Consider the following 56,594-nt stretch of genomic DNA (forward strand, 5'->3'; position numbering starts at 1 on the left):
GAAGCTTTCGATCGCCTCGATGCGCGCGTAAAGCGCGTTGGTCATGTCGCGCACGGCGACCGACAGGTTGCCGATCTCGTCCTGGCGATCGGAAAAGTCGGGGATTTCCTCGCGGCTCTTGACGCCGCGCCTGACCCTGACCGCGGCCGCCGACAGGCGGCGCAACGGGTTGGCGATGGTCGAGGCGAGCAGCATGGACAGGATGGCCGTGACCAGCGCCGCGATACCGAAGACGCGCAGGATCGCCTTGCGCTCGGCGGCCACGATCTTGTCGATGTCGCCGCCTTCGGTAGACAGCATCAGCACGCCCAGCACGGCCCGGAAACGCTGGATTGGCACCGCCACCGAAACGATCTGCTCGCCCTGTTCGCTGACACGCACGATGGTCGATGGGCTGCCGGTCAGCGCCTTGACCACTTCGGGGAAGGCGGCGCCATTGCCGCCCGGCTGTTCGTGATAGACGGGCAGGTCCGTATTGCGGAAGAAATCGAAGATGAACTTCTGGACGCGCTCGAGCAGGTCGGGCTCTTCCTCGTCGACCGGCGGCAGGTCGTAGCGCAGGATCTGGCCGCGTGAATAGAGATGGCGGGAATCCAGCAGCAGATTGGCGTCGCGGTCATAGATGCGCGCGCGGGTGCGCGTTGGCGAGATGAGCCGCCGCAAGACCGGCGCGACACGCTCCGGGTTGATCGGAAAATCGAGGTTGTCGAGCTGGTCGGAACCCGGCCCAAGGCTTTCGCCGGCCTGCAGCTCGAGCAGCTTCTCGGGATCGATGCTGATCGAATCGGTCTCGACCGTCGCCGAGGCGGCGATCGCGCCGGCGATGATCTCGCCCTGCGTCATCAGGCTTTCGACGCGGGCGTCGATAAGCCCGTCTCGGAAGGTGTTGAGATACAGGATGCCGGTGACCAGCACGGCCAGCCCGGCAAGGTTGAGGAAAAGGATGCGCCGCGTCAGGCTGGAGAAGATATGATGGCCGAGGAAGCGGCGCATCGGCACCGTCAATTTCGACACGAATGACGGCATGATGCGCGACGGCCGCCTGGCAGCGCCCGCCGGTCTGCTTCGCTGTGCGTCAACTGCCATCGAATAGCAGCTCCTGCCTCGGCTTACGCTTCGCGGAACCGGTATCCGACTCCGTAAAGGGTTTCGATCATTTCGAAGTCGTCGTCGACGGCCTTGAACTTCTTGCGCAGCCGCTTGATGTGGCTGTCGATGGTGCGGTCGTCGACATAGACCTGTTCATCATAAGCCGAATCCATCAGCGCATCACGGCTTTTTACGACGCCCGGGCGCTGCGCCAGCGAATGCAGGATCAGGAATTCGGTGACGGTGAGCGTCACCGGTTCGCCCTTCCAGGTGCAGGTGTGGCGTTCCTGGTCCATCACGAGCTGGCCGCGTTCCAGCGAGCGGGCCTGCTGGCTGGGCGCTTTTGCCGCGGCTTCGCGGGCGCTGGCACGGCGCAGGACCGCCCGAACCCGCTCGACCAGCAGGCGCTGAGAGAATGGTTTGCGGATGAAGTCGTCGGCGCCCATCTTGAGGCCAAACAGCTCATCGATCTCATCGTCCTTGGAGGTCAGGAAGATGACCGGCAGGTCGGACTTCTGGCGCATGCGGCGCAGAAGCTCCATGCCGTCCATGCGCGGCATCTTGATGTCGAGAATGGCAAGATTCGGCGGACGCGCCGCCAGGCCTTCCAGCGCGGACGCACCATCCGTGTAGGTCTCGACGCGATACCCCTCGGATTCGAGGGCGATCGACACCGACGTCAGAATGTTGCGGTCGTCATCGACAAGCGCGATTGTTGCCATTTCAAGCGGCTCCCTCATGAGCTGTCCCTTCTTTCGTAGAGAAGGGGCTTTTGCAGGACAAATTAGGTACAAAATGTGGCATAGGCCTTGTCCGCTGTCACGCGCGGGGTGCCGCAGGCCACAATCCTACCTCGACATGGATTGGACGAACCAACATCGCCAATCCTTTGGGCAACCGTGAAAATTTTTGCACATATAAACGATTTAAACAACTTTCAAAATATTTAAATCGATTAATGATTTGATATCATTTGGCTTTTCTGGTTGTGAGCATCTTGGTCCAGGACGGGCCTGCCGGGAGGATGCCGGCAAAGATGCGGCAAAATCGAAAAGGGTCATCAATGTCGGAAGTCGGCAAACGCAATCCTGCCTGCGCGATCGATCGTATCGGTCTGAGCACCTCCGGCATGGTGCGCTACAATTTCGGCGCGGCCGCCCTTTACGAGGAATCGATCCGGCGTGGCGAGGCCCGGCTGACCGCGCAAGGCGCTCTGGTCGCCGAGACCGGCCAGCACACGGGCCGCTCGCCCAAGGACAAGTTCGTCGTGCGCGACGGCGCCACCGAGGCTGAAGTCTGGTGGGACAACAACAAGGCGATCTCGCCTGTCCAGTTCGAAACACTGCTCGCCGATTTCCGCGCCCATGCCGCGGACAAGGACCTCTATGTGCAGGATCTGGTCGGCGGTGCCGATGCGGAACTGAAGCTGCCCACGCGCGTCATCACCGAATTCGCCTGGCATTCGCTGTTCATCCGCAATCTGCTCATCCGGCCGGACAGGGCCGAACTCGACACGTTCGAGCCCGAAATGACGATCATCGACCTGCCGTCCTTCCGCGCCGACCCGGCGCGCCACGGCAGCCGCACGGAAACCATCATCGCCGTCGACCTGACGCGCAAGATCGTGCTGATCGGCGGCACCTCCTATGCCGGCGAAATGAAGAAGTCGGTGTTCACGATGCTGAACTACCTGCTGCCGCAAAAGGCCGTGATGCCGATGCACTGCTCGGCCAATGAAGGGCCGGCCGGTGACGCCGCGATCTTCTTCGGCCTGTCGGGCACCGGCAAGACCACGCTCTCGGCCGACCCGTCGCGCACGCTGATCGGCGACGATGAGCATGGCTGGGGACCGCATGGCATCTTCAATTTCGAGGGTGGCTGCTACGCCAAGACCATCAGGCTGTCGGCGGAAGCCGAGCCGGAGATATTCGCCACCACGCAGCGTTTCGGCACGGTGCTGGAAAATGTGGTGCTGGACGCCGACGGCGTGCCGGATTTCAATGACGGCCGGCTGACCGAAAACACGCGCTGCGCCTACCCGCTCGACTTCATTCCCAATGCCTCGAAGACCGGCCGGGCCAACCATCCAGCGAATATCATCATGCTGACGGCCGACGCTTTCGGTGTGATGCCGCCGATCGCGCGGCTGACGCCTGCGCAGGCCATGTATCATTTCCTGTCCGGCTACACGGCAAAGGTCGCCGGGACAGAAAAGGGCGTGACCGAGCCTGAAGCGACGTTCTCCACCTGTTTCGGCGCGCCCTTCATGCCGCGCCATCCCTCGGAATACGGTAATCTGCTGCGCGAACTGATCGCGCTCCTCGGCGCCGATTGCTGGCTGGTCAACACCGGCTGGACCGGCGGCGCCTACGGCACCGGCAAGCGCATGCCGATCAAGGCGACGCGCGCTTTGCTCGCCGCCGCGCTCGACGGGTCGCTGAAGACGGGCGCCTTCCGCCGCGACGCCAATTTCGGCTTCGAAGTGCCAGTGTCGGTGCCCGGCGTCGATGGCGCCATTCTCGATCCGCGCTCCACCTGGGCCGACAAGGCCGCCTATGACCGGCAGGCCGCAAGGCTGGTCGGCATGTTCGCCGTCAACTTCGAGAAATTCGAGCCGCATGTCGATGCAGCCGTCGTGGGCGCGGCCCCCCGCTTGCAGGAAGCGGCGGAGTAATCGCCGGATCGCCCTGGTTCATGGATCACGCATCAGAAAAGGCCCGATCTCGATCGGGCCTTTTCTTTTTCGGTTCGCCGCGCCATGACTGCGGCATGCCCAACGAAGACGCAATCATCATATCGGGCGAGGCGGTGATCCATCCGGGCGACCTGCACGAGGATTTCATCCGCTCGTCCGGTCCCGGCGGCCAGAACGTCAACAAGGTGGCGACCGCGGTGCAACTCCGCTTCGATGCGGCCAATGCCGAGGGTCTTTCGGAGCGGGTGCGCGCCCGCGCCATCAGGCTCGCCGGCCAGCGTGCCACCAAGGACGGCGTCATCGTCATCGAGGCCGGGCGCTTCCGCACCCAGGAGCAGAACCGTGCGGACGCGCGGGCGCGGCTGACGGCGCTTGTCGCCAAGGCTGCCGAACCGCCGCCGCCGCCGCGCAAGAAGACGAAGCCGTCGAAAGGGGCGGTGGAGCGGCGTCTCAAGACCAAGGCCGGTCGCGGCACGATCAAGAAGCTGCGCGGCCGGGTAGAGAACGATTAAGCAGCATACCCGTAGGGCGCGAAACCGCTTTCAATTTTGCGTTGCAGATGCAAGGTTTCCTTATTGCCACAGCAAGGAGACCTGAAGATGGGTATGTTCGATTTCGTCAAGAGCGTCGGCAAGAAGCTCGGCATCGGAGGCGACGAGGAAGCGGCCCCCACAGCCGACACGCTCAAGAAGGAGCTCGATTCGCACAAGCTCGGCACGGACGGCGTGCAGGTCGTCGTCCAGGGTGATACGGCGGTGCTGAAGGGCGTGGTCAAGGACCAGTCGATCTTCGAGAAGGCGGTCATCGCGGTGGGCAACACGCTCGGCGTCTCCAAGGTGCAGGCGGATGAGTTGCAGGTCGCACCGGACGCCGGCAAGGCGGCCGCCCCGGCCAAGGAGCCGACCTTCTACACCGTGCAGAAGGGCGACAACCTCTGGAAAATCGCCGAGAAGAGCTACGGCAAGGGCCAGGGCGCCAAGAACACGGCCATCTTCGAGGCCAACAAGCCGATGCTGACGCATCCCGACAAGATCTATCCGGGCCAGGTGCTGCGCATTCCCTGATCCGGGTTACCGGGGTGCGCCGTTCGCGACGGCCAAAAATGCCGCGCATCCGAAAGGACGCGCGGCATTTTCTTTTTTTACCAGCGGCGCTTCAGCGACGCCGTGATGTTGCGGCCCTGGCCCAGATAACAATAGCCGCTGTTGCACACGGTGAGGCGCTCGTCGGCGATGTTGCGGACGGCGAAAGCGGCGCTGACGCCTTCGAATTTCTTGTCGATGGCGCCGAAATCATAGGAAGCCGAGGCATCGAGATAGACCACGGCGTCGTTCTTGGCGGTGTTCTTCGTGTCGGTATAGGTCGAGCCCTGCAGCCGCAGCCCGGCGCCGACCGAAAGCCCCGGAGCGGCACTGCCCTCGTCGAATTTGTAGTTGGCCCAGAGGCTTGCCACATGCGCTGGCGTGACGGCTGGAACCTTGCCGATCTCCGCGGCTGCGCCGTCGGTGATTTCGGCATGATTGTAATTATAGGCAGCGATCACATCCAGGCCATCCAGGACGGCCGCGCGGGCCTCGAGCTCAAAGCCGTTGCTGGTGACTTCGCCCAGCGCCCGGTATGTGCCCGTGTTGGCGTTGACGACCACCGGCTTGTTTTTCTCGACAAGATGATAGGCGACCGCCGACAGGAGGATGTCGGTCCCCGGAGGTTGATACTTTATCCCCAGTTCGAACTGCTCGCCCTTCGTCGGCTGGAGGATATCGCCTGACTCGGATCGGTTCGTGACCGGCTCGAACGAGGTCGCATAACTCGCGAAGGGTGCGACGCCATTGTCGAACAGATAGAGGGCGCCGGCCTGCATGCTGAAGGCGTTCTTGTTCAAGCCCTCGGAACTGGCGGTGCCGTAGAGCGGGGAGGTCGAGTCACGGGTCTGCTCGACCCAGGTCTGGCGGCCGCCAAGCGTGAAGCGCCATTTGTCCAGCTCGACCTGATCCAGCGCATAGATGCCGGTCTGGCGCAGATTTGCCTCGGAAAGCGAGAAATTATAGTCCGGCGTTGGGCCGGAAACACCGTAGGTCGGGTTGGCGATGTCGAAATCATAGGCAGGATTGACGGGCCCCATCCCGTAACCGAAGGACGAGGTCAGGTTCGTGTAGTCGAGGCCGAGCAGGAAAGTATGGGCCATCGCCCCGGTGTCGAACTTGGCCTCCACCTGGTTGTCGGCCTGGAACACGTTCATCTCGTCACGGATCGAATTCGCATAGCGATGCGCGATGGTGCCGTCCCAGCCGGAGATGGCGAGATAGCGCGCCCTCAGGTCGAGATGGGAATAGCGGACATTCTGGCGCACGGTGATGCCGTCGCCGAAATCATGCTCGAACTTGTAGCCGATCTGCTGCTGCCGGGTCTTCTGGTAGTCGTAGTCGGGATCGCTTTCACGCAACTGGAGAACTTTCCCTGACGAAGGATCGGTGACCGCGCCGACATTGGAATCCGTTTCATCGGCCTGCACCAGTCCGTAGACCGTGAACGACGTGGCGGCATCGGGATTCCAGGTGAACGAGGGCTGCAGGAAATAGCGGTCGTCGGCGATGTCGAAATTGGTATCGCCGTTCCGCGCCAGGCCGACGATCCTGTAGAGAAATTCGTCGCTGCCTTCTGTGACGGGACCGCCGAAATCGAAAGCGGCCTGCGCCCTGTCCTTGGTGCCGTAGAGCAGTTCGACTTCGCGGATCTTTTCCTCGGTCGGCAGCTTGGGCACCTTGTTGACGATGCCGGCCGGCGTTCCCGCGCCGTAGAGCACAGAGACCGGTCCCTTGATCACTTCGACGCGTTCGAGCGAATACGGGTCGGTGCGGAACATGCCGTAATTGATGTAGGGCTGGCGGATACCGTCCTTGTAGTCGCCGAGCGTCGTGGCGTCGTAGCCTCTGATATAGATCTGGTCGAAGCGCGGATCGAAGCCGTAGGCGCCGGTGCTCACGCCGGCGGAATAGCGCACCGCCTCGATAATGTCTTGCGCGCCGCGCTCCTCCAGCTCCTTGCGTGTCACCACCGAGACCGAGCGCGGCGTCTCGATGAGCGGCGTGTCGGTCTTGGTCGCACCGGCACTGCGCTTGGCGGCCACGGTCTTGTCGTCATCGCGGGTCTTGCCGTCACCCTTGCCGCTGACGGTGATCTGCTCCAGCACCCCCGTGCCCTCAGCTGCCTGGGTACCGGCCTGCTGTGCCGATGCATGACCAGCGCCAAGCAGCGTGGTCAGGCATGTGGTTGCGACAAGGCCCGTGCGATACCAGGCGCGATTGCGAAAAACCCTCTCAAGACCCTGACGAGAAACCACTTTCAACATGCCTCATTCCGCTTTTTCGCGGCGTGGGTCCGTCCCCGGCGCCCACGCGCGATTTGTTGCCTAAAACACTCAAGTTCAAATGTTGACTATGGGAGTCATGTTTCATAGTCAACCGCCATGGGCGAAATCGGCGGTCGAATCCCGGGTCTGTTCGCAACGCCGGGCGAGACTATCTCGGCTCGCTTCCATCGCGGCTTTCGGGTCGCCGTTCGCTTCGGACAATGGCATGTTGGAGCGACGAACCACGCCGTATGAGGCAATCCATGCTCGTTCTGCCCAAAGGTGTCCGCCACATGCCGGCCTACCTGCCGCGCGCCACGCAAGAGGCAGTCGTCGAGGCGGTGAGAGGCATCGTCCAGCGGGCGCCGCTGTTCGTTCCGGCCATGCCACGCACGGGCAAGGAGATGAGCGTGCGCATGACCAATTGCGGCACGCTCGGCTGGGTCACGGACAAGGAGCGGGGCTATCGCTATCAGCCGACGCATCCGCTGACCGGAGAGCCATGGCCGCCCATTCCCGAGGCTCTGCTCGATCTGTGGCGGCAAGTGTCCGGCTACCCGCATTTGCCCGAGGCCTGCCTGGTGAATTTCTACGCGCCGGACGCCAGGATGGGCCTGCACCAGGACCGCGACGAGGCCGATTTCGCCGCACCCGTCGTCTCGGTCTCGCTGGGCGACGATTGCCTGTTCCGGGTCGGCCAGACGACGCGCGAGGGAGGCACCAAGTCGTTCAGGCTGAAAAGCGGCGACGTCGTCGTGCTCGGCGGCGAGGGCCGTCTCGCCTTCCACGGCGTCGACCGGATCTATCCGTCGACCTCGGCGCTGCTCAAGAACGGCGGCAGGATCAATCTGACGCTGCGGCGCGTGACGAAGCCGCACGAAGGCCCGGCATAAGCCGATCTTAACGCGCCTCGCCTACAAGACTGCCAGGATCCTGGAAAACAGCGCAATGGCACCGCTTGATCAGACTGTCCGCAACCGTTCCGATTTCCGCTTCGCGGCCCTGGTGCTGTGCACCGGCATCCTGGTCGGGCTGCGCTACCACATGGCCCTGTGGACCTTCGAACCGAATGGCTTCTCCGAGCTCAGCGACCGGCTGCCTTACTGGGATTTCACCAATCTGTGGGCTGGTGGGCGCATGGCGCTCGACGGCCATGTCGCGTGGCTGTTCGACGTCGATACCTATCGCGCCGCGCTGCGGCGGATGTTCTCGCCCGATCTTCCCAACCAGGAATGGAGCTATCCGCCCAGCATCCTGATCTTCGGCGCGCCGCTCGCGCTGCTGCCGATCTTTCCGGCCTATTTCGTGTGGACATTCGGCACTGTCTTCTGCCTCTGGCTGGCGGTGCGGCCGCTGAAACTGGGCGCGCTCGCGGAAGCGGCCATCTGCTTGTGCCCCGCCGTCTTCGTCAACGCCATCTTCGGCCAGAATGGTGCCCTGACCACGGCCATGCTGATCGGCGGACTGGCCGTCGCGCCAAGGCGCCCGATCCTGGCCGGACTGCTGTTCGGGCTGCTCACGGTCAAGCCGCATCTCGGCATTCTGGTCCCCTTCTGCCTGCTGGCCAGCGGCAATTGGCGCGCCATCGTCGCCGCCGCTTTTTCGGCGGCGGCGCTGTTCTTGTTGACCGGTGTCTCGCTGGGTTTCGACGTCTGGCGCCTGTTCTGGACCGAAACCCGCCCCTTGATGACCGCGATTCTGGAGGCGCCCTATCCGCAACCCTACCAGTCCAACGCCGCGACCATGTTCTTCCTGGCGCGCGCCTGCGGGGGAGGGCTGACGGTCGCTTATGCCATGCAGGCCGTGGCCACGATCGCCGCCATCGCCGCCGCCGTCTGGGCGTGGCTGCCCTGGCGGCAAGCCCAGCACGGCGAGAGGGTGGTTCTCACCGCCGTTCTGGCGACGGTTGCGACACCCTATGGCTACAGCTACGACACGGTCGGTCTTGCCGTCGCCGTCGCCTACCTGTTCGTGACGCGCGCCAACATGCCCCGCTTCTTCCTGGCGCTGGTCTGGCTCTATCCCGCCATCGCTCATCTGGTGAACGGTGTCGGGCTTGGCATCGGTATCCTCGTGCCCTTGTCGCTGTCGGGATGGATGCTTGCCGATATGGCAACCCGCGAGCGGGGGAGCCTCGCTCCAACGGCGGTGGACGGCCAGACGCCTCTATACTGAGCCGGACGAGGCCGCGCTCTCTCAGCGCGGCGGCGAAAATACCGCCGAAATCAGTTGGAATGGGAGCGCGCCATAGGCGGCGACCGCTCTCGCATCGTCCCATTGGCGGAATTGCCGGGACGGGCGCGCCTCCAGCGTCAAGGTCTCCCTTTCTCCGTCAAGCCTCACCCTGCCGCGAAAATGCAGCAGCCTCTCCCTGCCGGATCGGCTGATGACCATGGTGCGCAGGCGCGCGACATGGTCGTCGCCGGCGTTGATCTCCATCTCGATACGCCGCCGCACTGGCGGAACACTGACCCTGACGACAATATCCAGCATCATCTCGCCCTCCGTCTTCGGACAGGAGATGCCTTGCGAGAACACAGGCGGCAGGCGCGCCGCCTGCGGCACATGGCTGGCCGTCTTGCCGCGCCACGCTCTGGCGGCGGGCTCCTGCCGCAGCCTGCCGCTCTTGCGCTTCAGCCGCAATTGCTTGGCAAAGCCGCGCGACAGCCAGACCAGCCTGCCGAAGTCGGTGCGTGGCTTGGCCTGCAGCATCGCCGACCAGCGCGAGAGGCCGGTACTGTCGGCCATGCCCACCACCCTGGCAAGCACCGCCTCGGGCACCTCCACGCCGATCTCCAGTGCGAGATAGGTAAGCGCCACCGCAGCGGCGGCCTCTATGCCGCGCCTGGCCACGACATCGAGAAACACGTCCCAGTCGACATCGCCGCCGCGGATCGCCACGGCGCAGTCGACCAGCCAGTCGCTGTGCGTGTGGGCGTCGAGCCCGCCATGCCCGATGGCCAGAGTCATGCGATCGGCCGCCGACGGCACCACAACGGCGACGTTGCTGAATTCGGCGGGCAATGCCCGCTGCCAGATCGCCAGATCGTCTTCGGCGCTCTGCTGCGACCCGTCATAGGCAAGTTGGTGCAGGTCGATGTCGCCGAAATTGCCCTTGAAGAAATTCATCGAGCGCAGCGATGCCAGCCGCGTCTTCAGATATTGCGGACTGACGCCGGTGGCGATCTGCCAGTCTCGTTCGCGCAGCACGTCGAAGGCCGTCTGCATGTCTCGCGGCCGCACCAGTATGTCGATGTCGTGCGCCACCCGGCCACGCTGCGCCGAGGCGTTCACCGCGATGCGGCTGGCGCCCTTGATCAGCATCACCTTGCAGCCGGCCTCCACCATTGCCAGCAGCGCCGGCTCGGCCTCACGCATGGCCATGCGCGATTTGGTCCACAGCATCTTCTGCAGGCCGACGAGACGCGGATAGGCGGGATGCCCGGCAAGCTCCTTGCCGAACCGGTCCGAAATCGCCGCCAGCAGCCGATGTTCACGAAACGACGCCTGATCGATGTCGTTCTCGGAAAGCCAGCGCGCGGCGGCATGCCGCGCCGCGGCGTCGTCGGCCAGCAGCGCGGCCTTGAGCAACTGGTCGAGCCCGCCGGTCGGCCAGGACCAGCCATAGTCCGGAAAGCGGCGGCCTATGCGGCGGGTTTTGACGGCCGTCAAGTCGGAGCCGCCTTGTTGCGTGCCCGCCGCTGCATGGCGAGCCGCGCTACTTCCAGGTAGCCTCGGTCGCGCTGGGGATCGCGCCCATAGGAGAGGCTGCCCGGCCGGATGCGCCGCAGGGCAAGCACATCGACCATCATGACGAACATGAAGCCTTCCTCCCGGGCGCGGGCGATCCAGTCGATCATTTCGCCGCGGCCCCCGGGCGGATCGGTCATCTGCCCGATGGCGGTCGCGACTTCGCGGCGGATCATCATGGTGCTTCGCGACCAGCCGGGCACGGGCTCCGGCCCCAAATCGTCAGGCCGGTCATTGCGGAAGGTGCGCAGATGGCAGAAGACCGCCGATGTTGCAGGAGAGCTGGCGAAATGCGCCAACTGCCGCTCGACCTTGTCCGGCAGCCACAGATCGTCCGCGTCGAGCGTGGCGATGAATGGTGTCGACAGCAAAGCCATGCCTCGGGTCGTGGCGCTGCCAGGGCCGGCATTGTCCTGGCGTATCAGGCGCACCGGCATGTCCAGGGTGGCGATCACACCGGCCAAATCGTCGGTCGAGCCGTCGTCGACGATGACGATGTCGCGTGGCTTCAACGTTTGGGCCATCACAGAGGCCAGCGTCTCGGAGATGGTCGTGGCCGCGTTGAATGCCGGAATGACGACGCCGTACTCGTTCATCAGAAGAACCGCCAGTCCGCGAGTTTCTTGAGTTCGAAAATACCTTCGATCGGCTTGAGCGACGGATCGATCCGGCGGCGTTTCATGGATTTCAGGATGGCGCGCATGAACTCGCGCGATTGTACGTCTTCCAGCCTCGTCATGTTGCCGGCGTGCCGCCTGTAGTAAAGCGCTAAAGTATCCGGGAGCACAAATCTCGGGCCGATCTCGAAGCTGCGCAGCAGATAGTCGGTGTCCTCGGCCTGGATGAAATCCTCGTCGAAGTGGCCGATCCGTTCGACCAGCCGGCGCGAGAAGATCGCGGCCGAGAGATGGATGCCGCGAACGGTTATGCTTCTGCTGTCTGGAGTAGGTTCCAGGGTCCCGTCGTCGATCTTGTCGACCAGCATCATGTTGGAATAGGTCAGCTCGAGGCTGGCGTCTTTTCGAAAGAGGCCCACATCGGCGCCGAAACGGCCTGCAGGCGAGATATCGTCCGAATCGAGAAAGGACACCAGTTCCGTCTCCGGCCTCAACTGCCTGAGTCCGCTGTTGCGCGCCCGGGTCACGCCGGTGTTCTCCTGTCGGAACAGCCGGATGCAGGGGGCTTCGGCCATCATCGAGCGCACCGCTTGCGCCGACCCGTCGGTCGAACCGTCGTCGATGACGATGATGTCGAGGTCGGCCGCATCGCGTTGCCTGAGCAGTGAACGCAGCGCCGCGCCGATGAACCGCTCGCGATTGTAGACCGGCATGATGACGCTCAGCTTCATGCAGGAATCCAAGGCTTGAACGGCTTCATCCTATCCATTCACGTCGTTTCTTATCTCGAAAAGCCCTTCAACCGGACGTCGCGATGGGTCGGCCTTGCGCCGTCTCATCGATTTCTGGATCACCTGCAGGTAAGCGCGCATCACGACGTCGGTTTGCTTGGTCATGTTGCCGGCATGACGTCTGTAGTAGACTGCAACCGTATCGAGCAGGGCGTGCCTTGGTGCCGTTTCGAACACGCGCAGGAGATAGTCGGTATCTTCGCCTTGCGCCAAATCCTCGTCGAACAAACCGGTTCTGTCGACGAGTGCTCGACGGAATATCGCCGCACTCAGGCTGACACCCCGAACCGTGCCGCTGCTGCCGCCCGGAGCTGGCTTCAAGGCGTCATCGTCCATGACATCCACCCTTGTCATCAGGGAATAAGTCAATTCGAGCGCGGGGTCGATTGCGAAAAAGGCAAGATCCCTCGCGAAGCGGCCGGCGGGGGAAATGTCATCCGAATCCAGGAATGACACAAATTGCGTCTCTGGCGGCAATTGCCTCAGGCCGGCGTTGCGGGTCTTGGCGACGCCCATGTTGGGTTGACGGTACAGGCGGATGCAGGGGTTCTCGTCCATGATCGAGCGTACCGCTTCTGCCGAACCGTCGGTTGAGCCGTCATCGATGACGATGATGTCGAGATCGGCGGCATCGCGCTGTCTAACCAGCGACCGCAATGCCGGAACGACGTAGCGCTCGCGGTTGTAGACAGGCATGATCACGCTCAATTTCACGAAATGCCTCGCGCGAGGAAATTCGAGATCGTTCCGGCGATCTCCTCGGGATTGTTTCCCAGGGACAGCCTGTAGCATGGCAGCAGCCGAGTGAGCTCGCCGAACAAGCGAAAGCCGCTCTCACGCTCGCCGGGCATCTGCATGATGCCCGATGGTGCCAGCGCCAGCATGGCGTCCCGACGCGAAGCCGGCACGACCGAGCTTGTCTTGCCGCCACTGATATGTGGCACCATCAATGCAACGATGTCCAGACGCGCAGGCACCTGCCGGGGCGCGATATCGGCGATATGAAAAGTGTACTTGCCCTGCCAGTTGAGTGGCCCATGGTTCGCGAGCCGCTGCTCCAGCCCCAGCCGCGCGAAGCCTTGCGCATCCTGCTTCAGGGTGGAAAACAACGGTCTTGCGCTCACGCCCCGCAGGAGATCGACCAGCACGTAATCGTCGCCGACGCTATCCAGCCCGCTGAGCAGGCCCGCTGCCACCGTTCCCGATTTTCCGGCGCCGCCCGAGCCGGCAAGCAGGATCCCCTTGCCGTCGAGGCCAAGTGTCCCGGCATGGGTGAGCCGCATGCCGCGTGCGGCGTATTCCCAGTGCAGAAAGGGGCGCAGCGGCGCCGCCGGTTCCCAGGGCGGGAAGGCATCGGCCGCGGTCATCAGCTGCACACCGACCCGGCGCTCCGGGTCGTAGAACTGCCAGAAGTCCAGATCGTGATAGAAATGGCCGCGCAGGCCTGTCTCGGCGAGCCGTGTCGCAAAGCCGTGCTCGGTGTAGTGGGCATCTCCCCATCGGGCCGGCACCGGGATCGTGGCGATGCCCGGGTGAGCAACGAAAATCCGGCAGCCAGCCGCATCGGCCTCATCGTCGCGGGGCTCGACGAAGGCATGGCCGAGGGCATCCGCCAGGGTGCCGGGACTGAGATGGGTGGTGATGTCCAGTCGAGGCAGGCGCGACCTGCGCGTAACCGGAAACGCCGCCGCCGCGCTTTCCGCGGCGTCGATGATATAGCGAGCATAGTCCGGCAGGGTTTGGAGCGTGACGCGCGCCATGGCCAGTCTCAGTGTCCCGTGGTCCCGCGGTGACAGGTCAATCAATTCGCCTGCTTGACCGCCGGCCAGCCGAGAGGCTCCTCGACCTCGTGGATCGGATCCACGACGATGAGGTCGGCAAGGTCGTCATGGACATCGACGCTGAGCGGTTCTCGCGCGGCCGCAAGCGCCGATACGATTTCGCCGGGCAAGGGCTGCCCAGGCGCGTCGGCTGGTGCCAGCAGTCCGAATTCGAGCAGCCGCGAAATGAAGCCTTCGAGGTCGGCCGCGGCTATCGCCGATGCCTCGGCGATAGCCTGGACACCGACGCCGGACGAGAGCGCCTGCCAGACCCCGCTGCCCGTGTCGGAGAAGCCGAAATACTTGCCGGTCGACAGATCGAGCACGACGGCTTCACCGTCGAAAGACTCAAAGACAATGTCCTTGCTCGCAACCCTATAGACGTTGGAATGACGCATTGTTCTTGCCCGCCCTGCAAATCGCGCCGCCCGTGTCGCCGGCCGGCGCGGCCGCTTCATCCGCAGATAACGCCTGTAAACACTCGGTTCTTCCTTGGCAAGGCAACCGGTGCTGGCATGGCGCCGACCATTTCTGGGGGCGGTAGCGGTCAGGGTCAGGCTTCTATTTCCAGCGGCGATAGCGGTTTGGAGCAGCAGGCGAGGATGAAACCGTCATCGATCTCGTGATCGAGGATGCCGCCATTGTGGCTCATCTCGACCTCGCCTGAGACCTTTTTGACCTTGCAGGTGCCGCACAGGCCGAACTCGCAAGCCGCCGGTATCCTTACCCCCGAGGCCCGAGCCGTTTGCAGCACGGTCTGGCCGGCGACGCATCCGGCGTCGACATCCGAAAGCGCAAAGCGGATTGGCGTCACGGCCTCGACGGGAACGGCGCCGCCGTCCACCGGTGCCGCGAATGGGGCCGGAATCTCCTCCACCGCGGGCGCGGCGAAGCTTTCCTGATGGTAGTGTGCCATGTCGAAGCCGGCCGCTTCCAGCATGCCGCGCACGGCACGCATGAAGGGATCTGGGCCGCAGCAGAAGATTTCGCGTTCGCGGAAATCGGGAGCCAGCAACGGCAGTCGGATGGCGTCGATGCGGCCCATATGGCCGTACCAGCCCTCACGACTGGAACGCTCCTCGATCATGAAGCCGAGCGACAGGCCAGGCATATGGCCGCCAAGCAACTCCAGTTCCTTGCGGAAGATGATCTCCTCCGGGCGCCGCGCGCAGTTGACGAAGCCGACATCGGTCCATGGCGCGCAATCGTTCAGCCAGCGCAGCATCGACATCATCGGCGTGACGCCGGAGCCGGCCGATATGAACAGGTACTTCGCGGCCGGATGGCTGTGCAGTGAAAACTCGCCGGCCGGCCCATAGGCCCTGACATGCGAGCCGACCTTCAGGTGATCGAACATCCAGCGCGTGCCGATGCTGCCGGCCTGTGCCTTGACGGTCACCGCGATCGAGAACGGCCGCGACGGCGACGAGGACAGCGTATAGGTGCGCATCAGCGGCCCATCCGGTGTCGGCAATTCAAGCGTCACGAACTGGCCCGGCTTGTAGCGGAACCAGGTCTGGTTGTCGGAGCGGAAGGTGAAGGTCTTGACGTCGGGCGCCTCGTCGCTGACGCCGGTCACCTCCAGCACCTGCAGCCGGTCGTTCCAGGGCGCCATCTGGTCGAGATGGCGGTAGAGGCCGAGATCGGTCATCGCGTTCATCCCTCAGCCTCTCTCAGGCGACACTGCGCAGCGCCGGCCGGCCGCCTTCGGCAAGCCGCGGGCCGATGAAGCGGGCATACCAGTCGACAAACTGGATGACGCCGCCCTCGTGCAGCTCCGAATAGGGGCCGGGCTCATAGGCCGGCGACAGGATGCCGAAAGCATTCTCCTCGACGATGCGGCGGTCCTGGTCGTTGGTCTCGGTCCAGACATGGGTGAGTTCATCGAGGTTGTAGTCGACGCCTTCCACCGCGTCCTTGTGCACCAGCCACTTGGTCGTCACGGCCGTCTCGGTGGCACTGACCGGCAGCACGCGGAAGGTCACCGCATGGTCGATCAGAATGTGGTTCCATGTCGTCGGATAGTGATAGTGCATCAAGGTGCCGATGCGGTCGGCCGAGACGCTGTCGGACAGGTTCTTCCTGACCGCCCGCTTGCCGGTCATGGTATAGCTGACGGCATCGCGCAGCAGCGGCGCCCGGGTGGCGCGGTACTGTCCGGCCGGATCGATGCGGAACTTGCTCGGCAGGCCGGCGGCCTCGCACTTGGCCCAGTGGGCCAGCATTTCGGGATCGCTGTCGGCCCCCTGCACCCCGGTCACGGTCGGGGCTTCCGGGAAGGTCTTGCACAGTTCGGGATGGTTGCCGGCGCAGTGATAGCACTCGCGGTTGTTCTCCCAGACCAGTTTCCAGTTGCCCTTCTCGATGATCGTCGATTCGAAGGCGATCCTGGCCTCGCCCAGCCGGTGCGGCTTGAGATAGGGCTCGATCATTGACCGCATCGGCGCGAAGTCGGCCGGTTCCTTCGCCAGGCAGATGAAGACATAGCCGGCGACGCTCTCGCAGGCGACCGGCTTCAGCCCGAACTGGCTCTTGTCGAAACCGTCGGCCATCTGCCGCGCGAACAGCAGGCGGCCATCCAGTTCGTAGGTCCACTGATGGTACGGGCAGACCAGTTTGGCGGCGGTGCCCTTGTCGGTGTTGCAGACGCGGCTGCCGCGATGGCGGCAGGAATTGTGGAACGCGTTGATCTTGCCGTGCTGATCGCGCACCAGCACGACCGGATAGTCGCCGATCTGCACGGTGATGAAGCTCCCCGGCCTCGGCAACTCGCAGTCATGACCGATGAACAGCCAGTCGCGGTACCAGATCAGCTCCATGTCCAGCTTGAAGTAGTCGGGGTCGGTGTAGAAGGGCTGTTCCAGCGAAAAGCCTTGCTTGCGGCTGTTCAAGAGCCTCAGCATGTCGTTGCGAGCATCCATGTCCTGTCCTCATTTTCCAAGGACTGAACTGGTGGTGATTGAGGAGGGACCGGGCGCGTGCCGGCGTAAGCCGGCCAGACACCATCCGCCTCTTGACCGCCCACCGCGATCAGTCGAGTTCAAGCATCTCGGGCTGGTTTCCGGGCTCTGGAGTTGTCCTTGCGGACCATCGCGACACCTTCCCAGGCTGACGCCCAGTGGTCTCCCGTTGCGACTTGAACTCCACCACCGTTGCGGGGGCAGCGCCGGAATCTGACCGGCTTCCCAATTCTCCGCCCCGTCGTCACGAAGCGGCACCTGAGATGAGATGATCTAATCACGACAGGGTTTGCGACATCGGCATGAAAGCGACATCGCATCCATGTGGCGCGACACGCGGACGATAAGGGCGGTGCGGGGATCGCCGGGGCTGGAACCGCCCCTGCCGACGGTCAGTCTCGGGGTGTCGTTTAGGCCTTTAGCCGGGGAAAAAGGGTTAACAGTTTCGAAAAGTGACTATTAGCAGATTCTAAAATCGAACCGAACGGTTCGTTTCTGTTGACGGTGCGTGCAGGACGGTGTGAACGCTGGCCCTTCGACACAGTTGGTGATCAAGGTGCCTGTTTTGTATAACCATATGATTTATTTTAGGAAATAGTCCCGAGTAGAACCGCCTGGTACAATTTCAAGAGGCTGTTTCATGGGCCACGCGGAAAAACTTCGTGATTGGAAATGGCCTGGGCACCTTACCACATCGGGGCTGTCCGAACGACGCGATTTCAATCCCAAGACACGCCGCTAGACGGACAGGAAAAATACTGGAGTACCCAAAATGAAAAAGATTGTTCTCACTGCCGCCGCCCTTCTGGCCATTTCCGGCAGCGCCTTCGCTGGTAGCGACCACTTTGGTTCGGACGCAGCCAATCAGCCGGCGGTCACCTCGACCGACAACTCGTACACCGCTTCGATCAAGAAGTCGGAACCGGCTACGCAGCAGCCCGCCCAGGGCTCGAACCGCAGCCTCTGGGGCAACAACTAACAGCCAACCTCCGGTGCGCGGCGGGTAAGCCTGCCGCGCCGGTGGACTTGAAATTCTGGAGTATTTGAAATGAACAAGATCCTTATTGCTGCCGCCGCCGTTCTGGCCGTCTCGGGCAGCGCTTTCGCCGGCAGCGACCACTTTGGTTCGGACGCCGCCAACCAGCCCGCGGTCACCTCGATCGACAACACGCATACCGCTTCGATCAAGAAGTCGGAACCGGTTGCGCAGCAGCCGGCGCAGGGCTCGAACCGCAGCCTCTGGGGCAACAACTAACAGCGTCTTTCCAGCAGGCGGCGGCCTTGTGCCGTCGCGCTGGACAATTCATGGAATTCAGGAGACTTGAAATGAAGAAGATCATCCTTGCTGCCGCCGCCGTTCTGGTCGTTTCGGGCAGCGCTTTCGCCGGCAGCGACAATTTTGGCTCCAATGGCGCCAACCAGCCGGCCGTGTCGTCGTCGGGCAATTCGCAGATCGACAATTCGCGCACGGGTTCGATCCGTGACAACGGCTCCCCCGTCTACAAGCTGCTCAATTCGTCGGGCGATGCGCAGCAGACGGCTCCTCAGGGCAGCGACCGGAACCTCTTCGGCCGTTGATCGCCTGCGGGCTTTGAACAGAAAAAGCGGCGGGCTTGGCCCGCCGCTTTTTTGTTTCGGGACGAGATCGTCTCAGGCCGCCTTGGCTTCGGCCTCATGCAGGGCGAACGAGCGTCCATCCGCATCGAAGATATGCAGGTCCCCGGCGTCGGCCGTCAGTCGCAATGTCGAGCCGCGCTTGACCTCGACATTGCCCGGCAGCTTGGTCACCAGCGGCAGGTCGGCGCGGCCGATGTCGACATAGACAAGCTGAACCTCGCCCAGTTGTTCGACATAGTCGACCGTCCCTTCGAACAGATAGTCCGCGCCACTGGCTATCGAGAGATCTTCCGGCCGGACGCCGAAGCTTATCGCCGCTCCCTTGGCCGAAGCCGGTGTCGCGATCGGAACGGTCGCCTTGCGGCCGCCGACATGGCTGATGACGGTCGGATTGCCTGATTTGTCGATGGTCGCCGGCAGGATGTTCATGGCCGGCGAGCCGATGAACTGGGCGACGAACAAATTGCCGGGCTTCTTGTAGAGTTCCATCGGCGTGCCAACCTGTTCGATATGGCCGTCCTTCAACACAACGATGCGGTCGGCCAGCGTCATCGCCTCGACCTGGTCGTGCGTGACGTAGATCATGGTCGTGTTGGGCATCGATTCCTTCAGCTTGGCGATCTCGATGCGGGTAGCGACGCGCAGCGCCGCGTCGAGGTTCGACAATGGCTCGTCGAACAGGAACACTTTCGGATTGCGAACGATGGCCCGTCCGATGGCCACGCGCTGACGCTGGCCGCCCGACATCGCCTTGGGCAGGCGGTCGAGATATTTGGTCAGCTGCAGGATTTCCGCCGCCTGGCGCACGCGCCGGTCGATCTCGGCCTTGTTCTCCTTGCCGATCTTCATCGAGAACGCCATGTTGTCGTAGACCGTCATGTGCGGATAGAGCGCATAGGACTGGAACACCATGGCGATGCCGCGCTTGGAAGGCGGCACGTCGTTGACCACTTCGCCGTCGATCTTGAGCTCGCCCGAAGTGATTTCCTCGAGCCCCGCGATCGAGCGCAGCAAGGTCGACTTGCCGCAGCCCGACGGACCGACGAAGACGATGAACTCGCCTGATTTGATGTCGAGGTCGATGCCGTGGAGAATGTTGAGATTGCCGTAGGACTTCTTCACTTGCCTCAGATTGACATCGGCCATTGGTTTCCTCCCAGTTTCTCGAAAATTCAGTCGATGCGCCCGAACCAGGCGCCGTAGCCGCCGAGTTCGATCGAGCCGCTGCTCGCCCGCCCGGAAAATCCGTGTCCCGGCAAAGGTTGCAGGGATCGGTTGCCAAGGTCAACCTTGGCCGCGCCGGCGCCCAGATTGAAAACGCAGACGATCTGCTCGTTGCCCGCCCGGCGCGTGAAGGCGACGGTGTCCCCCTCGCTCTCGATGAAGCTGATGTCGCCCTTGGCCAGCGCCGGATGGGCGCGGCGGAAGCTCAGGAAGCGCCGATAGTGCTCCAGCAGCGAGGCCTGGTCGCCCTGCTGCACGCTGACCGCCTGCGCCAGATGTTTTGCCGGCACCGGCAGCCAGGGCTTTGCCTGGGAGAAACCGCCATTGCTGGCCTTGCCATCCCACACCATGGGCGTGCGGCAGCCGTCCCGTCCCTTGAATTCTGGCCAGAAGCGAATGCCGTAGGGATCCTGCAGATCCTCGAAGCGCAGATCGGCCTCGCCGAGCCCCAGTTCCTCGCCCTGGTAGATGCAGACCGAACCGCGCAACGACATGAGCAGCGCCGAGATGACCTTGAGATAGGCGGTCGGGTCGGCCTCGTCGGCGGCCCAGCGCGAGGCCGGGCGCATCACGTCGTGGTTGGAGAACGCCCAGCACGACCAGCCGTCGCTGGCGACCCTGCCGAAGGCTTCCAGCACCGAACGGACCTTGCCGGCGCTGATCTTGTCCGGAGCGAGGAAGTCGAAGGAATAGCACATGTGCACGCGCTTGCCGCCAGCGGTATAGGCTGCGACCACTTCGAGGCCGCGCTGCGAATCGCCGACCTCGCCAACCGCGGCGGTCGCCGGATATTCGTCGAGCAGCGCGCGGAAGCGCTCGAGGAAGGCGAGGTTCTCCGGCCGGCTCTTGTCGTAGATATGGTCCTGGTAGTTGTAAGGATTGACCGCCGGCGCGGTCTGGTCGTTGCGTTCTTCCGGCGGCAGTGGCGGATTGTTCTCCAGCCCCTGGCTGTGGAAGTAGAAATTGATGGTGTCGAGCCGGAAGCCGTCGACGCCCCGCTCCAGCCAGAAACGCGTGATGTCGAGCAGCGCGTCCTGGACTTCACCGTTGTGGAAATTGAGGTCGGGCTGCTCGGCGAGGAAATTGTGCAGGTAATATTGCTGGCGGCTGGTGTCCCACTGCCAGGCCGAGCCGCCGAAGATCGACAGCCAGTTGTTGGGTGGCGTGCCGTCGGGCCTGGCATCGGCCCAGACATACCAGTCGGCCTTCGGGTTCTTGCGGCTGGCGCGGCTTTCCTTGAACCAGGGGTGGATGTCGGCGGTGTGCGACAGCACCTCGTCTATCATCACCTTCAGGCCCAGCCGGTGCGCCTCGGTCACCAGCGCGTCGAAATCCGCCAGCGTGCCGAACATCGGATCGACGTCGCAATAGTCCGAGACGTCATAGCCGAAATCCTTCATCGGTGATCTGAAGAAGGGCGATATCCAGATGGCGTCGGCGCCGAGCGCGGCAATGTAGGGCAGCCGCTGGATGATGCCCGTGAGGTCGCCGATGCCGTCGCCGTTGGAATCCTGGTAGCTGCGCGGATAGATCTGGTAGATCACCGCGCCCCGCCACCAGTCGCGCTCGGCGGCAAGGTCGGGGTTCGAACCAGCCTTCAAAGCGGATTGCATTGTCTCAGCCTCCTTTCACCGAGCCGGCAAGCAGCCCGCGGACGAAATAGCGCTGCAGCGAGAAGAAGACGATCAGCGGCACGATGATGGTGATGAAGGCCGATGTCGTCAGAATCTCCCAGTTGCCGCCGCGCGACCCAAGCAGCGCGTTGAGCTTGGCCGTCAGTACGATCTGATCCGGCGCCGTGCCAAGGAAAACCATCGCCACCAGAAGATCGTTCCACACCCACAGGAACTGGAAGATGGCGAAGGAGGCAAGCACCGGGAAGGACAGCGGCAGCACGATCTTGACGAAGATCTCGAAATCGCTGGCGCCGTCGATGCGCGCCGATTCCATGATCTCGCGCGGCAGCCCGGCGATGTAGCTGCGCAGCAGATAGATGGCGAAGGGCAGGCCGAAGCCTGTATGCGCCAGCCAGATGCCGAGATAGGTCTTCGACGGCACGCCGAAGAATGTGCCGACACCGTTGTAAAGCTTGAGCAGCGGGATAAGCGACATCTGCAGCGGCACCACCAGCAGGCCGATGATCACGGCGATGAGCAGGGCCCGGCCGGGAAATCGCATCCAGGCCAGCGCGTAGGCCGCGAAGGCCGCGATCAGGATCGGGATCACCGTCGCCGGGATGGTCACCGTCAGCGAATTCATGAAGGAGCGGCCGATGCCTTCGGAAAACAGCACGGTCTGGTAGTTGTCGGTGGTGAATTTCGGTGGCGCGGACGAGGCGTAATAGACACGCTGGCCGCGATCGCCCTCGAACGCCTTGGGCGAGGCAAGCACGAAACTGCCGTCGGCATTGACCTGAAGGGACACGCCGTCGCCGAGGTCGGCGGCCGTGCCGGCCGGATATTGCGTCGGCGCGGCGGCCTTGATCCCGAAGGCACTGATCGCGCGCTTGGCGCCGTCGCCGAAGACGTTGCCCTCAATGACGTATTTGCCGTCCTTCTGCGCCTGCGCGGAGGCGGGCGGTAGCCGTCCGGCTTCGGTCTGGCTGGAACTGGCAAAGGAATTCCACCAGCCCGAGGCGACGATCTGGTCCTTGTCCCGCAGCGAGGAGACCAGGATGCCGAGCGTCGGGATGGTCCAGATCGCAACGAAGACCAGGACCGCGATATGGACCCCGAAACGGCTGGCGAAAGAGTTTCCGGTCGCGACGGCCATGTCAGTGTCCTCCCGTCTCTTTGTTCGCCTGGCGGATGTTCCAGACCATGATCGGGATGACCGCGATCATGATGATGATGGCGATGGTCGCGCCACGGCCGAAGTCGCCGCCGCCGCGGAACATCCAGTCGAACATCAGGTTGGCGAGCACCTGGCTGTTCCATTGGCCGTTGGTCATGGTCAGCACGATGTCGAACACTTTCAGCACCAGGATGGTGATGGTGGTCCACACGACGGCGATCGTTCCCCATATCTGCGGCACCATGATCTTCCAGAAGATCTGGAACGGATTGGCGCCGTCGATCACCGCTGCCTCGAGTGTCTCTTCCGGAATCCCGCGCAGGGCTGACGACAGGATGACCATGGCAAAGCCGGTCTGGATCCAGATCAGGATGATCATCAGGAAGAAATTGTTCCAGAACGGCAGCGATATCCAGACCTGCGGCTGACCGCCGAAATGCTGGATTATGGCGTTGAGCAGGCCGATCTGAACCTGGCCCTCGCCGCGGTATTCGTAGATGAACTTCCAGATCACGCTGGCGCCGACGAAGGAGATCGCCAGCGGCAGGAAGATCAGGCTCTTGGCGATCGTGCCCCACCAGATCTTGTCGGTCAGCACGGCGATGATCAAGCCGAGGAAAGTGCAGGCCGCCGGCACCACGGCCAGCCACAACAAGTTGTTCAGGATGGCGTTTCGCAGATCCGGGTCGCGCAAAGCCCACTCATAGTTGGCGACGCCGACGAAGCCGGTGCCGCCGCGGTCGAAGAACGAGAGCCACAGCGTCGCGATCACCGGGTAGATCAGGTAGATGGTCAGGATGATCATCGCCGGACCGACGAAAAGCCAGGGACGGATCAATCCTTGCCGGCGCAGATTGTTGACGGCCGCCGTGCCGGAGACGCCGCGCGAGGGAAAGATCAGGTCGAGCAGTTTGTTGGCGCCCCAGAAATAGGCGACACAACCGCCGACGCCGATGATGATGACGAATATGGCCGAGAAAATCTGAGCCGCCATGGGTTCCTCTCCCCTGCGCATGACCGGCCAGGCAATGCTGGCGATCGGATGCGCCGACTTGTGAATTGTTCAAAACAATCGGAACGCGAAGGCTTCCGGCGCGGGCGCCGGTAGGACCCGGGCCGAAGCCCGGACCCGGCAGCGGGATCAGGAAGGTGCTAGAGCATGATGCCGAAAGGTGCGAAGCGGTTTTCGGACGGCACCATGCTCTACTTTCTTGATTGAGAGGCGGGTTCTGATTTCAGGTCGAACCGACCTGAAATCATCCGGCTCCAAGGCCGCCTGTCGCGACCTACTTGATGGCGTCCCAGCTCTTCTGGATTTCGGCGGCGACGTCCTGCGCGGACTTGCCGCCGACCAGATCGATCATGCCGGTCCAGAACGAGCCAGCGCCGACCTTGCCGGGCATCAGGTCGGAGCCGTCGAAGCGCACCGTCGTGGCGCCGACCAGGATCTCGCCCTGCTTCTTCAGCGCATCGCTGCCATAGGCGTCCTTGTTGGCCGACTTGAACGGAGTGACGAAGCTCTTCTGCGCCATCCACAGTTCATGCGCGAGCGGCATCTGCAGGAACTTGATGAACTCGCGGGACGCCTTGGAGTCCTTGGTGATCATCACCAGGGTTCCGGCGACTTCCAGCGGCGTGCCGAGTTCCGGCTTGGAGGCGTAGGGCGGGAAGGGGAAGAAGTCCGCATCCTGGCCGAGCTTCACGTTTTCCGGAAAGAAGGAGGGAATGAACGATGCCTGGTGGTGCATGTAGCATTTGGGCGGCACGGTGAAGAGGCCCTTCGGGCTGTCGCGGAAGTCGGTCGCCGCCACCGCCTTGGCGCCGCCGTCCACCATCTTGTCGTCAGTCGCGATCTTGCCGAAGATGTCGATGGCGTTGACCACGGCCGGATCGGTGAAGGGGATCTCGTTCTTCACCCATTTGTCGTAGACTTCCGGCGGCTGCGTGCGCAGCATGATGTCCTCGACCCAGTCGGTCGCCGGCCAGCCGGTGGCGCCGCCCGAACCCAGGCCGATGCACCAGGGCTTGCCGCCGTCGGCGATGATCTTCTTCTCGAGCTCGGCAAGCTCTTCCTGGGTCTTCGGCACCTTGTAGCCGGCTTCCTCGAAATTGTCGGGGGAGTACCAGACCAGGCCCTTCACGTCGATCTTGTAGGGGAAGGCGTAGAAGGCGGATTTCCCGTCCTTGCCCGTATAGGTGCCGAGCTTGGCCCAGGAGTCGCCGGCGGCGTAGTTTTCCTTGATCCAGGCGGCCACGTCGTCGCCCAGCGGCGTCAGCACGCCCTTGGAAGCCAGATCCTGGATAAGGCCCGGCTGCGGCAGGACGGCGATGTTGGGGGGGCTGCCGGCCTGGGTGTCGATGACGATCTGCTGTTCGTAATTCTCTGACGAGGAATATTTGACCTCGGCGCCTGTTGCCTCGGCGAAATAATCGAGCACCGAGCGCACGAGCGTCTCGTCCTCGCCGCGCCACGGTCCGAAGATCGACAGCGTCTCGCCCTTGAGGTCGACCTTCTTCAGGTCTTCGAAATTTGCCCAGTGAAATTTCGCATCCTCGCCGGGCTTGAACTTCAGTTCGGCCTGCGCGGGCGCGCTAAGGGCGAGCGCGGAAAACGCAACACCCAGCAAAAGCATTTTCTTCATCGGTATTCCCTCCCAGTGGGTCACATGCACCGGACGGAACCTCCATTCCGCCCGCCGACGCCGCAGGACTGTGACTCACTCGCAAGGGAACCGCAACCTTTCGAAGAGTCTTCCAAAGCGCTTTGGCTCTCGGGATCACGCCATTGAATCGGTCAGGAGTCAAGAGGCATCGGTAAACTAATCGATTTAACTTCGAGCGCGGCGGCGCTCGATACTGCGTTGCAGCATGCTTTTTTGAAGCTTTAACGGCAATTTTCGTTTCAAATTCGAGCCCGGCACGCCTATGCTCATCTTCCTGCAGTCACAACCCTTGCAACGCTTGGGTCGATTCAATTTAAAAGCGCTTTGAGGCAGGGAGGCCTCTCGTGAACCTCAAGCAGCTCGCGCACATGCTGGCGCTCTCGCAGACCACGGTAAGCCGGGCGCTGAACGGCTACCCGGAGGTCAACGAGGAGACGCGCAGGCGCGTCATGGACGCCGCCAAGCGCCACGGCTATCGCCCGAATCCGAGCGCGCGCCGGCTGGCCACCGGCAAGTCCGGCATGATCGGCTATGTGCTGCCGACCGGCACTGCCGTCGACATCGACCCGCACTTCGTGGAGTTTCTGTCCGGCCTGGGCGACTATGCCCGCTCGCACGAACTCGATCTCGTGCTGTCGCCGGCCGACGCCGACGACCAGGAGACCACCTACCGGCGCATCGTCGCCAACCGGCAGGTCGATGCCGTCTATATTTCCTCGCCCAGGCCCAGCGACAGCCGGGTGGCTCTGGTCAGCACGCTCAAAATTCCCTTCATCGTCCATGGCCGCAGCGAGGGGTTCGATTTCGGCTATCCCTATCTCGACATCGACAATGAGGGCGCCTTCCACGAGGCCGCGCGGCTGCTGGTCCAGCTCGGCCATAGGCGGCTGGCGCTCATCAATGGAGACGACCGCGAGACCTTCGCCATCCATCGCGAACGTGGCGTCCGCCGCGCGCTCGCGGCGAGCGGGCTGACCTTGGGCGAACGCCATGTCTGCTCCCTCGTCATGACCGAGGAGAACGGCTATCGCGCCGCCAGGCGCCTGCTGGAGGCAAGCGACGCCCCCACGGCAATTGCCTGCTCCAGCCTGATCATGGCGCTGGGCGTGGTGCGCGCGGTACGCGATCTCGGCCTCAGCATTCCCGGCGACGTATCGCTGATCGCCCATGACGACGTCTTTCCCTGGCTGAAGCCCGAGAACTTTTCCGTGCCGCTGTCGACGACACGCTCGTCCATCCGGCTTGCCGGAGCACGGGTAGCCGAGCGGCTCGCGGCGCGCATATCAGGGCTGGAAGAGGGCGCGCGCGGCGAGGTCTGGCCGGTCGACCTTGTGGTGAGGGGCTCGGTGGCGGGAGCCCCCGCCTGAACTGCAAGAAATCCTGACTCACAGGGCGGCTTTGGTATCCGTAGCAAAAGCAATGAAGCCGATGGTGGGGCCGGAAGAGGGCGCGGACGGCAGAGTTCCCAGCCTTGGCCCGGACCTGTTAACGCCGCTTTAGCCTGCCTGTCACAACATGAGCGGATGAACACCGATCAGTCCGGCACGGTTTTCGGACGACGCGGGCGCGAGCACCGCGCCCCCTCTGCCGCGGTTCAGCGTCCCGCGAGAGCCGCGCGCCCTGTCGGCCATATCGTGTTTCTGGTTGGCTTGACGGGCCTTTTGCTGGCCGTCGCTGTCGCAATCTTCTGGACATTGCCAGGCATCGAAACGGCAAATAGGGAAGCCGCACGGACAGAACGGAAAGTGGTCGAAATCGTCAATCAGCCGATTACCCATCTGCACCGCTCCGGGTCATTCACGGTGTTTTCGCCAGGCTGGTTTCATCCGGGCGCGACGAAGCCGGACTTCGACAATGTTGATATCCGCGCCACACAGGAGCTCCCTTATGAGGGGCATGTCACTTCAGATCTGAACCCCACCGAAATGTTCAACGGAAGCGACCTCGAATTCAACGCGATGACCAAATATTTCTACACCGACCGAACGCTGCCCAAGAAGCGGTTGTCCGGCCCGGAAATGGTCGAGATCAACGGCCTCTACCGCGTCATCGGCCATGATGAGCAGGCGGTGCTGATGCGATGGCTTGTCATAATTGGATTGGTTGTCGTCGGGGTTTGTCTTGCATCCGCCTTGCTTCTGCAAATCGGCCGACCCCGGCAGCTCCCAGCGGCTTGATAGGCAGCGTACGCCGGATCCAGAGATCGACGATGATGTGCCTGACCACCCTTTGCCAGCCTTGCTCGCAGCGAGAAAATCAGTTTTGATTGATGGAGCGGGCCTTGGCTGAGGAACGGAGAGCCGACATGGAGGGCGCGGATCGTTGGCTGGTTCATAGCCAGATGTCCGATCCGGGACGGCACGTCGGTGCGATCGCGACCCTGCCGGCAGGCGTCGGACCCCTCAACCAGATCATCCAGGGCTTGCTGGTGCATGCCGACTGGGCAAGAGAGTACGGCCTCGATGAGGCGACGCTCCATCCAACGGCACGCAGAACGTTGCCCATCGGCGAGCGGCTGGATGATGTCCTGAAGCGGGATCCACGGCCTCTTGAGGTCCAGCGGCCGGCTGACAAGCGATCCACCGGCACCTGCCGCGATTTCGCGCTCGCACTCTGCTCCTTCTTGCGTTGCAGGGGCGTTCCAGCCCGCGTGCGATGCGGCTTCGCCGCCTATTTTGGCAGCGAATGGGAAGACCACTGGGTTTGCGAATACTGGGATTCCATGACCGGCACATGGCGCCTCAGCGATGCCCAGATCGATCACATGCTACGGCAAAGGAACCGCATTGAATTTGATTCCGCCGATGTGCCGCGTCGGTTCTTCGTGCCGGCGGGAGAAGCCTGGCTGATGTGCCGCCGGGCGGAGGCCGATCCGGGTGCATTCGGCCACGGTAGCGTCGTCGGCTGGTGGTTCCTGAAGATCAACGTGCTGCGCGACCACTATGTGCTGAATGGTCGCGAGACCTCGAATTGGGATCGCTGGCGCGAGGCGCCGCAACACAAACGATCGGCTCCAGACGACAAAATGCAGTTGCTTGATAGTCTGGCCGCACGCCCGGATCAGCCGCTGATCGAGGTTATGCCAGACTGGTTGGAACGGTGATCCGCCAACGCGGCGTCACTGCTTCGCCGCTTCCGCCGCCTTCACGTCCAGCAGCCCATAACCGAAATCGCTGTCGCGGCCGTGTCCGCCGAGATCCCTGGCGGTTTTGGCGAGTGCGGTCTCGATGTCATCGGCCGTACGCTCCGGAGCGGCATGGATGAGGTTGGCGATGGCGCCGCTGACGATGGCCGCCGCGAACGAGGTGCCGGTCACCACATCCGAGCCCGCGCCGCTCGGCGCTATCATCTCCACGCCCGGAGCCGAAATGAACACATAGGGTCCGCGATTGGCCTGCGGCATCAACTGGTCCTTGGCGTCGGTGGCCGTCACCGCGATGACGCCGTCGAAGGCGGCCGGGTAGCCATAGGGCGCTTTCGGCCCATTGTTGCCGGCGGCGGCGACCAGCACGATGCCCAGCGCACGCGCATTGCGGCAGGCGGCGCCGAGCAGGTCGTTCTTCGGCCCGACAAAGCTCATGTTGATGATGCGCACATCCTGGCTCGCCGCCCAGTCCAGCGCCGACAGGATGACGTCCATGGTCGACTTGCCGCCCTCGAAGGCGCGGGCGTGATAGATTCTCGCGCCCGGCGCCATGCCTTCCAGCGCGCCGACGCCGGCGATCAGCCCGTCGACGGAGGTGCCGTGGTCGCGCTTTTCGACCGGCACGTCGGGCATGGCGTCGAACTGCCCGGCGATAACGCCGGCCAGTGCCGGATTGGTGTCGTCTATGCCGGTATCGATGACGGCGACGCGCACATTCTCGCCGCTCGCCTGCTTGGGATCGAGGACGATGCGGTCGAAGGCATAGTTGACGATGCCTGCGGCCTGCTGCAGCGAATAGATATGGTTGGGTTCGCGCCGCTGGGTGCGGCCGTCGGCGGCAAGCTGGGCCAGCACGACGCCGACGGGACGGCCGTCTGGAATGCCGAACCGCACCAGCGTGGTGCCAAGCAGCCGCGATTGCCGCTGCGAGCGCACTTCGAGCCCGAAGGAAGCCGCGATCTGCTGCACCGCGCCGGCATCGCCATCGACCGTCACCAGAACCTCGTCGGGGACGAATTCGCCGCTGACGGCGCGCGGCGGCTGAACGGCGATGAGATCGCTCGGCGACACGATCGGGCCACCGGCCGAGGTTCCAGGTTGCGTGTCCGCGGGCGCCGCCGGCGACGTGCCGCCGCCCGTATCCTGGCGTGGAGCGGGTGTCGGCACCGGCACCGGACTTTCGGCCGGATTGGGAAACAGGTCGACGATCAGCGCCGGGAGAAAGACGGCGCCGGGCTGCGCTGCCCCTGAACCGGAACCTGTGCCGCCGCCATTGTCCTTGGCGCAGTCGGGCGCCTTGGCGTTGGCCGGATTGCGGCAGTCGATGTTGGTTCGGTCGGCATTGGAATCATTGGTCTGCGCCGACGCGGGCACGGCGGCGATTGTCATCGCCGCCGCAAGGACCGCCGCAAATCGAATGACCGCCTCAGCCGCCATCAGCCGGTTTCCTTCCCTCCATCACAGTCTCGCTGAAAGGCTGGGCGGCAATAAGGCCGAGTTGTTTGGCGTAATCTGCCGCGTTGGCGGCGGGAACGCCGAGCCGGAACACGCCGTCGGCGGTCGGCCCGCCGATGATCTTCAGCCCATTGCCGCCGAGGAAGGCGGAAATATCGGACATCTTCGCGTCCGGTTTGAATTTCACCAGCGCGAAGGGCATCTTCGCCAGATCGTCTTCGGTGCCGGCGATCTCGAAATCCTTGCCCTTGCCGCCCGGCTGCACCAGGGACTGCACCATGACCAGCGCCAGCAGGACAGCTGCCGCCGCCCAGGCGACGCCGACAGGCACCGCCATGAAGCGGGCCCAGGCCTGGGCAAGGAAGGACGAGCCAGCCGGCTTGCGGACCGGTCCGGCCTCCGCTTCGAGCGCCTTGGCGAAGCGGCTCAGCGCGTCCGCTGGCGGCCGGATCGCCTCATTGGCGGCCGACGTGCCGGAGAATTCCGCTTCAGCCTCGCCGAGCGCGGCAAGGGCTGCCGGGTCGCTGGCCAGCCATTCCTCGACGGCCTCCAGTTCCGAACCTTCGAGCGAGCCGTTCAGGTAGAACGGCAGCAGCGTTTCCATTTCGTCGCGGCGCGACATCTTTTCAGCGGCGCTCATGGCCACCCCCTGTCGTAACCGGCGGCCTTGAGGGCCTCGCCGAGTTTCTTGCGGGCGTAGAACATTCTTGTCTTCACGGTGGCGACCGGTATGTCGAGCACCTCGCCGATCTCGGTCACCGACTGTCCCTGGTAGTAGGCAAGGTCGATCACCGTGCGGTGCTCCTCGGGCAGGGCGTCGATCAGCCGGCGCAGGGCGGCGGCCTTGTCCTCCTTCATGGTGACGACTTCCGGCGTGTCGGCGCCGTCGGGTACGGCGGCGGCGGCCTCGTCGTCGATCCAGTCTTCCTTCTTCTTGCGCAGCAACGACAGCGCCTTGAAGCGGGCGATGCCGAGCAGCCATGTCGAGACTTCGGAGCGCCCTTCGAAGCCGGGCGCCTGGCGCCACAGTTCGAGAAACACCTCGTTCGCGATATCGTCAGCCATCATTTCCGATCCCGTCTGGCGCGCCACGAAGCGGTAGACCCGCGCGTGGTGGCGCATGAACAGGAGCCGAACGGCGGCCCGGTCGCCCTTCGCGACCCGGTCGACCAGCGCACGATCGGTTTCCGTCGCCGCCGTCATGGCCGGTCGAGCCGCCTGGCTCCTGCCTGCTCTGTCGCTGATCGGTCCAAAAAGGTTCATCCTCCGCCAAGGAATTTTCGGAGGCTAACTGAAGAAAGGAGAGGTTGCCAGAGTGTCGCCCTTCTCCCCGTCACTATACGGGGAGAAGGTGCCGGCAGGCGGATGAGGGGCGGCGCCGGCATTGGGCTATCTCTGGCGTCAGCGCTGCCCCTCACCCTTACCCTCTCCCCGTATAGGGACGGGGAGAGGGGGCGCCAACGTCGCGCTCAATCCAGAAACGGCTTCGCCTGCATCGTCGGGGGCACAGCCACCCCGAGCCGGCTCAGCACCGTGGGCGCCAACTGCAACTGGTCGAGCAGCGTACCTGCTTCCGGTCCCTTGCCGGATCCGAAATAATACAGCGCGAAATCCTGCATCTCGTCGTCATGGCCGCCATGGTGACCACGGTCGGTCTGGCCGTGGTCGGCGGTGACCATCACCTCGTAGCCGGCCTCGATCCAGCCCGGCAGGAAGGCCGCCAGCATGCCGTCCATGGCGTAAACGGCATGGTCCATCTCGTGGCAGTCGTGGCCGAAGCGATGGCCCATCGAATCCAGCGTGCAGGTGTGCAGGATGCCGTAGTCGATGCCGTGGCGCCTGGTCAGCATGGTCAGCGTCGCGAACAGGTCGACGTCGCTCGGCGTCATCTGGTTGCGGGCATTGTAGCCGGTCATGGTGTGGAAGCGGCCGTGCGTGATCGGCCCGCCCGGCTCGTCATATTCCATGTCCTCGACCAGGTCGAAAGGATAGGAGCGGAAGAATTCCGACCAGTAGGAATGTGTCACCGCGCCGGTCTTGCCGCCGGCCTTGCTGACCTCGGAAAAGATGTCGGGCTGTCTGACCCGGAAGCGGTTCTCGTTGGACAGGATGCCATGTACCTGCGGCGACACGCCGGTATGGATCGAGGCATAACAGCAGGCCGAGGTCGACGGCAGCACCGAGCGCATCTTCCACACCCGCGCCTCGCCCGATTGCACCCAGCCTTCGAGATTGCCCATCAGCCGACGCCAGTTCCGGTAGGGAACGCCATCGAGGATTATCAGCAAAAGCTTGGATTGGAGCGCCATGGGCTGGTTCCCGAGATTGTCCGTTTAAACAACAGCGCCGCGTGTCGCATGGACACGCGGCGCTTGTCAGCCTCAGTTGGATGTCAGGCGTTCAGCCAGCATTCGCCGAGTGCGTATCCATCCATCATTTCGCCGATCGGGTTCTTGACCCAGCCGCTGATCTTGTTGGTCGCAGCCGCGTCGATGAACTGGTTGAAGAAGGGCACGATCAGGCCGCCTTCGTCGCGCATCATGACCGCCATGTCGTGGTAGATCGCCTTGCGCTTGTCCTGGTCGAGCTCGCCGCGCGCGGTGAACAGCATCTTGTCGAATTCCGGCCGCTTGAAGCGCGTGTCGTTCCAGTCGGCGGTCGAGACGTAACCGGTGGAATACATCTGGTCCTGCGTGGCGCGGCCGCCCCAATAGGAGAGCGAGAAGGGCTGCTTGTTCCAGACTTCCGACCAATAGCCGTCGCCAGGCTCGCGCTTGATCTCGATCTTGATACCGGCCTTGGCTGCACTCTGCTGGTAGAGCTGGGCGGCATCGACCGCGCCGGGGAAGGCGACATCGGAGGTACGCAGCAGGATCGAGCCGCTATGGCCGGACTTCTTGTAGAGCGCGGCGGCCTTTTCCGGATCGAATTTGCGCTGCTCGATGGCGGTAAACAGCGGATAGGCTTCGTTGATCGGGAAGTCGTTGCCGACCGAGCCGTAGCCGCGCAGGATTTTCTCCAGCATCTCGTCACGATCCATGGCGAGCTTGAGCGCCATGCGCAGATCGCCGCTGTCGAAGGGCGCGGTGTCGCAGAACATGTTGAACGGGTAGTAGCCCTTGCCCGAAACGTTCTCGATGCTGACGCCGGGGATGCGCTTGACCAGGTCGACCACCTTCGGTTCGACGCGGTTGATCATGTGGACCTGGCCACCTTGCAGGGCGGCGAGACGCGCCGTCGCGTCGTTGATGACGACGATTTCGACCTGGTCGGCATGGCCGGCCTTGTCGCCCTGCCAGTAGTTGGCAAAGCGTTCGCCGCCATGACGTACGCCCGGCTGGTTGACGGTGACCTTGTAGGGGCCGGCGCTGATGCCGGCATTGGGGTTGTCCTTGCCGCCATTCGGCTGGATGACGAGATGGTAGTCCGCCATCAGATAGGGGAAGTCGGCATCCGCGTCGCCCAGCGTGACGATCACTTCCTTGCCGCTCGCCTTGACGCCCTTGATGTTCTTGAGGATGCCGAGCGCGCCCGACTTCGACTTCTCGTCGGCATGGCGCTCGATGGTGGCGGCGACGTCTTCGGCGTTGACCGTCTTGCCATTGTGGAATTCGATGCCGTCACGGACCTTGATGGTCCATGTCTTGGCGTCCTTGGAAGCGCCGATATCCTCGGCGATCAGGTTGACCAGCTTGTTGTCCGGGCTCAGCCGGACAAGATACTCGCCCCACTGCTTGCTGAAACTGTAGGTGACCTGGCTGAGGTTGAGCGCCGGGTCGAGGCTGTTGGTCGATTCGCCGCCCTGCAGGCCGGCCTTGAGGATGCCGCCCTTGACCGGCGTCTGCGCGAAGGCTTTCCCGGCCAGGGTCGTCGCCAGCGCGGCGGATACACCAAGAGCCGCGGTGCGGCCAAGGAAGTCGCGACGCGAGATCCGGCCCTTGCCGGCGAGTTCAGCGAGATGGTCGAGTTCAGTCTTCATGTCCTACCCCTTGTTGAAAATAACGTGACAAAAACAACGTCACACCAGCGGCGCCCGTCCGCAGGACGTGTGGCGCCCTAGTGTTGCATGCTGATGACGATGGTCCTCCCCCAGCCGCTCCCTAATTCCCCGCGCTGGCCATGCGCCGGCCCTTGATTGCCTTTTCCAGCCAGCCGATCTCCATTTCCGGGACCGACGACAGCAGAAGGTCGGTATAGGCATCGAAGGGTGGCGTCAGCACCTTGCTCTTCGAGCCGTAACGGACCACTTCGCCGCGATACATCACCGCGATCGAATCGGCGATCGACTTCACGGTCGCCAGGTCGTGGGTGATGAAGAGATAAGCCACCTTCTCGTGCTCCTGCAGGTTCAAAAGCAGCTTGAGGATGCCGTTGGCCACCAACGGATCGAGTGCCGACGTCACCTCGTCGCAGATGATCAGTTTGGGCTTGGCGGCAAGCGAACGGGCGATGCAGACGCGTTGCTTCTGCCCGCCTGAAAGCTCGGCCGGATAGCGGTCGATGAAGCCCTTGCCCATTTCGATCTCGTCGAGCAGTTCGGCGACGCGCTTGTCGCGCTCCCTGCCGCGCATGCCGAAATAGAATTCGAGCGGCCGGCCGATGATGGTGCCGACAGTCTGGCGCGGGTTCATCGCCACGTCGGCCATCTGGTAGATCATCTGCAGCTGGCGCAGATCCTCCTTCGGCCGGTCGGCAAGCCGGTTGGCCAGCGGCCGCCCGTCGAAGGTGACGCTGCCCTGCTCGGGCGGAAGCAGCCCGGTGATCGCGCGCGCCAGCGTCGACTTCCCCGAGCCGGACTCGCCGACCACGGCCAGCGTCTGGCCCGGATAGATATCGACCGAGACGTTCTTCAGCACCTTGACCTGGCCGCCGCCATAGGCGGCGGTGACGTTCTTTACCGACAGGAAAGGCGTGGCGCCGGGCTTCTGCTCGGAATGCTCGATCTCATGCACCGAAACCAGCGCGTTGGTGTATTCCTGGCGCGGCTCCTTGATGATCTGCCTCGTGCCGCCCCATTCGACCAGCCGGCCATGGCGCAGCACCATGATCTCGTCGGACACCTGCGCGACGACGGCGAGATCATGGGTGATGTAGAGCGCGGCGACATGGGTGTCGCGGATGGCGTCCTTGATCGCCGACAGCACGTCGATCTGCGTCGTCACGTCGAGCGCCGTGGTCGGTTCGTCGAAGACGATCAGGTCCGGCTCCGAACACAGCGCCATCGCCGTCATGACACGCTGCAGCTGGCCGCCCGAGACCTGGTGCGGAAAGCGCTCGCCGATCGTTTCGGGGTTGGGCAGGCTGAGCTTCCTGAACAGCGCGACGGCCCGCTTCTCGGCCTCCGCCCGCGTCGCCGTGCCATGCAGCAGGGTGGCTTCCACGACCTGGTCCATCAGCCTGTGCGCCGGATTGAAGGCGGCTGCCGCCGACTGCGCGACATAGCAGACCTCGCGTCCGCGCAGCTTCCGGAAGCCTTCCTTGCCGCCCTTCAGGATATCGCGCCCGTTGAGGATGACCTCGCCGCCGGTGATGCGCACGCCGCCACGGCCGTAACCCATCGACGACAGGCCGATGGTCGACTTGCCTGCGCCGGACTCGCCGATCAGCCCCAGCACCTTGCCCTTCTCCAGCGTCAGCGAGACGTCATGGACGAGCGTGATGGTCTTTGGCGCCTCGCCGGGCGGATAGACCGTCGCCTCGATGCGCAAATTCCGGATGTCGAGCAGCGGGGTGGACTTTGCCTTGCCGTCAGCCATCAGCCGCGTCCTCCCTTCAGGCTTGTCGTGCGGTTGAGCACCCAGTCGGCGACGAGGTTGACCGAGATCGCCAGTGCCGCGATCGCCCCGGCCGGGATGAGGGCTGCGGCAATGCCGAAGACGATACCGTCCTTGTTCTCCTTGACCATGCCGCCCCAGTCGGCATCCGGCGGCTGTACGCCGAGCCCGAGGAACGAAAGCGTCGACAGGAACAGCACCGCGTAGATGAAGCGCAGCCCCAACTCGGAGACCAGCGGCGACAGCGCATTGGGCAGGATTTCCCGGAAGATGATCCAGGCACTGCCTTCGCCGCGCAGCTTGGCGGCCTCGACATAATCCATGACGTTGATGTCGACGGCGACGGCGCGCGCCAGGCGGTAGACGCGCGTCGAATCGAGAATGCCCATCACCAGGATCAGCGTCACCAGGTTCGTCGGCAGCACCGAAAGCACGACCAGCCCCATGATCAGCGTCGGGATCGACATCAGGAGGTCGACGAGGCGCGATAGGATGGTGTCGAACCAGCCGCCGAACACCGCCGCCGAGAAGCCCAGTATGGCGCCGAGCGAGAAGGACAGCGCGGTGGCGAGCACGGCGATGAACAGCGTGATGCGGGCGCCGAAGATCATGCGCGACAGGAGATCGCGGCCGAGATTGTCGGTGCCCAGCCAGTGCGCCGCCGACATCGGTTCCCAGACGTCGCCGACGATCTCGGCATTGTCATGCGGCGAGATCCACGGCGCGAAGACTGCCGCCAGCACGAACAGCGCCGTCAGCACCAGGCCGATCAATGCGGGGATGGGGATGCGTCTTATGTCAAGCATGCCCGCCCCCTCACTTTGGATGCCGCAGACGCGGATTGGCGACGATCGCCGCTATGTCCGCGATGATGTTGAGGCTGATGTAGACGGCGGCGAAGATCAGGCCGACCGCCTGCACGACAGGCACGTCGCGCTTGGTGACATGGTCGACCAGGTATTGCCCCATGCCAGGATAGACGAAGATCACCTCGACCACGACGACGCCGACGATGAGATAGGCGAGGTTGAGCATCACGACATTGATGATCGGCGCGATGGCGTTCGGAAAGGCGTGCTTGCGGATGACCGCGAAGGCGGAAAGCCCCTTGAGCTCGGCCGTCTCGACATAGGCCGACTGCATGACGTTGAGGATCGCCGCGCGCGTCATGCGCATCATGTGAGCGAGCACGACAAGCGTCAGCGCCGTCGCCGGCAGGGCGATCGCCTGCATGCGCTCGCCGAACGGCATGCCGTCATAGACGGTCGAGATGGCGGGGAAGATCTGCCATTTCACGGCGAAGAAATAGACCAGGAGGTAGCCGATGAAGAATTCGGGGAACGATGTCGAGGCGAGCGCCAGTCCGGAGATCAGCTTGTCGACCCAGCCATTGCGGTAGCGCACCGCGATCAGGCCCAGGATGATGGCCAGCGGCACCGCCACGATCGCCGCCCAGAAGGCGAGGAACAGCGTGTTCCAGAGCCGGCCCTTGATCGAGGTGGCGATATCCTGGCCGCTCGACATGGCCGTACCGAGGTCGCCGGTCAGGACGCCGCCGAGCCAGTGGAAATACCTGAGATAGGCCGGTTCGTTCAAACCGAGCTGCTCGCGCAGATTGGCGAGCGACTCGGGCGTCGCCGACTGTCCCAGAATGGCTTGCGCGACGTCGCCGGGCAGGATCTGCGTGCCGGCGAAGATCAGGACCGATATGGCCAACAAAAGGAGGATGCCCAGCGCAATGCGCTGGGCGATTAGTCTCAGAATGGGTGAAGACATCTCTGCAAAGCCGGACTCAGGCCTGCAGCCAGCACTTCGCCAGGGCGTAGCCGTTCATCAACTCCTGGTGCGGATCGTCCACCCAGCCGTCGACCTTGGCGCCGGTGGCATCGATGAACTGGTTGAACATCGGCAGGATCAGGCCGCCTTCGTCGCGCACCAGAACGGCCATGTCGTGGTACATCTGCCTGCGCTTGGTCTCGTCCAGTTCGGCACGAGCCGCCAGCACCATCTTGTCGAAGTCCGGACGCATGAAACGCGTGTCGTTCCAGTCGGCGGTCGACAGGTAGGCGGTCGAGTACATCTGGTCCTGCGTCGAGCGGCCGCCCCAGTAGGAGGCGCAGAAGGGCTGCTTGTTCCAGACCTCGTTCCAGTAGCCGTCGCCGGGTTCGCGCTTGAGTTCGATCTTGATGCCGGCCTTGGCCGCGCTCTGCTGGAAGAGCTGCGAGGCATCGACGGCGCCGGGGAAGGCGACATCCGAGGTCCGCAGAAGCACCGTGCCGTCATGGCCTGATTTCTTGTAGTGGAACTTGGCCTTGTCGGGATCGTATTTGCGCTGCTCGATCTCGGTGAACAGCGGGTAGGAAGCATTGATCGGGAAGTCGTTGCCGAGCGAACCATAGCCGCGCAGCACCTTGGTCAGCATCTCCTCGCGGTCGATCGCGAGCTTCAGCGCCATTCTGAGGTCGTTGTTGTCGAACGGCGCCGTGTTGCAGTGCATGATGAAGACATAGTGGCCCGGGCCGGCATGGTTGCGGATGGTCACGCCCGGCACGCGCTTGATCAGGTCGACGATCTTCGGCTCGACGCGGTTGATCATGTTGACCTGGCCGCCCTGCAGGGCCGCCGTGCGCGCCGTCGCATCGTTGATGACGATGACTTCGATCTGGTCGGCATGGCCCATCTTGTCGCCCTGCCAGTAGTTGGCGAAGCGCTCGCCGCCATGGCGCACGCCCGGCTCGTTGGTGACGACCTTGTACGGGCCGGCGCCGATGCCGGCATCGGGCTTGTCCTTGCCGCCATTGGGCTGGACGATCAGGTGATAGTCGCTGAGCAGGTAGGGAAGGTCGGCATTGGCCTCCTTCAGCGTCAGCACCACTTCCTTGCCGCTGGCCTTGATGGTTTCGATGCCCTTCATGTAGCCGAGCGCGCCGGATTTCGACTTCTCGTCCGAATGGCGCTCGAGCGTGGCGGCCACGTCGTCGGCGGTCACGGTCTTGCCGTTGTGGAATTCGATGCCGTCGCGGATCTTCAGCGTCCACACCTTGGCGTCCTTGGACGAGCCGATCTCCTCGGCGATGCGGTTCTCGAGCTTGCCCTCCGGCGAAAGCTCGACGATCATTTCGCCCCAGCACTTGCCGAAGGCGAACGGCACCTGCGTCATCATCAGCGCCGGATCGAGGCTGTTGGTCGATTCACCGCCCACCAGACCGGCCTTCAGCGTGCCGCCCTTGACCGGACCGGCGGCGCGAGCAGCGCTTGAAAGCAGCGAATTGGCGAAGGGAGCGGCAATGCCGAGCGCTGCCGCCCGGCCAAGGAAATCACGACGGCTCAGTTTGCCGGACGCGACACGCCGGCTAAGGAATTCCAGTTCGTTCGACATTTTGAGTTCCTCACTCTGTTGGTTCGACTCTGCGGTCGATTTTCTTGCTTGTTGTTAAGGGGAATAATGACCGCAAGGGAAAGCGGCAGGCAAGACCGAATGCGACATGCCGTGGCGTAAATGGCGCGTCGTATTTGGACCAATAGCGGAGAAGCTCACACCAGCGAGCGCGGGACAATCTCCTCGAAATTGCGCTCGAAAACGAGTTTGTTGCCCTCGTAGGCCTCGATTCTGGCGCCGACGATGAAGTTTTGCGCGTCGGATCGCATCTCAGCCAATGTTTCGGTGCGCACCGACCATCCATTTCGCGACAAGGTCTGTGTCCAGTGCGTCTTTCCCGAGGCCGCCAGGGGATCGTCGGGGTGGATCGTCCAGGTCTCGCGCACGATGCTGCCGTTGACGAGCCCGTGGTCGAGGTCGCGCACCTCGCCGAAGTCATCCGTTATCGACAATGTGACGATGCCGGTCTTCTCGTCGCGATCGACATGGCGTTCGGAACTGGTGGCGCGCACCGTCTCGGTTGCCCACGGCGTGGCGCCTTCCGGTTCGCCGAAGGTCGCCTCGTCGCCTGTCGCCAGCGGGCGAAGCGGCAGCTTGAGCGTCGCTGCGGAGAGATCGAGCTGGACCGGCTCCGGCGAGGGCCAGATGGCGGGCCAGTAAGCGGTGGAGACGGCGATGCGCAGGCGGTGGCCGGCCGGCACGCGATAGGCGCACTGGTCGAGCACGACGCGCGCCGACACGGCTTCGCCTGGAACCAGCGCCTGCGGGAATTCGTGCGACTGGCGATGCGTCAGGTTCAAGACGCCGTAGGAGATCAGTTCCGAGGCGCCATCTGGGTGCACGTCGCACAGCCGGACCGCGACATTGGCCTGCGGCCGGTTGGACGCCACGCGGATCAGAAGCTCCGGCGCGCCGACGATGTCGATCGCTTCGCCGAGCGCCGGCTGGTCGAAACACAGTGACAGCGCATCGTCCGGCCGCTGGTCGCCCGGCAATTCAGGGCCGAAGGTGAAGGGAAAATACTCGCCGCCCGCAAGGCCGCAGGTCTGTGGCGAGGCAACAATGGCCGGCTTGCCCGCGTCCCCGATCAGGTCGATCACCTCGGCCTTGATAGCCGGCGACGGCCATTGCCGCTCCGCGACCCAGCGGCCGGGCCGCTCGGGGTGCCAGCGGGCGGGGCGTACGCTGTCCATCACATAGGCGCGGTAGGCCGGATCGGCTTCGACGCCCGTCTCGGCGCCCTTCAGCCAGTGGTCCCACCAGCGCAGCGCTTCCTGCAGGAAGCCGATCGCCGGTTGCGGCCCGGCATAATGCGGGTATTTGTGAATCCACGGGCCGACGATGCCCTTCACCGGCGCTTCGATGTTGGTGACGAGGTTGGAGATCGTGTTGCGGTAGCCGTCATGCCAGCCGCCGATCGACAGCACGGCTGCCTTGACCGCGGAAAAATCCTCGCAGATGGAGCCCCGCTTCCAATAGGCATCGCGGTGCTGGTGCCGCAGCCAGAGGGGCAGCAGGAACGACTGGTTCTCCAGCCTCGTCAGCCACAGGTCGCGCCATCTGTTGTCCCCGGCAATCGCCGGATCCGGCGGCCGCGACGAATAGGACAGCATCGTCGAGGCCCAGCCGAAATTTTCGAGCAGCAGGCAGCCGCCCTTGTAATGGATGTCGTCGGCATAGCGGTCGACCGTCGAGCACAGGCTGATCACCGCCTTCAGCGCTGGCGGGCCTTTGGCCGCCACTTGCAGGCAGTTGAAGCCGCCCCAGGAAATGCCCATCATGCCGACATTGCCGTTGCACCAGGGCTGAGCCGCCGCCCAGGCGATGACGTCGCAGGCGTCCTGCAATTCCTGTTCGGAATATTCGTCGTCCATCAACCCCTCGGAATCGCCATTGCCGCGCATGTCGACACGGATCGAAGCGTAGCCGTGGCCGGCGAAATAGGGATGCGTCAGCTGATCGCGAAAGATGGTGCCGTCGCGCTTGCGGTAGGGCAGGTGCTCAAGGATGGCGGGCACGGGATCGTCGCCCGCATCTTGCGGCATCCAGATCCGCGCCGATAACCGGCAGCCGTCGGGCATGACGATGCCCATGTCGGGAAATTCGACGACCTTGCGGGGAAACTCGGTGATGATTTTCATGGCGCCATAACGCCCGGTGCCGAGGCGACTTTCAATCGCCATTCGCGACTGGAGCAGCGAAATATGCGACTTGGCCGCCGACCGGTCTCCCGTCTCGGAACGTCTAGTTCAGCGGAATATCGTTTTCACCCTTGCTCGCCTGGTAGGCGTTTGACAGGTCGTCGTAGCGCGCCGCGATCTTGCCTATCCGCGTCTCCAGCCGGTTGCGCTCGGCCTCCGGCAGCGCACGGACCAGCCGGCGTATCGAAAAGCTCTTCCAGTAGGCGTTCTCGGCATTGTAGCCGCCGGGATCGAGGGTGAAGACCTCTTTCAGAATTCTCAGATCGTGCGGGATGGCGAAGCTGTCCCGGGAATCCTCGTGGCTGAAGAGATAGTAGAAATTGTCGAATCCGGTCCAGGTGATCGCCGACAGGCAGAGCGAGCAGGGCTCGTGCGTGGCGATGAAGATGGCGTCTTTGGCGTCGACGCGTTCGGCCCTGGGCATTTCGTAGAACCGCTTCAGGCAATGCACCTCGCCATGCCAGAGCGGGTTCTCCATCTCGTTATTGGTCTCGGCCAGCACCAGCGAGCGGTCGTCCTTGCGCAGGATCGCGGCGCCGAACAGCTTGTTGCCATGGGCAACGCCTTCAGCCGTCTTCGGCACGATGTCATGCTCGATGACGTCGAGCAGGCGGTCGATCAGCGAAACATCGGTCATCAGCGGGGCTCCTGTCGGATGTCGCCCCGTTTCGGGGTGACGATATGCACAAAGACATCAAGGGAGATGGATCTCGTAGGCGTGCGAGAAATGGAATTCCTCGAGGTTGGAGCCGTCGCCGCCACGGTCGACGATCAGGAAATCCTGGGGCTCGCCGAGCGGCGTCAGCACGCCGTGCCAGAGATTGCGTGAATAATTGATGCCTTGCCCGGGCGTCGTGATGAAGGCATGCGGCTCGCCCGGCCCTTCCTTGCCGTCATGGCACACGACAACCAGGAACGGACGCGGCGACAGCGGTATGAAGGCCTGGCTGCCGAAAGGGTGGCGTTCGACCATGGTCAGCTTCAGTGGCAATTCATAGGGCGTGCCGCGCACCATCGAGATGAGCACGCGGGCGTTCGGCCCTGCCGCCTCGGCGGTCGCCAGATCATGATAGCGCTCGGCCCTGCCGCCATTGATCGGATAATGGTTGTCGCCGCCCATGTCGATGACATCGCCAAAGGCGGCGAAGGCCTCACGGGTCAGCGGCCGCGCGACGATACGGGTCACCGCGCGCGACCGCCGAAGCCCGCCCCGCCCAGCTTGGCGTGCCGGTTGACGTCCTTGTAGAGCAGATAGCGGAACTTGCCGGGGCCGCCGGCATAACAGGCCTGCGGGCAGAAGGCGCGCAGCCACATGAAGTCGCCGGCCTCGACCTCGACCCAGTCCTGGTTCAGCCGATAGACCGCCTTGCCTTCCAGCACATAGAGCCCGTGCTCCATCACATGCGTCTCGGCGAAGGGAATGACCGCGCCCGGCTCCAGCGTGACGATGGTGACGTGCATGTCATGGCGCATGTCGGCGGGATCGACGAAGCGGGTCGTCGCCCATCGGCCCTCGGTGCCGGGCATCGGGCTGGGCGCCACCTGCTGGTCGCTGGAGAAGAAGGCTTCCGGCGTATCCAGGCCCTCGACGGCCTCATAGGCCTTGCGGATCCAGTGGAAGCGCACGGCGACCCCGCCGTGGTTGCGCACCGTCCAGCCGCTTGCCGGCGGCAGGAAGGCAAAGCCGCCGGGCGCCAGCACATGCTTTTTTCCGGCGAGGGACACGGTGAGTTCGCCCTCGACCACGAACAGGACGCCCTCGGCGCCGGCGTCGGGCTCGGGTCGGTCGCTGCCGCCGCCGGGCAGGACCTCGACGATGTACTGCGAAAACGTCTCGGCGAAGCCCGACAGGGGTCTCGCGATGATCCAGGCCCTCGTCTCGTCCCAGAAGGGCAGCGGGCTGGTGACGATATCCTGCATCACCCCTTTGGGGATGACGGCATAGGCTTCGGTGAAGACGGCGCGTCCCGTCAGGAGCTCGTTCTGGCCGGGGTGGCCGCCATGGGGGGCGTAATAGGTTCGCTCGGACGTCTTGATCATATCCATTGGCCTTGATCCTATTGCGGGAGCATGTCCTTCAGCCGGAGCAGGGCGATGCGCTCGACCTGCTTGCAGGCTGTGTCGAATTCGGCGCCACGGCTGTTGCCGATGCGGGTTTCGAATTCGGCCAGGATTTGCTCCTTGGTCTTGCCCTTCACCGCGATGATGAAGGGGAAGCCGAACGTGGTGACGTAGGCGGCGTTCAGCTTGGAAAACAGTTCGCGTTCCTTGTCGGTCAGCGCGTCGAGGCCGGCGGAGGCCTGTTCCCTGGCCGATTCTGCCGTCAGCCGCCTGGCTTTGGCCAGCTTGCCGGCAAGGTCGGGATGGGCGTTGAGCACGCCGAGCCGCTCCGTCTCGCTGGCGCCCCGGAAAATGCGGCACAGCGCATTGTGCAGGCCGCCCGCCGTGTCATGCGCCGGGCCGAGCTCCAGTTCGTAGGCCCGCTCGGCGATCCACGGCGAATGCTCGAACACGCCGCCGAAAGTGTGAACGAAGGTCTCGAATTCCATCTTCGACGGGCGCAGCACCGCCGGCGCGTAGGGATGGTTCTCCCGCCAGTGGCGGGCAATGTCGATGCGCCGCGCCAGCCAGACCTTGTCGTGCGATTTGACATAGTCGACGAAGCGCTTCAGCGCCGCGACCCGTCCCGGCCGGCCGACGAGGCGGCAGTGCAGGCCGATGTTCATCATGCGCGGCCTGCCGGCTTTGCCTTCGGCATAGAGCGTGTCGAAACTGTCCTTGAGATAGGCGAAGAACTGGTCGCCCGAGTTGAAGCCTTGCGGCGTGGCGAAGCGCATGTCGTTGGCATCGAGCGTGTAGGGGATGATGAGCTGCGTGCCGCTCTCATGCTCGAACCAGTAGGGCAGTTCGTCGTCATAGGTATCGGAAACGTAGTCGAAGCCGCCTTCTTCGGCGGCGAGACGAACCGTGTTGACGGAGGTGCGCCCCGTATACCAGCCGGTCGGCCGCTGGCCGGTGACCTCGTAGTGCAGCTTGATCGCCGCTTCGAGATCGCGGCGCTCGTCCTCGGCGCTGTGGTCGCGGTAGTCGATCCATCTGAGCCCGTGCGAGGCCATCTCCCAGCCGGCCTCCTGCATGGCTGTGACCTGGTCGGGCGAGCGCGCCAGTGCCGTGGCGACGCCGTAGCAGGTGACAGGTACCTGCTCTTCGCTGAACAGCCGCAGCAGGCGCCAGAAGCCGGCCCGCGCGCCATATTCGTAGATCGATTCCATGTTCCAGTGGCGCTGGCCGACCCAGGGCGCGGCGCCGACGATTTCCGACAGGAAGGCCTCCGACGCCTTGTCGCCATGGAGGACGCAATTCTCGCCGCCCTCTTCGTAATTGACGACGAACTGGACCGCGACATGCGCACCGCCAGGCCATTTCGGATCCGGCGGATTGGCCCCGTAGCCACGCATGTCTCTTTCGTAACGCATCGTCCCTCCACACCCGGCATAACCGGAAGTATGATCAGAATATCGAAAGGCCTGCCCGTGCATTCCCCTCAAAATTTTTGAAACTGTTTTTGTCGCGCTCCGCTCGACCGGGACTTATGCATCGCCTTTAATTGGCGCACAATTCATCACTAGTGTTCTGATGTACCTGGATGGGAGGCGGCCAATGGCAGAAACGTCGAAAGCCGATGGCGGGCGTCTGACGACCCATGTCCTGGACACGGCAACCGGCAAGCCGGCTGCGGGACTGTCGATCGCGCTCTACCGTATAGACGGTTCGGCCCGGGCGCTTTTGAAGAGCGTCGTCACCAATTCCGACGGCCGCTGTGACGCGCCGCTGCTCGCCGGCCAGGAGTTCCGCACCGGTGAATATGAATTGGTATTCGCTGCCGGCAATTATCTGCGCGGCCAGGGTACGAAGCTGCCCGAGCCCGCATTTCTCGACAGCGTGCCGATCCGCTTCGGCATGGCGGAGCAGCGGCATTATCATGTCCCGCTCTTGATTTCGCCCTACGGATACTCGACCTATCGGGGGAGCTGACATGGCAAAAGTCGACACCCGCAACGAAATCCGTTTCATCCTCAATGGCAGGGATGTTGCGCTATCGTCGGTGGCTCCGGACGCGACCCTGCTCGACTGGCTGCGGCTGGACCGTTCGCTGCGCGGCACCAAGGAAGGTTGTGCCGAAGGCGATTGCGGTGCCTGCACCGTCCTGGTCGGCAAGCTTTCGGCTGCCGGGCTCGTCTATGAAAGCGTCAATGCCTGTATCCGCTTCCTCGGCTCGCTCGACGGGACCCATGTCGTCACGATCGAGCATCTGCGGGGCGAGCCGGACAAGTTGCATCCGGTGCAGCAGGCAATGGTCGATTTCCACGGCTCGCAATGCGGCTTTTGCACGCCGGGCTTCGTCATGTCGCTCTACGGGCTGTGGATGAAGTCGCCGGCGCCCTCCAATGCGGCGATCGAAAAGGCGCTGCAGGGCAATCTCTGCCGCTGCACGGGATATGAGGCGATCATGCGCGCCGCGCACGCCATTTCCAGCTATGGCAAGGCGGCCAGGGATCCGCTGGCCCTCGAGCGCCAGGACATCACGAAGCGGCTTCAGGCGCTGCATGACGGCGCCAGGGTCGAGATCGGAACCGGAGGCAAGCGGCTGATCGTGCCGGCCGATGCCGACGACTTCGCCGCTGTGTTCGAGAAGGAACCGACGGCGACCGTCGTCGCCGGTTCGACCGATGTCGGCCTGTGGGTGACCAAGCACATGCGCGACATCTCGCCCGTCATCTTCATCGGCAATCTCGACGGGCTTGGCGGCATCGTCGAAGACAAGGGCGTGATATCGATCGGCGCCGGTGTCACCTATACCGAAGCGTTCTCGATGTTGTCGAAACGAATTCCAGCCCTGGGGCAACTGGTCGATCGCATCGGCGGCGAACAGGTGCGCAACATGGGCACCATAGGCGGCAACATCGCCAACGGCTCGCCCATTGGCGATACCCCGCCGCCGCTGATCGCGCTCGGCGCGCGCCTGACGCTGCGCAAGGGCAAGGAAAGGCGTACGATCCCGTTGCAGGATTTCTTCATCGCCTACGGCAAGCAGGACCGTCAGCCCGGCGAATTCGTCGAGGCCGTGCATGTGCCCGTGCCAGCCAAGGACGTGAAGTTCGCCGTCTACAAGGTCACCAAGCGCCGCGACGAGGATATCACCGCGACCCTTGGCGCCTTCTGCCTGACTCTGGCCGGGGACGGCACCGTGGCCGATATCCGTATCGCCTATGGCGGCATGGCCGCAACGCCCAAGCGCGCGTCCACCGTCGAGAAGGCGCTGATGGGCAAGGTCTGGAACGAAGCGGCGGTCGAGGCCGCAATGGCCGAATACGCCAGCGATTTCACGCCGCTGACCGACATGCGTGCGACCGCCGCCTATCGGGCCCTGGCCGCGAAGAACCTGTTGCTGCGCTTCTATGTGGAGACCACTAGCACCGGGGCGCCGTTCCAGGTTTCGCGCAGCGAGGCGGCATGATGAACAAGCACGCCGCGCCAAATCTCAAGGCCGAGAAGATCGTCGGCGGCGTCGCCACCGACCAGCGGCACGATTCCGCCCACAAGCATGTCAGCGGCACCGCCGTCTATATCGACGACATGCCGGAACCTGCAGGCACGCTGCATGTCGGCCTCGGTCTGTCGAAGGTGACGCACGGCGCCTTGAAGAGCGTCGATCTCTCGGCTGTGCGGGCAGCACCAGGCGTCGTCGATGTGCTGACCTGTGCCGACGTGCCCGGCGAGAACGATGTTTCACCGAGCGGCATGCATGACGATCCGGTGCTTGCGGAAGGCAAGGTGCAGTTCTTCGGCCAGCCGATCTTCGCGGTCATCGCTGAAACACGGGACGCGGCGCGCCGTGCCGCGCGCCTGGCCAGGATCGAATATGAGGAGCTTCCGGCCGTCCTCGGCATCTGGCCGCTGGACCCGGTCAAGGACCGGCTGGTCACCACCCCGTTGACCCTGCGGCGCGGCGATGCGACCGCCGCGATCGCCGCGGCGCCGCGTCGGGTGAAGGGGCGCATGAAGCTTGGCGGACAGGACCACTTCTATCTCGAAGGCCAGGTCTCGTTGGCCGTGCCCGGCGAAGACGACGAGGTGACAGTCTATTGCTCGACCCAGGGGCCGAGCGAGACCCAACACCTCGTCTCGCATGTGCTCGGCGTGCCGAGCCATGCTGTGACGGTCGAGGTCAGGCGCATGGGCGGCGGCTTCGGCGGCAAGGAAACGCAGGCCAATCAGTGTGCGGCGATCGCCGCCATAGCCGCGAAGAAGCTGAAACGCGCGGTCAAGGTCAGGCTGGACCGCGACGAGGACATGACCGCCACTGGCAAGCGGCACGACTTCGCCATCGATTATGACGTCGGCTTCGACGACGAGGGCAAGATCCTCGGCGTCGACTTCATGTTCGCCCTCAACGCCGGCTTCTCGGCCGATCTGTCCGGTCCGGTCGGCGACCGCGCGCTGTTCCATTGCGACAACGCTTATTTCTATCCGAATGTCCACGCCAAGTCGGCGCCGCTCTACACCAACACCGTCTCCAACACCGCCTTCCGCGGCTTCGGCGGCCCGCAAGGCATGGTCGGCGCCGAACGCGTCATCGACGAGGTCGCCTTCGCCGTCGGCAAGGATTCGCTCGAAATCCGCAAGCTGAATTTCTACGACCCGATGGAGGCGATCGGCGGCCGCAACGTCACGCCCTATCACCAGAAGGTCGAGGACTGCATCATCCAGCGCATCGTGGCGGAGTTGGAGGAGAGCGCCAACTACGCAAGGCGGCGGCGTGAGATCCAGGCCTTCAACGCCAACAGCCGTTTCATCAAGCGCGGCCTGGCGCTGACGCCGGTCAAGTTCGGCATCTCCTTCACCAAGACCGAATCCAACCAGGCCGGCGCGCTGGTGCATGTCTACGCCGACGGCTCGGTGCACATGAACCATGGCGGCACCGAAATGGGCCAGGGCCTGCACCTCAAGGTGGCGCAGGTTGTCGCGGAAGAATTCCAGATCGATCTCGCCAGGGTCAAGATCACCGCCACCACCACCGCCAAGGTGCCGAACACGGCACCGACGGCGGCGTCTTCGGGCGCGGACCTCAATGGCATGGCGGCGCAGGACGCGGCGCGGCAGATACGCAAGCGGCTAACCGACTTCGCGGCCGAGAAGTATCAGGTGCCGGTCGACCAGGTGGTGTTTCTGCCCAATCGGGTTCGGATCGGCAACCAGGAAATCAGCTTCAACGATCTGGTCAGACAGGCCTTTGTCGCACGCGTGCAGCTCTCCGCCGCCGGTTTCTACAAGACGCCGAAAATCCACTGGGATCGCAGCAAGGGGCAGGGCCACGCCTTTTATTACTACGCCTACGGCGCGGCCTGTTCGGAAGTGTCGGTCGACACGCTGACCGGCGAATATGTCGTAGAGCGCGCCGATATCCTGCATGATTGCGGCCGTTCGCTGAACCGGGCGATCGACATCGGCCAGGTCGAGGGCGGCTTCATCCAGGGCATGGGCTGGCTGACGACCGAGGAGCTGTGGTGGGACGACAAGGGCCGGCTGCGCACGCACGCGCCGTCCACCTACAAGATTCCGCTGGCCTCGGACCGCCCGAAGATCTTCAACGTGGCGCTGACGGACTGGTCGCAGGCCTATGAGCCGACCATCCATCGCTCCAAGGCGGTTGGCGAGCCGCCGCTGCCGCACGGCATGTCGGTTCTGCACGCGCTTTCGGATGCGGTGGCCAGCGTCGCCGAGCACAGGATCTGCCCGCGCCTCGATGCGCCGGCGACGCCGGAGCGCGTGCTGATGGCAATCGAAAGGTTGAAGAAAGAGCTGAAGGGCGGAGCCTGAGTCCGACAAACGTGCAATTGAAGCGGAAAAAACCTATATTTCGGCTTCGGGAACGCGAGACATGAACTCGAAAGTGCGAAGCCTGAAAGCCTTTCTCGGCAGCGCCGGCCGGCTTACGCTGGTCGAAGTGGCCGGCACCAAAGGTTCGACACCACGCGAAAAGGGCGCCTTCATGCTCGTTTCGGAGGAGGCGATCTTTGGCACGATCGGCGGCGGCCAGCTCGAATACATGGCCATCGACAAGGCCAGGCAGATGCTAGCGTCCTCACCCTCCCCCTTGTGGGGAGGGTCGGACGACGCAGTCGTACGGGGTGGGGGGCCTTCGAGCGCCGCACCCCCACGCCGTTTCGCGGACGCCGCTTCGCGGCGTCCGCTCACCGACCCTCCCCACAAGGGGGAGGGTGAAGAAGCCCGCATCGAGGTCGACGAAATCTGCGCTACCCTCGACATTCCGCTCGGACCGGAGATTGGTCAGTGCTGTGGCGGCCGCGTCGAGGTGCTGATCCGGCTGATCGACAGGACAATCGAACAGCGGCTGATTGCCGAAGCAGAATCGGAAGAAGCGCATCTGCCGCATGTCTACGTCTTCGGCGGTGGGCATGTCGGCCAGGCGCTGGCCGCATCGCTTGCGCTCTTGCCGGTTCATGCCGTCGTCATCGAGACCCGCGCCGAAGCGCTGGAAGGCATGCCGGAAACCGTCGAAACGCGGCTGACACCGATGCCGGAAGCCGAGATTCGCAGAGCTCCCTCCGGCACGGCTTTCGCGATCCTCACGCATGACCACGCACTGGATTTCCTGATCGTCACCGAAGCGCTGAAGCGCGATGATGCGGCCTATGTCGGCATGATCGGCTCGAAGACCAAGAAGGCGACCTTCAGGAACTGGTTCCTGAAGTCGGCTGAAGGCACGGCAGACGAATTTGCCCGCCTGGTCTCGCCAATTGGCGGCGATGCCGTCAAGGACAAGCGCCCGCCGGTGATCGCGGCACTTGCAGCCGCCGAGATCATGACGGCGCTGGTCGTTCACACCGCGTCGTTAAATACCGACCATCAGGTCCGGCAGGACAAGGCCATGGCTGGTTAACCGTCGCCGGTCTGTGTTTTCAATCGCCCGAACCATGCATTTGCGCTATCCACGCTGCATTGCGGCAAGAGGCGAAGACATATGGATGTTCTGAAGATCGCGGCCTTTTCGGATGGCGATACCGGCGGCAATCCCGCCGGGGTGCTGATCGGCGATGTCTTGCCCGATGCGGCAGAGATGCAGCGCTTGGCGGCGGAGGTCGGATTCCCGGAAACCGCCTTCGCTGCGCCGGATGGGGGCAGGTGGCGAGTCCGCTATTTCTCGCCGGAATCCGAGGTTCCCTTCTGCGGTCACGCCACCATTGCTCTGGGAGCGGCTTTGGTTCGGCAGTTTGGCGACGGCATTTTCCCGCTCACTCTCAACCATGCCAGCATCACCGTCGAAGGGTTCCGTGATGGTGCAAATGTCGCCGCCGCCTTGCAGTCGCCGCCGACCCGCAGCAAGCCGGCCCCGACACAATTGGCTGCCGAGGCCCTGGCATTGTTCGGTTACGCCGCCGCCGATCTCGATCCGGCCATTCCGCCGGCGCTGATCCATGGCGGCGCGGACCATCTCGTCCTGGCCCTCAACTCACGCAAGGCGCTGGCCGCCATGCGCTACGAGCTGAAAGCCGGCCAGGCCTTCATGCGGCGCGAAGGGCTGGTGACGATCCTTCTCGCTTATGCCGAAACGCCACGGCTGTTCCATACGCGCAATCCCTTTGCCTCGGGCGGGGTCTATGAGGACCCGGCGACGGGAGCATCGACCGCCGCCTTTGCCGGCTATCTCAGAGACATCGGCTGGCCGCATGGCGGCGCCATCGACATCGTGCAGGGTGAAGATATGGGCATGCGCTCGCGCCTGCATGCCGGCATCGGTCCTGAAACAGGCGGCTCGATCAGGGTTTCGGGCACCGCCCGGATGATGGACGAGGCATAGGCGCGACCGGCCTCAGCCAGGCCGTTTCAAGCCCAGATGGTCGCGCAGCGTGCGCCCTTCATACTCCTGGCGGAACAGACCCCGCCGCTGCAGTTCCGGCACCACCAGCGCGGCGAAGGCATCGAGCTCGCCGGGGAAGTAGGACGGCATGACGTTGAACCCGTCGGCGGCTCCGCCTTCGAACCGCGCCTGCAACTCATCAGCCACCTGCGCCGCCGTGCCGACGATGCGCCAATGGCCGCGCGCGCCGGCGAAATGGCGGGCAAGCTGGCGGATGGAAAGGCCGTCGCGGCGCGATTGCTCGACGACCAGCGCCTGCCGGCTCTTCATGCCCTCGCTTTCCGGCAGTTCGGGCAGCGGCCCGTCGATCGGATAGCGCCACAGGTCGGAGATGCTGAGATAGCTGGACAGCAGCGCGACGCCGACATCGTCGGGGATCAGCGCCTGCAATTCCTCGAATTTCTCGCGCGCTTCCGTCTCGGTTTGCGCCACCACGGGCGCCACGCCAGGCATGATCTTGATGTCGTCGGGCTCGCGGCCATGGGCGGCCATTCGTCCCTTGAGGTCGTCGTAGAAGGCTCTTGCTTCCTCGAAGGTCTGCGCCGCCGTGAACACCACGTCCGCGGTACGGGCGGCGAGATCGCGGCCGACATCCGAGGCGCCGGCCTGGACCATGACGGGCGCTCCCTGCGGCGAACGCGGCAGGTCGAGCGCGTCGCGGGCCGAAAAGCTCTGGCCATCATGGCCGGAGCCCGCATCGCCGCTCCACAGCCGGTTCACCACTTCGGCGAATTCGCGGGCGCGTTCATAGCGGTCGGCGTGAGGCTTGAGGCCGGTCGCGCCGAAATTGGCGGCCTCGATCGGACTGGCCGAGGTGACCAGATTCCAGCCGGCGCGGCCGCCGCTCAGATGGTCGAGCGACAGGAATGTCCGAGCCAGCCCATAGGGCTCGTTGTAGCTGGTCGACGCGGTGGAGACGAGGCCGATCCGGCTGGTCTGCACGGCGAGCGCCGAAAGCAGGCTGATCGGCTCGAAGCCGATCGAACGCGAGGTCTGGCTGGCAATGCCGACATTGGCCTCGCGCAGTCCGGCGGCGTCCTCGCAGAAGATCATGTCGAACTTCGCCGCTTCCGCCGTGCGTGCCAGCTGGATGTAATGGTCGATGTCGATGCCTGCCGTGACATGGGCCTTGGGGTGGCGCCATGCGGCGATGTGGTGGCCCGTCGCCCACAGAAAGGCGCCGAGCTTCATCTGGCGGGAGGCGGTCATTGGTCACCTCCGGCGGCGAGCGCGAGATGCGAGCGCAGCGTTGTTCCGCGATAGGCCTCTCGAAACAGGCCGCGACGCCGCAGCTCCGGCACGACGACGGCGACAAAATCGTCCAGTGCGGAAAGCCGCGCAGGCAGTTGGATGTTGAATCCGTCGCAGCTGTTCGACTGGAATTGTTCCGCCAGCCTGCCTGCGATGGCGTCCAGCCTGTCATCGGCGGTGAGCGAGATGTTCGTGAGTGCCTTTACGGCGTCCGGCCTGCACCCACAGGCAGCGACACGGCGCTTCAGATCGGCGTAGCGCGCCTTCGCGCCCTCGGCCGGTTCGTCGTCCAGCAAAATGACATCCGAGATACGGGCGGCGATATCCATGTCGGGTTCCTGCAGGCCGGACAGCACAAGCACCGGCGTGTCCTGCGGCGAACGCGCGACGTTCAGTGGCCCGCGCACGGAAAAGAACTCGCCCTTGTGGTCGAGCAGGTGCATCTTTTCCGGATCGTGGAAGCGGCCGCCGGTCTTGTCGAACAGCAGCGCGTCGGCGTCCCAGCCCTGCCACAGCCCTTGCACGATATCGATATATTCCTGCGACCGGCGGTGAAAATCATCGCTGGAAAAGCCTTCAGGCCGGCTGAAATTCGCCGCCTCGCGCGGCGCTTGCGTCATTGTCGCGTTCCAGCCGGCGCGGCCATGGCTGATGATGTCGAGCGAAGCGAAGCGGCGCGCCAGATTGTAGGGCTGATGGGCGACCGTCGATGCCGCCGCCACGAGGCCGATCCGGCTCGTCACCGTTGCCAGCGCGGCAAGCAGGGTGGTTGCCTCGAATGGGTGGACTACAGGTTCACCGCTTACGGACGAGTCCGGGATGACGACCATGTCGACGCCTGCCGCCTCGGCGTTTCGCACGACGGCGGCTATCTCGCCAAATGTCGGGCTGGCCTGCCCCGGTACCGACGCGATGGTAAGCGAAACGGCGAGATGCATTCTGTGACCCATTCGGCTGCCGCGATGACGCGCAGCCATCCGTTCCCAACCTAGGTTGGCTTTCGCGCAAGGCAACCGGAACGGATGGGCCACGAGGCCGCCACTTGCCGGCCAGGTCCTATTTGCCAGCCAGAATATCCTTGATCAGGCGCTGGCAGCGATCGGCCATGAAGTCGAGCAGCAGCCGCACCTTGGGGTCCTGCAGCTTCTTGTGCGGGTAGACGGCGGCGAACTGGACCGGCGTGGGCGGCGTGTTGGTCAGGATCACCTTCAGCCGCCGGTCGCGGATGAACGGCTCGACCTCGAAGCGCGGCTTGTTGATGATACCGCGTCCCGAGAGCGCCCAGCCGGTCAACACGTCGCCGTCATCGGTATCATAAGGGCCGTGCACCTCGAACTTCTGCGGGCCATTCGCGGTCTGCAGGGTCCAGACATATTCGCGCGCGCCGGAATAGCGCAGCATCAGGCAGTCGTGCTTGCGGCCGATCAGTTCCTGTGGCTCCATAGGCTCGCCGCGCCCCTCGAGATATTTCGGCGCCGCCACCAGCACGCGCTCGCACTCCATGATGCCACGCATCCTGAGGCTGGAATCCTCGATAATGCCGAGCCGGAAGGCGACGTCGATGCCTTCCTTCATGATGTCGACATTGTGGTCCGAGAGCCGCAGCCGCACCTCGATATCGGGATATTTGTCGTGGAAATCGGGAATGCCCGACGCGACCAGCCGGCGCCCGAGGCCGAGCGGCGCGGTGACGCGGATGGTGCCGCGCGGCTGGCCGGACAGCGCCGAGACCGCGGCCTCCGCCTCGGTGATCGCCTCCAGCACCTGCTTGGCCCCGGCATAGAAAACAGTTCCGTGCTCGGTCGGCATCAGCTGCCGCGTCGTGCGGTTGAACAGCCTCACGCCAAGATGCTTTTCCAGCTCCTTGATCCGATTGGACGCCACGGCGGGTGAGATCCGCATGTCGCGGCCCGCCGCCGACAGATTGCCGAGTTCGACGACGCGGACGAAGACGGCGATGTTGTCGAGATAGGCCATGCGGTTCCGTGGCTTTCCTGAGGCCGCCTTCGGGCGGCTCCCATCCTGCTGCGTGGGGCAAGCGTAGTATTTTCCATTTTTTTTTGAAAGTCATCGTGCACCTCGCCTCTTTTCGTTTGCGCGCCAGACCGTAAAGTCGCCCGATCGGCAGGGACGACTTCCCAGGGGCTACTCGATGATGGATTTCGCGATCTTCTGGGACTGGCTGAGCTTCGCCGTGCGCTGGCTGCATGTCGTCACCGGCATCGCCTGGATCGGCTCTTCCTTCTATTTCGTCGCGCTCGATCTCGGCCTGCGCCAGCGCCCGGGCATGCCTGTCGGAGCTTTCGGCGAGGAATGGCAGGTGCATGGCGGCGGCTTCTATCACATCCAGAAATATCTGGTGGCGCCGGCCGAAATGCCGGAGCACCTGACCTGGTTCAAATGGGAATCCTACGCCACCTGGCTGTCCGGCTTCGCCATGCTGTGCGTCGTCTATTATGCAGGCGCCGATCTTTTCCTCATCGATCCCAACGTGTTGCCGATGTCGGTGCCCGTCGGCATCCTTTTGTCGATGGCCACCATCGGTGTCGGGTGGGTGGTCTATGACCTCCTGTGCCGCTCGCCGCTGGGCAAGAGCGATACCGGCCTCATGCTGGTGCTCTATTGCGTGCTGGTGTTCATCGCCTGGGGGCTGACGCATCTGTTCACCGGCCGCGCCGCCTTCCTGCATCTGGGCGCGATCACCGCCACGATCATGTCGGCCAACGTCTTCATGGTCATCATTCCAAACCAGAAGATCGTCGTCGCCGACCTCATCGCGGGCCGCAAGCCGGACCCGAAATACGGCAAGATCGCCAAGCAGCGCTCGCTCCACAACAACTACCTGACGCTGCCTGTGCTGTTCCTGATGCTGTCGAACCACTATCCGCTGGCTTTCGGCACGCAGTTCAACTGGGTGATCGCCTCGCTGGTGTTCATCATCGGCGTGCTGATCCGGCACTATTTCAACACCGTGCACAAGCGCGCCGGCAACCCGCACTGGACCTGGCTGGGCGCGCTCGTCCTGTTCATCATCATCATCTGGCTGTCGACCGTGCCGAAGGTGCTCACCGGCGAACCCAAGGCCGCCGCCTCGGCGGATATCTATATCGCCTCGGCGCATTTCCCGGCGGTGCGCGACACCGTGCTCGGCCGCTGCTCGATGTGCCATGCGCAGGAGCCGGTCTATGAGGGCATCTACCACGCGCCCAAGGGGGTGATGCTCGACACCGACGCTGACATCGCCAACCATGCCCGCGAGATCTACCTGCAGGCCGGCCGCAGCCACGCCATGCCGCCCGCCAATGTCAGCCAGATCACGGACAAGGAACGGGCGCTGCTGGTGGCCTGGTTCGAAGGCGCGGGAAAATAAGCATGAATTCGACACTTCTGCGCGGCCGCACATTGACCTTCGTGCGCTGGCCGCAAACCATCGACGACCATTCAGCCTGGCGCTACGAAGAGGATGGCGGCCTCTTGATCCGCGACGGCAGGATCGTTGCCGCGGGCACCTACGGCGATGTCGAGAAACAGGCCGGCGAGGGGGTAAAAAAGATCGACCACCGGCCGCATCTGCTGCTGCCGGGCTTCATCGACACGCATGTGCATGTCCCGCAGATGCAGATCATCGCCTCCTATGGCGCCGAACTGCTCGACTGGCTGAACACCTACACCTTCCCGGAGGAGACGAAATTCGCCAACGCGCAGCATGGCCGCCGCATCGCGCGCCTGTTCCTCGACGAGATGGTGCGGCACGGCACCACGACGGTGACCGCCTACTGCTCCGTGCATAAGGCATCAGCCGAAGCCTTCTTCGCCGAGTCGCATGACCGCAACATGCTCAACATCGCCGGCAAGGTGATGATGGACCGCAATGCGCCCGACGGTGTGCTGGATACTCCGCAGACGGGCTATGACGACACCAAGGCGCTGATTGGGGAATGGCACGGCAAGGGCCGCCAGCTTTATGCCATCACACCGCGCTTCGCCATCACCTCCTCGCCGGAGCAGATGGAGATGGCCGGCGCGCTCTGCCGCGAGCATCCCGGCCTGCACATGCAGACGCATCTGTCGGAAAACC

51 protein-coding genes and 1 riboswitch (2 of these 52 running past the window's edge) are annotated in these 56,594 nt (G+C 63.8%); of the genes, 18 read left to right on the top strand and 33 right to left on the bottom strand.

The window, feature by feature from the left end; genetic code table 11:
• Together FFS37_RS00585 and FFS37_RS00590 are read right to left on the bottom strand one after the other, a co-directional pair.
• Positions 1-1,086 carry the 5' portion of a sensor histidine kinase gene (locus FFS37_RS00585; protein ID WP_137928990.1) on the bottom strand. 699 nt of this gene lie to the left of the window's left edge, so the window shows 1,086 of its 1,785 coding nt (coding positions 1-1,086); its start codon is at positions 1,084-1,086; its stop codon lies beyond the left edge, outside the window.
• Positions 1,087-1,109: 23 nt separating this feature from the next.
• Positions 1,110-1,811, bottom strand: coding sequence for a response regulator transcription factor (locus tag FFS37_RS00590; protein ID WP_010912942.1), 702 nt, complete (start codon positions 1,809-1,811; stop codon positions 1,110-1,112).
• Between the two features lie 341 nt (positions 1,812-2,152).
• On the opposite strand from FFS37_RS00590, the gene FFS37_RS00595 reads away from it, so the two are divergent.
• From FFS37_RS00595 to lysM, 3 genes are all read left to right on the top strand, one after another.
• Positions 2,153-3,763, top strand: coding sequence for a phosphoenolpyruvate carboxykinase (locus FFS37_RS00595; RefSeq protein WP_137928991.1), 1,611 nt, complete (start codon positions 2,153-2,155; stop codon positions 3,761-3,763).
• A 95-nt stretch (positions 3,764-3,858) separates the two neighbouring features.
• Positions 3,859-4,296, top strand: a complete 438-nt coding sequence (gene arfB, locus FFS37_RS00600) for an alternative ribosome rescue aminoacyl-tRNA hydrolase ArfB (protein WP_137928992.1) — start codon at positions 3,859-3,861, stop codon at positions 4,294-4,296.
• A gap of 87 nt (positions 4,297-4,383) precedes the next feature.
• Complete coding sequence (lysM, locus tag FFS37_RS00605) at positions 4,384-4,848, top strand: peptidoglycan-binding protein LysM (protein WP_137928993.1); 465 nt, start codon at positions 4,384-4,386, stop codon at positions 4,846-4,848.
• A gap of 77 nt (positions 4,849-4,925) precedes the next feature.
• On the opposite strand, the gene FFS37_RS00610 is transcribed toward lysM, so the two are convergent.
• Positions 4,926-7,133, bottom strand: coding sequence for a TonB-dependent siderophore receptor (locus FFS37_RS00610; protein ID WP_137928994.1), 2,208 nt, complete (start codon positions 7,131-7,133; stop codon positions 4,926-4,928).
• A gap of 263 nt (positions 7,134-7,396) precedes the next feature.
• Here FFS37_RS00610 and FFS37_RS00615 point away from each other — a divergent pair, with 263 nt between their 5' ends.
• Together FFS37_RS00615 and FFS37_RS00620 are read left to right on the top strand one after the other, a co-directional pair.
• Positions 7,397-8,026 (top strand): alpha-ketoglutarate-dependent dioxygenase AlkB family protein, encoded by a 630-nt coding sequence (locus FFS37_RS00615; RefSeq protein ID WP_137928995.1) that lies wholly within the window; start codon positions 7,397-7,399, stop codon positions 8,024-8,026.
• Positions 8,027-8,081: 55 nt separating this feature from the next.
• Complete coding sequence (locus FFS37_RS00620; protein WP_137928996.1) at positions 8,082-9,308, top strand: glycosyltransferase family 87 protein; 1,227 nt, start codon at positions 8,082-8,084, stop codon at positions 9,306-9,308.
• 21 nt (positions 9,309-9,329) lie between these two features.
• Here FFS37_RS00620 and FFS37_RS00625 read toward each other — a convergent pair whose 3' ends face one another.
• The 8 genes from FFS37_RS00625 to FFS37_RS00660 all read right to left on the bottom strand — a co-directional run bounded on the left by FFS37_RS00625 (position 9,330) and on the right by FFS37_RS00660 (position 17,032).
• A complete protein-coding gene (locus tag FFS37_RS00625; protein WP_137928997.1) occupies positions 9,330-10,805 on the bottom strand; it encodes a nucleotidyltransferase family protein in 1,476 nt (491 codons plus the stop codon).
• Entirely contained in the window at positions 10,802-11,479 is a 678-nt protein-coding gene (locus FFS37_RS00630) for a glycosyltransferase family A protein (RefSeq protein ID WP_137928998.1), read from the bottom strand. Before FFS37_RS00630 ends, FFS37_RS00625 begins: the two co-directional genes overlap by 4 nt.
• Complete coding sequence (locus FFS37_RS00635) at positions 11,479-12,231, bottom strand: glycosyltransferase family 2 protein (protein WP_137928999.1); 753 nt, start codon at positions 12,229-12,231, stop codon at positions 11,479-11,481. The genes FFS37_RS00630 and FFS37_RS00635 overlap by 1 nt, the downstream gene beginning before the upstream one ends.
• Before the next feature lie 30 nt (positions 12,232-12,261).
• Positions 12,262-13,005 carry a glycosyltransferase family 2 protein gene (locus tag FFS37_RS00640; RefSeq protein ID WP_171026161.1) on the bottom strand — a complete coding sequence of 248 codons (744 nt, stop codon included), beginning with the start codon at positions 13,003-13,005 and terminating at the stop codon, positions 12,262-12,264.
• Positions 13,002-14,051 (bottom strand): serine kinase, encoded by a 1,050-nt coding sequence (locus FFS37_RS00645; RefSeq protein WP_137929000.1) that lies wholly within the window; start codon positions 14,049-14,051, stop codon positions 13,002-13,004. Before FFS37_RS00645 ends, FFS37_RS00640 begins: the two co-directional genes overlap by 4 nt.
• 41 nt (positions 14,052-14,092) lie before the next feature.
• Positions 14,093-14,509: a PqqD family peptide modification chaperone gene (locus tag FFS37_RS00650; RefSeq protein WP_137929001.1), complete on the bottom strand. Its 417-nt coding sequence runs from the start codon at positions 14,507-14,509 to the stop codon at positions 14,093-14,095.
• A gap of 155 nt (positions 14,510-14,664) precedes the next feature.
• Positions 14,665-15,762 (bottom strand): hybrid-cluster NAD(P)-dependent oxidoreductase, encoded by a 1,098-nt coding sequence (locus FFS37_RS00655; protein ID WP_137929002.1) that lies wholly within the window; start codon positions 15,760-15,762, stop codon positions 14,665-14,667.
• Positions 15,763-15,784: 22 nt separating this feature from the next.
• Complete coding sequence (locus FFS37_RS00660; RefSeq protein WP_137929003.1) at positions 15,785-17,032, bottom strand: aromatic ring-hydroxylating oxygenase subunit alpha; 1,248 nt, start codon at positions 17,030-17,032, stop codon at positions 15,785-15,787.
• Positions 17,033-17,146: 114 nt separating this feature from the next.
• Positions 17,147-17,348, bottom strand: a riboswitch (cobalamin riboswitch).
• Positions 17,349-17,843: 495 nt separating this feature from the next.
• Here FFS37_RS00660 and FFS37_RS00665 point away from each other — a divergent pair.
• The 3 genes from FFS37_RS00665 (at position 17,844) to FFS37_RS00675 (ending at position 18,649) form a co-directional block, all read left to right on the top strand.
• Entirely contained in the window at positions 17,844-18,050 is a 207-nt protein-coding gene (locus tag FFS37_RS00665) for a DUF680 domain-containing protein (protein ID WP_137929004.1), read from the top strand.
• Between the two features lie 69 nt (positions 18,051-18,119).
• Entirely contained in the window at positions 18,120-18,326 is a 207-nt protein-coding gene (locus tag FFS37_RS00670; RefSeq protein ID WP_137929005.1) for a DUF680 domain-containing protein, read from the top strand.
• 71 nt (positions 18,327-18,397) lie between these two features.
• Complete coding sequence (locus tag FFS37_RS00675) at positions 18,398-18,649, top strand: DUF680 domain-containing protein (protein WP_137929006.1); 252 nt, start codon at positions 18,398-18,400, stop codon at positions 18,647-18,649.
• A 72-nt stretch (positions 18,650-18,721) separates the two neighbouring features.
• On the opposite strand, the gene FFS37_RS00680 is transcribed toward FFS37_RS00675, so the two are convergent.
• The 5 genes from FFS37_RS00680 to FFS37_RS00700 form a co-directional block, all read right to left on the bottom strand.
• Complete coding sequence (locus tag FFS37_RS00680; protein WP_137929007.1) at positions 18,722-19,834, bottom strand: ABC transporter ATP-binding protein; 1,113 nt, start codon at positions 19,832-19,834, stop codon at positions 18,722-18,724.
• 26 nt (positions 19,835-19,860) lie between these two features.
• Positions 19,861-21,525 (bottom strand): beta-galactosidase BglA, encoded by a 1,665-nt coding sequence (gene bglA, locus FFS37_RS00685; RefSeq protein WP_137929008.1) that lies wholly within the window; start codon positions 21,523-21,525, stop codon positions 19,861-19,863.
• A 4-nt stretch (positions 21,526-21,529) separates the two neighbouring features.
• A complete protein-coding gene (locus tag FFS37_RS00690) occupies positions 21,530-22,684 on the bottom strand; it encodes a carbohydrate ABC transporter permease (protein WP_137929009.1) in 1,155 nt (384 codons plus the stop codon).
• A 1-nt stretch (position 22,685) separates the two neighbouring features.
• Positions 22,686-23,699 carry a carbohydrate ABC transporter permease gene (locus FFS37_RS00695; protein WP_137929010.1) on the bottom strand — a complete coding sequence of 338 codons (1,014 nt, stop codon included), beginning with the start codon at positions 23,697-23,699 and terminating at the stop codon, positions 22,686-22,688.
• Between the two features lie 292 nt (positions 23,700-23,991).
• Positions 23,992-25,347: an ABC transporter substrate-binding protein gene (locus FFS37_RS00700; RefSeq protein WP_137929011.1), complete on the bottom strand. Its 1,356-nt coding sequence runs from the start codon at positions 25,345-25,347 to the stop codon at positions 23,992-23,994.
• A gap of 365 nt (positions 25,348-25,712) precedes the next feature.
• On the opposite strand from FFS37_RS00700, the gene FFS37_RS00705 reads away from it, so the two are divergent.
• The 3 genes from FFS37_RS00705 to FFS37_RS00715 all read left to right on the top strand — a co-directional run bounded on the left by FFS37_RS00705 (position 25,713) and on the right by FFS37_RS00715 (position 28,471).
• Complete coding sequence (locus FFS37_RS00705) at positions 25,713-26,735, top strand: substrate-binding domain-containing protein (protein ID WP_137929012.1); 1,023 nt, start codon at positions 25,713-25,715, stop codon at positions 26,733-26,735.
• A 156-nt stretch (positions 26,736-26,891) separates the two neighbouring features.
• Positions 26,892-27,545 carry a hypothetical protein gene (locus FFS37_RS00710; RefSeq protein WP_137929013.1) on the top strand — a complete coding sequence of 218 codons (654 nt, stop codon included), beginning with the start codon at positions 26,892-26,894 and terminating at the stop codon, positions 27,543-27,545.
• Between the two features lie 128 nt (positions 27,546-27,673).
• Entirely contained in the window at positions 27,674-28,471 is a 798-nt protein-coding gene (locus tag FFS37_RS00715) for a transglutaminase domain-containing protein (RefSeq protein ID WP_137929014.1), read from the top strand.
• 15 nt (positions 28,472-28,486) lie between these two features.
• On the opposite strand, the gene FFS37_RS00720 is transcribed toward FFS37_RS00715, so the two are convergent.
• From FFS37_RS00720 to puuE, 14 genes are all read right to left on the bottom strand, one after another.
• Positions 28,487-29,950 carry a S8 family serine peptidase gene (locus FFS37_RS00720; RefSeq protein ID WP_137929015.1) on the bottom strand — a complete coding sequence of 488 codons (1,464 nt, stop codon included), beginning with the start codon at positions 29,948-29,950 and terminating at the stop codon, positions 28,487-28,489.
• Positions 29,940-30,608, bottom strand: a complete 669-nt coding sequence (locus FFS37_RS00725; protein ID WP_137929016.1) for an anti-sigma factor — start codon at positions 30,606-30,608, stop codon at positions 29,940-29,942. The genes FFS37_RS00720 and FFS37_RS00725 overlap by 11 nt, the downstream gene beginning before the upstream one ends.
• Positions 30,605-31,171 (bottom strand): sigma-70 family RNA polymerase sigma factor, encoded by a 567-nt coding sequence (locus tag FFS37_RS00730; RefSeq protein WP_137929017.1) that lies wholly within the window; start codon positions 31,169-31,171, stop codon positions 30,605-30,607. The genes FFS37_RS00725 and FFS37_RS00730 overlap by 4 nt, the downstream gene beginning before the upstream one ends.
• A 266-nt stretch (positions 31,172-31,437) precedes the next feature.
• On the bottom strand, positions 31,438-32,277 hold the full coding sequence (locus tag FFS37_RS00735; RefSeq protein ID WP_137929018.1) for an alkaline phosphatase family protein: 840 nt from the start codon (positions 32,275-32,277) through the stop codon (positions 31,438-31,440).
• An 83-nt stretch (positions 32,278-32,360) separates the two neighbouring features.
• Complete coding sequence (locus FFS37_RS00740) at positions 32,361-33,947, bottom strand: ABC transporter substrate-binding protein (protein ID WP_137929019.1); 1,587 nt, start codon at positions 33,945-33,947, stop codon at positions 32,361-32,363.
• A gap of 121 nt (positions 33,948-34,068) precedes the next feature.
• Positions 34,069-35,724 carry an ABC transporter ATP-binding protein gene (locus FFS37_RS00745; RefSeq protein WP_137929020.1) on the bottom strand — a complete coding sequence of 552 codons (1,656 nt, stop codon included), beginning with the start codon at positions 35,722-35,724 and terminating at the stop codon, positions 34,069-34,071.
• The gene (locus tag FFS37_RS00750; protein WP_137929021.1) at positions 35,724-36,548 is read right to left on the bottom strand and encodes an ABC transporter permease; all 825 of its coding nucleotides are present in this window, start codon (positions 36,546-36,548) and stop codon (positions 35,724-35,726) included. The genes FFS37_RS00745 and FFS37_RS00750 overlap by 1 nt, the downstream gene beginning before the upstream one ends.
• Before the next feature lie 10 nt (positions 36,549-36,558).
• The gene (locus FFS37_RS00755) at positions 36,559-37,518 is read right to left on the bottom strand and encodes an ABC transporter permease (RefSeq protein ID WP_137929022.1); all 960 of its coding nucleotides are present in this window, start codon (positions 37,516-37,518) and stop codon (positions 36,559-36,561) included.
• Positions 37,519-37,534: 16 nt separating this feature from the next.
• Entirely contained in the window at positions 37,535-39,121 is a 1,587-nt protein-coding gene (locus tag FFS37_RS00760; protein ID WP_137929023.1) for an ABC transporter substrate-binding protein, read from the bottom strand.
• A 155-nt stretch (positions 39,122-39,276) separates the two neighbouring features.
• Complete coding sequence (locus FFS37_RS00765) at positions 39,277-41,262, bottom strand: CocE/NonD family hydrolase (protein WP_137929692.1); 1,986 nt, start codon at positions 41,260-41,262, stop codon at positions 39,277-39,279.
• A 103-nt stretch (positions 41,263-41,365) separates the two neighbouring features.
• Complete coding sequence (locus tag FFS37_RS00770) at positions 41,366-41,959, bottom strand: nucleoside deaminase (protein WP_137929024.1); 594 nt, start codon at positions 41,957-41,959, stop codon at positions 41,366-41,368.
• 57 nt (positions 41,960-42,016) lie between these two features.
• The gene (locus FFS37_RS00775; RefSeq protein WP_137929025.1) at positions 42,017-42,508 is read right to left on the bottom strand and encodes an ureidoglycolate lyase; all 492 of its coding nucleotides are present in this window, start codon (positions 42,506-42,508) and stop codon (positions 42,017-42,019) included.
• Positions 42,505-43,368 (bottom strand): bifunctional allantoicase/(S)-ureidoglycine aminohydrolase, encoded by an 864-nt coding sequence (locus FFS37_RS00780; RefSeq protein WP_137929026.1) that lies wholly within the window; start codon positions 43,366-43,368, stop codon positions 42,505-42,507. Before FFS37_RS00780 ends, FFS37_RS00775 begins: the two co-directional genes overlap by 4 nt.
• Before the next feature lie 11 nt (positions 43,369-43,379).
• The gene (puuE, locus tag FFS37_RS00785) at positions 43,380-44,798 is read right to left on the bottom strand and encodes an allantoinase PuuE (RefSeq protein ID WP_137929027.1); all 1,419 of its coding nucleotides are present in this window, start codon (positions 44,796-44,798) and stop codon (positions 43,380-43,382) included.
• A 184-nt stretch (positions 44,799-44,982) separates the two neighbouring features.
• On the opposite strand from puuE, the gene uraH reads away from it, so the two are divergent.
• The 5 genes from uraH (at position 44,983) to FFS37_RS00810 (ending at position 51,205) form a co-directional block, all read left to right on the top strand.
• The gene (gene uraH / locus FFS37_RS00790) at positions 44,983-45,357 is read left to right on the top strand and encodes a hydroxyisourate hydrolase (protein ID WP_137929028.1); all 375 of its coding nucleotides are present in this window, start codon (positions 44,983-44,985) and stop codon (positions 45,355-45,357) included.
• Position 45,358: 1 nt separating this feature from the next.
• Complete coding sequence (xdhA, locus tag FFS37_RS00795; RefSeq protein WP_137929029.1) at positions 45,359-46,840, top strand: xanthine dehydrogenase small subunit; 1,482 nt, start codon at positions 45,359-45,361, stop codon at positions 46,838-46,840.
• Complete coding sequence (gene xdhB, locus FFS37_RS00800; RefSeq protein ID WP_137929030.1) at positions 46,840-49,203, top strand: xanthine dehydrogenase molybdopterin binding subunit; 2,364 nt, start codon at positions 46,840-46,842, stop codon at positions 49,201-49,203. The genes xdhA and xdhB overlap by 1 nt, the downstream gene beginning before the upstream one ends.
• A 61-nt stretch (positions 49,204-49,264) precedes the next feature.
• Positions 49,265-50,287, top strand: coding sequence for a xanthine dehydrogenase accessory protein XdhC (gene xdhC / locus FFS37_RS00805; RefSeq protein WP_137929031.1), 1,023 nt, complete (start codon positions 49,265-49,267; stop codon positions 50,285-50,287).
• Between the two features lie 81 nt (positions 50,288-50,368).
• Positions 50,369-51,205, top strand: a complete 837-nt coding sequence (locus FFS37_RS00810; RefSeq protein WP_137929032.1) for a PhzF family phenazine biosynthesis protein — start codon at positions 50,369-50,371, stop codon at positions 51,203-51,205.
• A 12-nt stretch (positions 51,206-51,217) separates the two neighbouring features.
• Here the strand turns inward: FFS37_RS00810 and FFS37_RS00815 are convergent, their stop codons facing one another.
• The 3 genes from FFS37_RS00815 to FFS37_RS00825 form a co-directional block, all read right to left on the bottom strand.
• Entirely contained in the window at positions 51,218-52,474 is a 1,257-nt protein-coding gene (locus FFS37_RS00815; protein ID WP_137929033.1) for an LLM class flavin-dependent oxidoreductase, read from the bottom strand.
• Entirely contained in the window at positions 52,471-53,454 is a 984-nt protein-coding gene (locus FFS37_RS00820) for an LLM class flavin-dependent oxidoreductase (RefSeq protein ID WP_137929034.1), read from the bottom strand. The genes FFS37_RS00815 and FFS37_RS00820 overlap by 4 nt, the downstream gene beginning before the upstream one ends.
• A 118-nt stretch (positions 53,455-53,572) precedes the next feature.
• The gene (locus FFS37_RS00825) at positions 53,573-54,493 is read right to left on the bottom strand and encodes a LysR family transcriptional regulator (RefSeq protein ID WP_137929035.1); all 921 of its coding nucleotides are present in this window, start codon (positions 54,491-54,493) and stop codon (positions 53,573-53,575) included.
• A 175-nt stretch (positions 54,494-54,668) separates the two neighbouring features.
• Here FFS37_RS00825 and FFS37_RS00830 point away from each other — a divergent pair, with 175 nt between their 5' ends.
• Both FFS37_RS00830 and guaD read left to right on the top strand, forming a co-directional pair.
• On the top strand, positions 54,669-55,886 hold the full coding sequence (locus FFS37_RS00830; protein WP_137929036.1) for a urate hydroxylase PuuD: 1,218 nt from the start codon (positions 54,669-54,671) through the stop codon (positions 55,884-55,886).
• Positions 55,887-55,888: 2 nt separating this feature from the next.
• Positions 55,889-56,594, top strand: partial view of a guanine deaminase gene (gene guaD / locus FFS37_RS00835; RefSeq protein WP_137929037.1) — the 5' portion only. Its footprint extends 608 nt past the window's final position; the window shows 706 of its 1,314 coding nt (coding positions 1-706); the start codon lies at positions 55,889-55,891; its stop codon lies beyond the right edge, outside the window.

The sequence above is a fragment of the Mesorhizobium comanense genome, from assembly GCF_005503535.1.
Classification (GTDB): domain Bacteria; phylum Pseudomonadota; class Alphaproteobacteria; order Rhizobiales; family Rhizobiaceae; genus Mesorhizobium; species Mesorhizobium comanense.

What these genes read in the sequence shown, in the direction of transcription:
- FFS37_RS00590 (WP_010912942.1), bottom strand. Translation starts at nt 1,811, where the DNA reads ATGGCAACAATCGCGCTTGTCGATGACGACCGCAACATTCTGACGTCG.
- FFS37_RS00595 (WP_137928991.1), top strand. Translation starts at nt 2,153, where the DNA reads ATGTCGGAAGTCGGCAAACGCAATCCTGCCTGCGCGATCGATCGTATC.
- arfB (WP_137928992.1), top strand. Translation starts at nt 3,859, where the DNA reads ATGCCCAACGAAGACGCAATCATCATATCGGGCGAGGCGGTGATCCAT.
- lysM (WP_137928993.1), top strand. Translation starts at nt 4,384, where the DNA reads ATGGGTATGTTCGATTTCGTCAAGAGCGTCGGCAAGAAGCTCGGCATC.
- FFS37_RS00610 (WP_137928994.1), bottom strand. Translation starts at nt 7,133, where the DNA reads ATGTTGAAAGTGGTTTCTCGTCAGGGTCTTGAGAGGGTTTTTCGCAAT.
- FFS37_RS00615 (WP_137928995.1), top strand. Translation starts at nt 7,397, where the DNA reads ATGCTCGTTCTGCCCAAAGGTGTCCGCCACATGCCGGCCTACCTGCCG.
- FFS37_RS00620 (WP_137928996.1), top strand. Translation starts at nt 8,082, where the DNA reads ATGGCACCGCTTGATCAGACTGTCCGCAACCGTTCCGATTTCCGCTTC.
- FFS37_RS00630 (WP_137928998.1), bottom strand. Translation starts at nt 11,479, where the DNA reads ATGAACGAGTACGGCGTCGTCATTCCGGCATTCAACGCGGCCACGACC.
- FFS37_RS00635 (WP_137928999.1), bottom strand. Translation starts at nt 12,231, where the DNA reads ATGAAGCTGAGCGTCATCATGCCGGTCTACAATCGCGAGCGGTTCATC.
- FFS37_RS00645 (WP_137929000.1), bottom strand. Translation starts at nt 14,051, where the DNA reads ATGGCGCGCGTCACGCTCCAAACCCTGCCGGACTATGCTCGCTATATC.
- FFS37_RS00650 (WP_137929001.1), bottom strand. Translation starts at nt 14,509, where the DNA reads ATGCGTCATTCCAACGTCTATAGGGTTGCGAGCAAGGACATTGTCTTT.
- FFS37_RS00655 (WP_137929002.1), bottom strand. Translation starts at nt 15,762, where the DNA reads ATGACCGATCTCGGCCTCTACCGCCATCTCGACCAGATGGCGCCCTGG.
- FFS37_RS00660 (WP_137929003.1), bottom strand. Translation starts at nt 17,032, where the DNA reads ATGGATGCTCGCAACGACATGCTGAGGCTCTTGAACAGCCGCAAGCAA.
- FFS37_RS00665 (WP_137929004.1), top strand. Translation starts at nt 17,844, where the DNA reads ATGAAAAAGATTGTTCTCACTGCCGCCGCCCTTCTGGCCATTTCCGGC.
- FFS37_RS00670 (WP_137929005.1), top strand. Translation starts at nt 18,120, where the DNA reads ATGAACAAGATCCTTATTGCTGCCGCCGCCGTTCTGGCCGTCTCGGGC.
- FFS37_RS00675 (WP_137929006.1), top strand. Translation starts at nt 18,398, where the DNA reads ATGAAGAAGATCATCCTTGCTGCCGCCGCCGTTCTGGTCGTTTCGGGC.
- FFS37_RS00680 (WP_137929007.1), bottom strand. Translation starts at nt 19,834, where the DNA reads ATGGCCGATGTCAATCTGAGGCAAGTGAAGAAGTCCTACGGCAATCTC.
- bglA (WP_137929008.1), bottom strand. Translation starts at nt 21,525, where the DNA reads ATGCAATCCGCTTTGAAGGCTGGTTCGAACCCCGACCTTGCCGCCGAG.
- FFS37_RS00690 (WP_137929009.1), bottom strand. Translation starts at nt 22,684, where the DNA reads ATGGCCGTCGCGACCGGAAACTCTTTCGCCAGCCGTTTCGGGGTCCAT.
- FFS37_RS00695 (WP_137929010.1), bottom strand. Translation starts at nt 23,699, where the DNA reads ATGGCGGCTCAGATTTTCTCGGCCATATTCGTCATCATCATCGGCGTC.
- FFS37_RS00700 (WP_137929011.1), bottom strand. Translation starts at nt 25,347, where the DNA reads ATGAAGAAAATGCTTTTGCTGGGTGTTGCGTTTTCCGCGCTCGCCCTT.
- FFS37_RS00710 (WP_137929013.1), top strand. Translation starts at nt 26,892, where the DNA reads ATGAACACCGATCAGTCCGGCACGGTTTTCGGACGACGCGGGCGCGAG.
- FFS37_RS00715 (WP_137929014.1), top strand. Translation starts at nt 27,674, where the DNA reads ATGGAGGGCGCGGATCGTTGGCTGGTTCATAGCCAGATGTCCGATCCG.
- FFS37_RS00720 (WP_137929015.1), bottom strand. Translation starts at nt 29,950, where the DNA reads ATGGCGGCTGAGGCGGTCATTCGATTTGCGGCGGTCCTTGCGGCGGCG.
- FFS37_RS00725 (WP_137929016.1), bottom strand. Translation starts at nt 30,608, where the DNA reads ATGAGCGCCGCTGAAAAGATGTCGCGCCGCGACGAAATGGAAACGCTG.
- FFS37_RS00730 (WP_137929017.1), bottom strand. Translation starts at nt 31,171, where the DNA reads ATGACGGCGGCGACGGAAACCGATCGTGCGCTGGTCGACCGGGTCGCG.
- FFS37_RS00735 (WP_137929018.1), bottom strand. Translation starts at nt 32,277, where the DNA reads ATGGCGCTCCAATCCAAGCTTTTGCTGATAATCCTCGATGGCGTTCCC.
- FFS37_RS00740 (WP_137929019.1), bottom strand. Translation starts at nt 33,947, where the DNA reads ATGAAGACTGAACTCGACCATCTCGCTGAACTCGCCGGCAAGGGCCGG.
- FFS37_RS00745 (WP_137929020.1), bottom strand. Translation starts at nt 35,724, where the DNA reads ATGGCTGACGGCAAGGCAAAGTCCACCCCGCTGCTCGACATCCGGAAT.
- FFS37_RS00750 (WP_137929021.1), bottom strand. Translation starts at nt 36,548, where the DNA reads ATGCTTGACATAAGACGCATCCCCATCCCCGCATTGATCGGCCTGGTG.
- FFS37_RS00755 (WP_137929022.1), bottom strand. Translation starts at nt 37,518, where the DNA reads ATGTCTTCACCCATTCTGAGACTAATCGCCCAGCGCATTGCGCTGGGC.
- FFS37_RS00760 (WP_137929023.1), bottom strand. Translation starts at nt 39,121, where the DNA reads ATGTCGAACGAACTGGAATTCCTTAGCCGGCGTGTCGCGTCCGGCAAA.
- FFS37_RS00765 (WP_137929692.1), bottom strand. Translation starts at nt 41,262, where the DNA reads ATGAAAATCATCACCGAGTTTCCCCGCAAGGTCGTCGAATTTCCCGAC.
- FFS37_RS00770 (WP_137929024.1), bottom strand. Translation starts at nt 41,959, where the DNA reads ATGACCGATGTTTCGCTGATCGACCGCCTGCTCGACGTCATCGAGCAT.
- FFS37_RS00780 (WP_137929026.1), bottom strand. Translation starts at nt 43,368, where the DNA reads ATGGATATGATCAAGACGTCCGAGCGAACCTATTACGCCCCCCATGGC.
- puuE (WP_137929027.1), bottom strand. Translation starts at nt 44,798, where the DNA reads ATGCGTTACGAAAGAGACATGCGTGGCTACGGGGCCAATCCGCCGGAT.
- uraH (WP_137929028.1), top strand. Translation starts at nt 44,983, where the DNA reads ATGGCAGAAACGTCGAAAGCCGATGGCGGGCGTCTGACGACCCATGTC.
- xdhA (WP_137929029.1), top strand. Translation starts at nt 45,359, where the DNA reads ATGGCAAAAGTCGACACCCGCAACGAAATCCGTTTCATCCTCAATGGC.
- xdhB (WP_137929030.1), top strand. Translation starts at nt 46,840, where the DNA reads ATGAACAAGCACGCCGCGCCAAATCTCAAGGCCGAGAAGATCGTCGGC.
- xdhC (WP_137929031.1), top strand. Translation starts at nt 49,265, where the DNA reads ATGAACTCGAAAGTGCGAAGCCTGAAAGCCTTTCTCGGCAGCGCCGGC.
- FFS37_RS00810 (WP_137929032.1), top strand. Translation starts at nt 50,369, where the DNA reads ATGGATGTTCTGAAGATCGCGGCCTTTTCGGATGGCGATACCGGCGGC.
- FFS37_RS00815 (WP_137929033.1), bottom strand. Translation starts at nt 52,474, where the DNA reads ATGACCGCCTCCCGCCAGATGAAGCTCGGCGCCTTTCTGTGGGCGACG.
- FFS37_RS00820 (WP_137929034.1), bottom strand. Translation starts at nt 53,454, where the DNA reads ATGCATCTCGCCGTTTCGCTTACCATCGCGTCGGTACCGGGGCAGGCC.
- FFS37_RS00825 (WP_137929035.1), bottom strand. Translation starts at nt 54,493, where the DNA reads ATGGCCTATCTCGACAACATCGCCGTCTTCGTCCGCGTCGTCGAACTC.
- FFS37_RS00830 (WP_137929036.1), top strand. Translation starts at nt 54,669, where the DNA reads ATGATGGATTTCGCGATCTTCTGGGACTGGCTGAGCTTCGCCGTGCGC.